This is a genomic window from Nocardia sp. NPDC088792 (assembly GCF_044750615.1).
Taxonomy (GTDB): Bacteria; Actinomycetota; Actinomycetes; order Mycobacteriales; family Mycobacteriaceae; genus Nocardia.
Map to the genome: position 1 here is coordinate 568,166 of NZ_JBIVKC010000004.1, position 54,020 is coordinate 622,185.

The 54,020-nt window shown below is 67.7% G+C and carries 57 protein-coding genes, 3 tRNA genes and 1 riboswitch (2 of these 61 running past the window's edge); of the genes, 35 read left to right on the plus strand and 25 right to left on the minus strand.

Annotated elements, in window-relative coordinates; translation table 11 throughout:
* The 3 genes in view from zwf to pgl are tightly spaced (at most 25 nt apart) and all read left to right on the plus strand, a layout consistent with a single transcriptional unit that may run on beyond the window.
* On the plus strand, window positions 1-685 hold the 3' end of the coding sequence (gene zwf, locus ACIP5Y_RS29280) for a glucose-6-phosphate dehydrogenase (protein ID WP_400354869.1). It extends 878 nt beyond the left edge of the window; 685 of the gene's 1,563 nt are visible here — the last part of the coding sequence; its start codon lies beyond the left edge, outside the window; its stop codon occupies window positions 683-685.
* Window positions 686-710: 25 nt separating this feature from the next.
* Complete coding sequence (opcA, locus tag ACIP5Y_RS29285) at window positions 711-1,619, plus strand: glucose-6-phosphate dehydrogenase assembly protein OpcA (RefSeq protein ID WP_400354870.1); 909 nt, start codon at window positions 711-713, stop codon at window positions 1,617-1,619.
* Complete coding sequence (gene pgl / locus ACIP5Y_RS29290) at window positions 1,612-2,346, plus strand: 6-phosphogluconolactonase (protein ID WP_400354872.1); 735 nt, start codon at window positions 1,612-1,614, stop codon at window positions 2,344-2,346. Before opcA ends, pgl begins: the two co-directional genes overlap by 8 nt.
* A gap of 120 nt (window positions 2,347-2,466) precedes the next feature.
* Here pgl and ACIP5Y_RS29295 read toward each other — a convergent pair whose 3' ends face one another.
* On the minus strand, window positions 2,467-3,021 hold the full coding sequence (locus ACIP5Y_RS29295; protein WP_400354874.1) for a helix-turn-helix domain-containing protein: 555 nt from the start codon (window positions 3,019-3,021) through the stop codon (window positions 2,467-2,469).
* Between the two features lie 73 nt (window positions 3,022-3,094).
* Between ACIP5Y_RS29295 and ACIP5Y_RS29300 the strand changes: the two genes are divergently transcribed.
* On the plus strand, window positions 3,095-3,853 hold the full coding sequence (locus ACIP5Y_RS29300) for an SDR family NAD(P)-dependent oxidoreductase (protein WP_400354876.1): 759 nt from the start codon (window positions 3,095-3,097) through the stop codon (window positions 3,851-3,853).
* An 18-nt stretch (window positions 3,854-3,871) separates the two neighbouring features.
* Here the strand turns inward: ACIP5Y_RS29300 and ACIP5Y_RS29305 are convergent, their stop codons facing one another.
* Window positions 3,872-4,930, minus strand: a complete 1,059-nt coding sequence (locus ACIP5Y_RS29305) for an Lrp/AsnC family transcriptional regulator (RefSeq protein WP_400354877.1) — start codon at window positions 4,928-4,930, stop codon at window positions 3,872-3,874.
* A gap of 99 nt (window positions 4,931-5,029) precedes the next feature.
* Between ACIP5Y_RS29305 and ACIP5Y_RS29310 the strand changes: the two genes are divergently transcribed.
* The 5 genes from ACIP5Y_RS29310 to ACIP5Y_RS29330 all read left to right on the plus strand — a co-directional run bounded on the left by ACIP5Y_RS29310 (window position 5,030) and on the right by ACIP5Y_RS29330 (window position 6,861).
* Window positions 5,030-6,193 carry an alpha-hydroxy-acid oxidizing protein gene (locus ACIP5Y_RS29310; protein WP_400354879.1) on the plus strand — a complete coding sequence of 388 codons (1,164 nt, stop codon included), beginning with the start codon at window positions 5,030-5,032 and terminating at the stop codon, window positions 6,191-6,193.
* A gap of 52 nt (window positions 6,194-6,245) precedes the next feature.
* Window positions 6,246-6,560 carry a putative quinol monooxygenase gene (locus tag ACIP5Y_RS29315; protein WP_400354881.1) on the plus strand — a complete coding sequence of 105 codons (315 nt, stop codon included), beginning with the start codon at window positions 6,246-6,248 and terminating at the stop codon, window positions 6,558-6,560.
* 75 nt (window positions 6,561-6,635) lie between these two features.
* Window positions 6,636-6,709: transfer RNA gene (locus tag ACIP5Y_RS29320), tRNA-Met, on the plus strand.
* Window positions 6,710-6,711: 2 nt separating this feature from the next.
* Window positions 6,712-6,785: transfer RNA gene (locus ACIP5Y_RS29325), tRNA-His, on the plus strand.
* A 4-nt stretch (window positions 6,786-6,789) separates the two neighbouring features.
* A tRNA-Asn gene (locus ACIP5Y_RS29330) sits at window positions 6,790-6,861 on the plus strand.
* Window positions 6,862-6,897: 36 nt separating this feature from the next.
* Here ACIP5Y_RS29330 and ACIP5Y_RS29335 read toward each other — a convergent pair.
* Window positions 6,898-7,458 carry a TetR/AcrR family transcriptional regulator gene (locus ACIP5Y_RS29335; RefSeq protein WP_400354883.1) on the minus strand — a complete coding sequence of 187 codons (561 nt, stop codon included), beginning with the start codon at window positions 7,456-7,458 and terminating at the stop codon, window positions 6,898-6,900.
* Window positions 7,459-7,603: 145 nt separating this feature from the next.
* On the opposite strand from ACIP5Y_RS29335, the gene ACIP5Y_RS29340 reads away from it, so the two are divergent.
* Entirely contained in the window at window positions 7,604-8,203 is a 600-nt protein-coding gene (locus tag ACIP5Y_RS29340; RefSeq protein WP_400354885.1) for a hemerythrin domain-containing protein, read from the plus strand.
* A 277-nt stretch (window positions 8,204-8,480) separates the two neighbouring features.
* On the opposite strand, the gene ACIP5Y_RS29345 is transcribed toward ACIP5Y_RS29340, so the two are convergent.
* The 5 genes from ACIP5Y_RS29345 to ACIP5Y_RS29365 all read right to left on the minus strand — a co-directional run bounded on the left by ACIP5Y_RS29345 (window position 8,481) and on the right by ACIP5Y_RS29365 (window position 16,502).
* Complete coding sequence (locus ACIP5Y_RS29345; RefSeq protein WP_400354887.1) at window positions 8,481-9,977, minus strand: amino acid permease; 1,497 nt, start codon at window positions 9,975-9,977, stop codon at window positions 8,481-8,483.
* A gap of 33 nt (window positions 9,978-10,010) precedes the next feature.
* On the minus strand, window positions 10,011-11,081 hold the full coding sequence (locus ACIP5Y_RS29350) for a Glu/Leu/Phe/Val dehydrogenase (protein ID WP_400355852.1): 1,071 nt from the start codon (window positions 11,079-11,081) through the stop codon (window positions 10,011-10,013).
* 218 nt (window positions 11,082-11,299) lie between these two features.
* Window positions 11,300-14,782 (minus strand): indolepyruvate ferredoxin oxidoreductase family protein, encoded by a 3,483-nt coding sequence (locus ACIP5Y_RS29355; RefSeq protein WP_400354888.1) that lies wholly within the window; start codon window positions 14,780-14,782, stop codon window positions 11,300-11,302.
* A 192-nt stretch (window positions 14,783-14,974) separates the two neighbouring features.
* On the minus strand, window positions 14,975-15,460 hold the full coding sequence (locus ACIP5Y_RS29360; RefSeq protein ID WP_397001728.1) for an Lrp/AsnC family transcriptional regulator: 486 nt from the start codon (window positions 15,458-15,460) through the stop codon (window positions 14,975-14,977).
* A gap of 70 nt (window positions 15,461-15,530) precedes the next feature.
* Window positions 15,531-16,502, minus strand: a complete 972-nt coding sequence (locus ACIP5Y_RS29365) for an alpha/beta fold hydrolase (protein ID WP_400354889.1) — start codon at window positions 16,500-16,502, stop codon at window positions 15,531-15,533.
* Between the two features lie 54 nt (window positions 16,503-16,556).
* Between ACIP5Y_RS29365 and ACIP5Y_RS29370 the strand changes: the two genes are divergently transcribed.
* Genes ACIP5Y_RS29370 through fadD8 form a run of 3 tightly spaced genes read left to right on the plus strand, consistent with a single transcriptional unit; the run spans window position 16,557 to window position 20,284 of the window.
* Entirely contained in the window at window positions 16,557-17,405 is an 849-nt protein-coding gene (locus ACIP5Y_RS29370) for an SDR family NAD(P)-dependent oxidoreductase (RefSeq protein WP_400354891.1), read from the plus strand.
* Window positions 17,406-17,449: 44 nt separating this feature from the next.
* Complete coding sequence (locus ACIP5Y_RS29375; protein ID WP_400354893.1) at window positions 17,450-18,643, plus strand: thiolase C-terminal domain-containing protein; 1,194 nt, start codon at window positions 17,450-17,452, stop codon at window positions 18,641-18,643.
* Between the two features lie 33 nt (window positions 18,644-18,676).
* Complete coding sequence (gene fadD8, locus ACIP5Y_RS29380; RefSeq protein WP_400354895.1) at window positions 18,677-20,284, plus strand: fatty-acid--CoA ligase FadD8; 1,608 nt, start codon at window positions 18,677-18,679, stop codon at window positions 20,282-20,284.
* Here fadD8 and ACIP5Y_RS29385 read toward each other — a convergent pair whose 3' ends face one another.
* Window positions 20,285-20,971 carry a DUF1361 domain-containing protein gene (locus ACIP5Y_RS29385; RefSeq protein WP_400354897.1) on the minus strand — a complete coding sequence of 229 codons (687 nt, stop codon included), beginning with the start codon at window positions 20,969-20,971 and terminating at the stop codon, window positions 20,285-20,287.
* Window positions 20,972-21,088: 117 nt separating this feature from the next.
* Between ACIP5Y_RS29385 and ACIP5Y_RS29390 the strand changes: the two genes are divergently transcribed.
* Complete coding sequence (locus ACIP5Y_RS29390) at window positions 21,089-21,430, plus strand: ribbon-helix-helix protein, CopG family (RefSeq protein ID WP_400354899.1); 342 nt, start codon at window positions 21,089-21,091, stop codon at window positions 21,428-21,430.
* Window positions 21,431-21,511: 81 nt separating this feature from the next.
* Here the strand turns inward: ACIP5Y_RS29390 and secG are convergent, their stop codons facing one another.
* On the minus strand, window positions 21,512-21,745 hold the full coding sequence (secG, locus tag ACIP5Y_RS29395) for a preprotein translocase subunit SecG (RefSeq protein ID WP_397001712.1): 234 nt from the start codon (window positions 21,743-21,745) through the stop codon (window positions 21,512-21,514).
* Between the two features lie 154 nt (window positions 21,746-21,899).
* On the opposite strand from secG, the gene ACIP5Y_RS29400 reads away from it, so the two are divergent.
* From ACIP5Y_RS29400 to ACIP5Y_RS29410, 3 genes are read left to right on the plus strand one after another with little or no spacing between them, the layout of a single operon-like run.
* Complete coding sequence (locus ACIP5Y_RS29400; RefSeq protein WP_400354901.1) at window positions 21,900-22,379, plus strand: hypothetical protein; 480 nt, start codon at window positions 21,900-21,902, stop codon at window positions 22,377-22,379.
* Window positions 22,367-22,678: a transcriptional regulator gene (locus tag ACIP5Y_RS29405; protein WP_400354902.1), complete on the plus strand. Its 312-nt coding sequence runs from the start codon at window positions 22,367-22,369 to the stop codon at window positions 22,676-22,678. The genes ACIP5Y_RS29400 and ACIP5Y_RS29405 overlap by 13 nt, the downstream gene beginning before the upstream one ends.
* 10 nt (window positions 22,679-22,688) lie before the next feature.
* Complete coding sequence (locus ACIP5Y_RS29410; protein ID WP_400354904.1) at window positions 22,689-23,585, plus strand: TIGR03621 family F420-dependent LLM class oxidoreductase; 897 nt, start codon at window positions 22,689-22,691, stop codon at window positions 23,583-23,585.
* 16 nt (window positions 23,586-23,601) lie between these two features.
* Here the strand turns inward: ACIP5Y_RS29410 and ACIP5Y_RS29415 are convergent, their stop codons facing one another.
* Window positions 23,602-25,218 (minus strand): MFS transporter, encoded by a 1,617-nt coding sequence (locus ACIP5Y_RS29415; RefSeq protein ID WP_400354905.1) that lies wholly within the window; start codon window positions 25,216-25,218, stop codon window positions 23,602-23,604.
* Window positions 25,219-25,289: 71 nt separating this feature from the next.
* Window positions 25,290-25,913 (minus strand): TetR/AcrR family transcriptional regulator, encoded by a 624-nt coding sequence (locus ACIP5Y_RS29420; protein WP_400354907.1) that lies wholly within the window; start codon window positions 25,911-25,913, stop codon window positions 25,290-25,292.
* A gap of 378 nt (window positions 25,914-26,291) precedes the next feature.
* On the opposite strand from ACIP5Y_RS29420, the gene ACIP5Y_RS29425 reads away from it, so the two are divergent.
* From ACIP5Y_RS29425 to ACIP5Y_RS29435, 3 genes are all read left to right on the plus strand, one after another.
* The gene (locus ACIP5Y_RS29425; RefSeq protein WP_400354909.1) at window positions 26,292-27,077 is read left to right on the plus strand and encodes an META domain-containing protein; all 786 of its coding nucleotides are present in this window, start codon (window positions 26,292-26,294) and stop codon (window positions 27,075-27,077) included.
* A 97-nt stretch (window positions 27,078-27,174) separates the two neighbouring features.
* Window positions 27,175-29,565 carry an ATP-binding cassette domain-containing protein gene (locus tag ACIP5Y_RS29430; RefSeq protein WP_400354911.1) on the plus strand — a complete coding sequence of 797 codons (2,391 nt, stop codon included), beginning with the start codon at window positions 27,175-27,177 and terminating at the stop codon, window positions 29,563-29,565.
* 53 nt (window positions 29,566-29,618) lie between these two features.
* The gene (locus tag ACIP5Y_RS29435; RefSeq protein ID WP_400354913.1) at window positions 29,619-30,173 is read left to right on the plus strand and encodes an exonuclease domain-containing protein; all 555 of its coding nucleotides are present in this window, start codon (window positions 29,619-29,621) and stop codon (window positions 30,171-30,173) included.
* Between the two features lie 17 nt (window positions 30,174-30,190).
* Here ACIP5Y_RS29435 and ACIP5Y_RS29440 read toward each other — a convergent pair whose 3' ends face one another.
* Window positions 30,191-30,349 carry a hypothetical protein gene (locus tag ACIP5Y_RS29440; RefSeq protein WP_397001692.1) on the minus strand — a complete coding sequence of 53 codons (159 nt, stop codon included), beginning with the start codon at window positions 30,347-30,349 and terminating at the stop codon, window positions 30,191-30,193.
* A 289-nt stretch (window positions 30,350-30,638) separates the two neighbouring features.
* Window positions 30,639-30,810: riboswitch (M-box (ykoK) riboswitch) on the minus strand.
* Window positions 30,811-30,847: 37 nt separating this feature from the next.
* Window positions 30,848-32,455 (minus strand): MFS transporter, encoded by a 1,608-nt coding sequence (locus ACIP5Y_RS29445; protein WP_400354915.1) that lies wholly within the window; start codon window positions 32,453-32,455, stop codon window positions 30,848-30,850.
* Window positions 32,456-32,510: 55 nt separating this feature from the next.
* On the opposite strand from ACIP5Y_RS29445, the gene ACIP5Y_RS29450 reads away from it, so the two are divergent.
* Complete coding sequence (locus ACIP5Y_RS29450; RefSeq protein WP_400354917.1) at window positions 32,511-33,170, plus strand: TetR/AcrR family transcriptional regulator; 660 nt, start codon at window positions 32,511-32,513, stop codon at window positions 33,168-33,170.
* A 13-nt stretch (window positions 33,171-33,183) separates the two neighbouring features.
* On the opposite strand, the gene ACIP5Y_RS29455 is transcribed toward ACIP5Y_RS29450, so the two are convergent.
* Entirely contained in the window at window positions 33,184-33,777 is a 594-nt protein-coding gene (locus ACIP5Y_RS29455; protein ID WP_400354919.1) for a helix-turn-helix domain-containing protein, read from the minus strand.
* A gap of 83 nt (window positions 33,778-33,860) precedes the next feature.
* On the opposite strand from ACIP5Y_RS29455, the gene ACIP5Y_RS29460 reads away from it, so the two are divergent.
* Together ACIP5Y_RS29460 and ACIP5Y_RS29465 are read left to right on the plus strand one after the other, a co-directional pair.
* Window positions 33,861-34,865 carry an NAD(P)/FAD-dependent oxidoreductase gene (locus ACIP5Y_RS29460; protein ID WP_400354921.1) on the plus strand — a complete coding sequence of 335 codons (1,005 nt, stop codon included), beginning with the start codon at window positions 33,861-33,863 and terminating at the stop codon, window positions 34,863-34,865.
* Between the two features lie 254 nt (window positions 34,866-35,119).
* Window positions 35,120-37,348, plus strand: a complete 2,229-nt coding sequence (locus ACIP5Y_RS29465; protein WP_400354923.1) for a thiamine pyrophosphate-dependent enzyme — start codon at window positions 35,120-35,122, stop codon at window positions 37,346-37,348.
* Between the two features lie 194 nt (window positions 37,349-37,542).
* On the opposite strand, the gene ACIP5Y_RS29470 is transcribed toward ACIP5Y_RS29465, so the two are convergent.
* Entirely contained in the window at window positions 37,543-39,795 is a 2,253-nt protein-coding gene (locus ACIP5Y_RS29470; protein WP_400354925.1) for an ATP-binding cassette domain-containing protein, read from the minus strand.
* 62 nt (window positions 39,796-39,857) lie between these two features.
* On the opposite strand from ACIP5Y_RS29470, the gene ACIP5Y_RS29475 reads away from it, so the two are divergent.
* Both ACIP5Y_RS29475 and ACIP5Y_RS29480 read left to right on the plus strand, forming a co-directional pair.
* Window positions 39,858-40,835 (plus strand): helix-turn-helix transcriptional regulator, encoded by a 978-nt coding sequence (locus ACIP5Y_RS29475; protein WP_400354927.1) that lies wholly within the window; start codon window positions 39,858-39,860, stop codon window positions 40,833-40,835.
* Between the two features lie 80 nt (window positions 40,836-40,915).
* The gene (locus ACIP5Y_RS29480; protein ID WP_400354929.1) at window positions 40,916-41,890 is read left to right on the plus strand and encodes a M56 family metallopeptidase; all 975 of its coding nucleotides are present in this window, start codon (window positions 40,916-40,918) and stop codon (window positions 41,888-41,890) included.
* Window positions 41,891-41,962: 72 nt separating this feature from the next.
* On the opposite strand, the gene ACIP5Y_RS29485 is transcribed toward ACIP5Y_RS29480, so the two are convergent.
* The gene (locus tag ACIP5Y_RS29485) at window positions 41,963-42,337 is read right to left on the minus strand and encodes a BlaI/MecI/CopY family transcriptional regulator (RefSeq protein ID WP_400354930.1); all 375 of its coding nucleotides are present in this window, start codon (window positions 42,335-42,337) and stop codon (window positions 41,963-41,965) included.
* A 212-nt stretch (window positions 42,338-42,549) separates the two neighbouring features.
* Window positions 42,550-42,912 carry an ACT domain-containing protein gene (locus ACIP5Y_RS29490; protein ID WP_400354932.1) on the minus strand — a complete coding sequence of 121 codons (363 nt, stop codon included), beginning with the start codon at window positions 42,910-42,912 and terminating at the stop codon, window positions 42,550-42,552.
* A gap of 113 nt (window positions 42,913-43,025) precedes the next feature.
* Here ACIP5Y_RS29490 and ACIP5Y_RS29495 point away from each other — a divergent pair, with 113 nt between their 5' ends.
* Complete coding sequence (locus ACIP5Y_RS29495; RefSeq protein ID WP_400354934.1) at window positions 43,026-43,847, plus strand: TIGR02452 family protein; 822 nt, start codon at window positions 43,026-43,028, stop codon at window positions 43,845-43,847.
* A gap of 9 nt (window positions 43,848-43,856) precedes the next feature.
* On the opposite strand, the gene ACIP5Y_RS29500 is transcribed toward ACIP5Y_RS29495, so the two are convergent.
* Together ACIP5Y_RS29500 and ACIP5Y_RS29505 are read right to left on the minus strand one after the other, a co-directional pair.
* Window positions 43,857-44,729: an NAD(P)-dependent oxidoreductase gene (locus tag ACIP5Y_RS29500; protein WP_400354936.1), complete on the minus strand. Its 873-nt coding sequence runs from the start codon at window positions 44,727-44,729 to the stop codon at window positions 43,857-43,859.
* A gap of 9 nt (window positions 44,730-44,738) precedes the next feature.
* Window positions 44,739-45,392: a TMEM175 family protein gene (locus tag ACIP5Y_RS29505; protein WP_400354938.1), complete on the minus strand. Its 654-nt coding sequence runs from the start codon at window positions 45,390-45,392 to the stop codon at window positions 44,739-44,741.
* A gap of 101 nt (window positions 45,393-45,493) precedes the next feature.
* Between ACIP5Y_RS29505 and ACIP5Y_RS29510 the strand changes: the two genes are divergently transcribed.
* Complete coding sequence (locus tag ACIP5Y_RS29510) at window positions 45,494-45,937, plus strand: hypothetical protein (RefSeq protein WP_400354940.1); 444 nt, start codon at window positions 45,494-45,496, stop codon at window positions 45,935-45,937.
* 31 nt (window positions 45,938-45,968) lie between these two features.
* Here ACIP5Y_RS29510 and ACIP5Y_RS29515 read toward each other — a convergent pair whose 3' ends face one another.
* Window positions 45,969-46,655 (minus strand): respiratory nitrate reductase subunit gamma, encoded by a 687-nt coding sequence (locus tag ACIP5Y_RS29515; protein WP_400354942.1) that lies wholly within the window; start codon window positions 46,653-46,655, stop codon window positions 45,969-45,971.
* Window positions 46,656-46,867: 212 nt separating this feature from the next.
* Between ACIP5Y_RS29515 and ACIP5Y_RS29520 the strand changes: the two genes are divergently transcribed.
* Genes ACIP5Y_RS29520 through ACIP5Y_RS29530 form a run of 3 tightly spaced genes read left to right on the plus strand, consistent with a single transcriptional unit; the run spans window position 46,868 to window position 48,098 of the window.
* Window positions 46,868-47,317, plus strand: a complete 450-nt coding sequence (locus ACIP5Y_RS29520; RefSeq protein WP_400354944.1) for an SRPBCC domain-containing protein — start codon at window positions 46,868-46,870, stop codon at window positions 47,315-47,317.
* Window positions 47,314-47,661 (plus strand): ArsR/SmtB family transcription factor, encoded by a 348-nt coding sequence (locus ACIP5Y_RS29525; protein ID WP_400354946.1) that lies wholly within the window; start codon window positions 47,314-47,316, stop codon window positions 47,659-47,661. The genes ACIP5Y_RS29520 and ACIP5Y_RS29525 overlap by 4 nt, the downstream gene beginning before the upstream one ends.
* Window positions 47,655-48,098 (plus strand): SRPBCC domain-containing protein, encoded by a 444-nt coding sequence (locus ACIP5Y_RS29530; RefSeq protein WP_400354948.1) that lies wholly within the window; start codon window positions 47,655-47,657, stop codon window positions 48,096-48,098. Before ACIP5Y_RS29525 ends, ACIP5Y_RS29530 begins: the two co-directional genes overlap by 7 nt.
* 27 nt (window positions 48,099-48,125) lie before the next feature.
* On the opposite strand, the gene ACIP5Y_RS29535 is transcribed toward ACIP5Y_RS29530, so the two are convergent.
* Window positions 48,126-48,653, minus strand: coding sequence for a GtrA family protein (locus ACIP5Y_RS29535; protein WP_400354950.1), 528 nt, complete (start codon window positions 48,651-48,653; stop codon window positions 48,126-48,128).
* Between the two features lie 120 nt (window positions 48,654-48,773).
* Between ACIP5Y_RS29535 and ACIP5Y_RS29540 the strand changes: the two genes are divergently transcribed.
* The 3 genes from ACIP5Y_RS29540 (at window position 48,774) to ACIP5Y_RS29550 (ending at window position 51,160) form a co-directional block, all read left to right on the plus strand.
* Window positions 48,774-49,238 (plus strand): hypothetical protein, encoded by a 465-nt coding sequence (locus ACIP5Y_RS29540; protein WP_400354951.1) that lies wholly within the window; start codon window positions 48,774-48,776, stop codon window positions 49,236-49,238.
* Window positions 49,235-49,549 carry a transcriptional regulator gene (locus tag ACIP5Y_RS29545; RefSeq protein ID WP_400354952.1) on the plus strand — a complete coding sequence of 105 codons (315 nt, stop codon included), beginning with the start codon at window positions 49,235-49,237 and terminating at the stop codon, window positions 49,547-49,549. Before ACIP5Y_RS29540 ends, ACIP5Y_RS29545 begins: the two co-directional genes overlap by 4 nt.
* A gap of 99 nt (window positions 49,550-49,648) precedes the next feature.
* Window positions 49,649-51,160, plus strand: coding sequence for a dolichyl-phosphate-mannose--protein mannosyltransferase (locus ACIP5Y_RS29550; protein WP_400355853.1), 1,512 nt, complete (start codon window positions 49,649-49,651; stop codon window positions 51,158-51,160).
* On the opposite strand, the gene ACIP5Y_RS29555 is transcribed toward ACIP5Y_RS29550, so the two are convergent.
* Window positions 51,143-51,790, minus strand: coding sequence for a TetR/AcrR family transcriptional regulator (locus tag ACIP5Y_RS29555; protein ID WP_400354954.1), 648 nt, complete (start codon window positions 51,788-51,790; stop codon window positions 51,143-51,145). The genes ACIP5Y_RS29550 and ACIP5Y_RS29555 overlap by 18 nt on opposite strands.
* 91 nt (window positions 51,791-51,881) lie before the next feature.
* Between ACIP5Y_RS29555 and ACIP5Y_RS29560 the strand changes: the two genes are divergently transcribed.
* A complete protein-coding gene (locus ACIP5Y_RS29560; protein WP_400354956.1) occupies window positions 51,882-52,268 on the plus strand; it encodes a cupin in 387 nt (128 codons plus the stop codon).
* A 1-nt stretch (window position 52,269) separates the two neighbouring features.
* Here ACIP5Y_RS29560 and ACIP5Y_RS29565 read toward each other — a convergent pair whose 3' ends face one another.
* Window positions 52,270-52,866, minus strand: coding sequence for a class I SAM-dependent methyltransferase (locus ACIP5Y_RS29565; RefSeq protein WP_400354958.1), 597 nt, complete (start codon window positions 52,864-52,866; stop codon window positions 52,270-52,272).
* Window positions 52,867-52,932: 66 nt separating this feature from the next.
* On the opposite strand from ACIP5Y_RS29565, the gene ACIP5Y_RS29570 reads away from it, so the two are divergent.
* On the plus strand, window positions 52,933-53,517 hold the full coding sequence (locus ACIP5Y_RS29570) for an XRE family transcriptional regulator (RefSeq protein ID WP_400354959.1): 585 nt from the start codon (window positions 52,933-52,935) through the stop codon (window positions 53,515-53,517).
* 16 nt (window positions 53,518-53,533) lie between these two features.
* Here ACIP5Y_RS29570 and ACIP5Y_RS29575 read toward each other — a convergent pair whose 3' ends face one another.
* Window positions 53,534-54,020, minus strand: the 3' portion of a protein-coding gene (locus ACIP5Y_RS29575; protein WP_400354961.1) for a LuxR C-terminal-related transcriptional regulator. Its footprint extends 320 nt past the window's final position; only the last 487 of its 807 coding nucleotides appear in the window; the start codon falls outside the window, past its right edge; its stop codon occupies window positions 53,534-53,536.

Sequence of the window (54,020 nt, forward strand, 5' to 3'; positions counted from 1 at the left end):
GCAGCTGCAGATCGAGAAGATCAAGGTGCTCTCGGCGACGAAACTCGTCGAGCCCTTGGACGAGACGACGGCACGCGGGCAGTACACCGCGGGCTGGCAGGGCAGTGAGCCGGTAGTGGGCCTGTTGCAGGAGGAGGGTTTCGACCCGAACTCCCGCACCGAGACCTACGCCGCCATCACCCTGGCCGTGGAGACGCGGCGCTGGGCGGGTGTCCCGTTCTATCTGCGCACCGGAAAACGCCTGGGCCGCCGCGTCACCGAGATCGCGGTGGTGTTCAAGCGGGCCCCGCACCTGCCGTTCGACCAGACCATGACCGAGGAACTCGGGCAGAACGCGCTGGTCATCCGGGTGCAGCCGGACGAGGGCATCACCATGCGATTCGGGTCCAAGGTGCCCGGATCGTCCATGGAGGTCCGGGACGTGAACATGGACTTCAGCTACGGCGAGGCGTTCACCGAGGACTCCCCCGAGGCGTACGAGCGGCTCATCCTGGATGTGCTGCTGGGTATGCCGTCGTTGTTCCCGGTCAACGAGGAGGTCGAATTGGCCTGGCGCATCCTCGATCCCGCGCTCGAGCGCTGGGCGGAGACGGGCAAGCCCGACCCGTACGAGGCGGGCACCTGGGGTCCGGAATCGGCCGATGAGATGCTCGCGCGCAGCGGGCGGGAATGGCGGCGACCGTGACCACACCCACCCAGGAGCCCACCCGATGATCATCGACATGCCCGACACCCACACCAACGAGGTGTCGAAACGCCTGGTGCAGTTGCGCGAGAGCAATGGCGTGGTCACCGTGGGCCGGGTGCTCACGCTGGTGGTGTGCACGCTGGACAGCTCCGAGGCGGAAGAGGCCATCGACGCGGCCAATGACGCCAGCCGCGAACACCCTTGCCGTGTCATAGTGCTCGCGCGCGGTGACCGCAATGCCGAGACCCGGCTGGACGCGCAGATCCGCGTGGGCGGGGATGCGGGCGCGGCCGAAGTGATAGTGCTCCGGCTGCAAGGTGACCTGGTGCTGCACGAGAGCAGCGTGGTGATCCCGTTCCTGCTGCCCGACACCCCCGTGGTGGCGTGGTGGCCGCGGGGCGCGCCGGAATTCCCGTCCAAGGATGCGGTGGGGCGCTTGGCGACTCGCCGCATCACCGACGCGACCTTCGCGCCGAATCCGCAGGACACCATCAAGGGCCGGCGGCACTCGTACGCGCCCGGCGATACGGATCTGGCGTGGAGCCGGGTCACCTACTGGCGGGCGCTGCTGGCCGCCGCGCTCGACGAGGCGCCGTTCGAAGGCGTTGAGTCCGTGACGGTTTCGGGTCTGCGGGACGAGCCGGCCCTCGATATGCTGGCGGGATGGCTGGCCGCGCGACTGGAGTGCCCGGTGGTGCGCCGGACCGGTGAACTGAAGGTGGAGATGGTGCGCTCGACGGTGTCCATCGCCATCTCCCGCCCGCAGCACGGCCGCACCGCGACCCTGAAGCGCAGCGGTGAACCGGATCAGCGCTTCGCCCTGGCACGCCGGGAGACCAAGGACTGCCTGGCCGAAGAGCTGCGCCACTTGGACGCCGACGATATCTACGCCGAGGCGCTGACCGGAATCGAAAGGGTCACCTATGAGTAAGTCCGCCGTCGAAACCTTCTCCGGCACCGAGGAACTCGTACGCGCGGCCGCCGCGCGGTTCGTCACCGAGGTGGTGGAGGCGCAGCGCCTACGCGGGTCCGCATCGGTCGTACTGACCGGCGGCGGCACCGGGATCGGGCTGCTCGAATGGGTGCGCAAGGCGCCGGGCGATATCGACTGGGCGAACCTCGACGTGTTCTGGGGTGACGAGCGGTTCCTGCCGGTCGGCGACCCGGAACGCAATGAAGTGCAGGCCCGGCAGGCGCTGCTCGATCATGTGCCGGTCGATCCGGCGCGGGTGCATCCGGCCGAACCCTCCAGCGGCGACTACCCGGATCCACTGGAGGCCGCGGGCGAGTACTCCGCGACCGTCCACGCGTACCTGGCCGAACACGGCGCGTTCGATCTGCACCTGCTGGGCATGGGCGGTGAGGGGCACATCAATTCGCTGTTCCCGCATACGGACGCCACCCGCGAGGAGCACGAACTCGTGGTGGCGGAGACGAATTCGCCCAAGCCGCCGGCGGTGCGGGTCACGCTGACCCTGCCTGCCATCCGCAAGTCCCGCCACGTGGTGCTGGTGGTCTCCGGTGAGGCCAAGGCCGCCGCGGTGGCGGCGGCGCTGAATGGTGCTTCGCCGCTGGACATTCCGGCCGCGGGCGCCATCGGCAGCGAATCCACCACCTGGCTGCTGGACGAATCCGCCGCGGCCGACCTGCCGCACTGATTCACCTGATGTAGCCGCACTGATTCACCTGATGTAAATGGCGGGCTGTCCTCCGGGACAGCCCGCCATTTCTCTTACCCGGCCCTACTCGACACGAAAAGCGAACGGGTGCAGCACAGCTCACGGGGCCAGACCGCGCCGCAGCAGGTTCCAGGCGCGGTCCGCGAGTTCCGGGCGGGCGGCGGCATCGGCGTGAGCGAGTAGCGAGGCGAGCATGGCCACGGCGAGCACGAGCTCGTCGGCGCTGAGATCGGCACGCCACGGGGTCGTGGTGCGGTCGGCGTCGAGTTTGGCCGCGAGCAAGGTGCGCAGGCGTTCGGCCAGGCCCGTGATTCTCGAGTCCGTCGTCGTGGGGTCGAGGTCGGCGACGACTGCCGTGACAGCGGTCAGTTCCTCGATGACTCGGTCGAGGACGTCCTCGAGGGTGATCTCCGGGTTCGCGGCGAAGGTTTCCAGGCCGGTGACGTTGTCCTCGAAGACGGCCAGCGTCAGGCTCTCCCGGTCGGGGAAGTGGCGGTAGAGGCTGCCCTGCCCGACGCCGGCGCGGCGGGCGACCAGGCTCAGCGGGGCGTGGAAGCCGATCTCGGTGAAGGTGTCCCGGGCGGCGGCGATGAGTGCCGCGCGATTGTCGGCGGCCGCTCCGGGGCCACGGTTCACTCGACGTCCTTCGCTCATGCGACTACCGTAGCAACCGGACAGTATTGTCCGGTTGGTTTGCGAAATTCGCGGTTCGAGGAGTTGAGATCGATTGAGTACTGACACGTTCGAGGGCAGAGTCGCCCTCGTGACCGGCGCCGGATCCGGGATCGGGCGGGCCATGGCCGTCGCCTTCGCCGCGGCGGGCGCGCGGGTGGTGGTCGCCGATATCGAGACCGCGCGAGCCAAGGAGACCGCCGACAGCATCGGGGCGGCCGCGCTCCCGGTGGCGGCCGACATTTCGGACGAGGCCTCGGTGGCGGAGCTGGTGCGCGCCGCGGACGACACGTTCGGCCGCATCGACGTACTGTGCAACAACGCCGGAATCATGGACACCATGGCGCGGCCGGTGGATACCTCGGTCGAGGTGTGGGATCGGGTACTGCGGGTCAACCTGACCGGAACCTTCCTGGTCACCAAGGCGGTGCTGCCGTTCATGCTGCGGCAGGGCGGCGGGTCGATCGTGAATACCGCGTCGGAGGCCGGAATTCGCGGCGGCGCGGCCGGAATCGCCTACACCGCGTCGAAACACGGCGTCGTGGGGATCACCAGGAATGTCGCATGGATGCACGCCAAGGACGGAATCCGCTGCAACGCAATCCTGCCCGGACCTACCATGACCGGAATCGGCGGCGATGCACCGAATTGGGACGCCGAAGGTCTCGCTGCGCTGCAACCGATCCTGGGCCTCAATCAGAGCATTGCGCAGCCCGAGCAGATGGCGGCGGTCGCGGTCTTCCTCGCGTCGGAGGCAGCGTCATTCGTCAACGGAGCGATCGTCCCCGTGGACGGCGGCTGGTCGGCGGGCTGAATCGGGCAGCCGACCATCTCACTGCGAATCACCCACGGCGGGAACGGTTTCCAGCCAGATATCCGGCGGCACCACCGAGATGGCCCGTCCATGGCCGTCCAAGACGCGGCCGAGCATCTTCTCGTGCCGCAGCGTGATCACGCGTTCGGAGACGGTGAGCTCGGGATGCATGGTGGCGAGCTCGTTTTCGAAGCGCGTCACCTCGGCCACCGAGTGCAGGTTGGCCTGCACCGCGAGATTGTGAGTGCCGCTGACGGCGGCGCAATTGCGGGTCTGCGGCAGCCTGATCAGCGCATAGCCGATCTCCGGTAGCGCGGCGGTCGGTGCGGTCGCCCAGAACGTGACGGCCACCGGCCAGCCGCCGAGCGGGCGCGCGAAGTCGCAGCGGAACGAGAGCACACCCAAGCGGGTGAGTTCGTCGATGCGGCGTTTGACGGTGGAGCCACTGATATCCAGTGCGGCGGCGAGGGTGCGATGAGCGGCTCGGCCGTCGTAGTAGAGCTGTTCGAACATGGCCCGGTCCAGGGCGGTGATGCGGCGACGGCCCACGTCCACGGGCGCGGCCGCGGCCAGGGTGCGCAGCCGGTCGCGCTGGCCGGGGGCGAGCGCGTCGATGCGCCAGCTGCCGCCCTCGGCGAACCAGTGCGTGACGATATGCGCGCGCACGGCGGTGATGTGCGGGACGGCCGGCAGCACGTCGAGGGTGTAGCGGGACATCTGGTCGAAGTCGCGGGTCGCTACGGTGGCGAGGATGCGGTTGCTGCCGCCCGCGCGTTCCAGGGTCAGCATGTGCGGATGGGCGGCGAGTGCGCGCACGACGGCGGCGGTTTCGCCTGCGGCGCAGTCGATATCGACGTAGGCGGCGCAGACGTGATCGAACAGTGCGGGCCCCGGGGAGACGCACACCCAGGCTTCTCCGCGCTGTTCCAGGCGCTGCCAGCGACGGGCGACGGTGACCGGGTCGACATCGAGGACGCGGCCGAGTTCGGTCCAGGAGGCGCGGGGGCGCAGTTGCAGCGCATTGATGAGGGCGAGGTCCTCCTCGCCGAGCATCCTGGCATCATCCTGCATGTGCATCTATCTCCGTGACAATATCCTGCGATCCGTCCGGTCTGGATGCCAAGTCTCGCACAATGAAGTGAGCGCCGACAGGGGCGCGACGAACGGAGGACGGTCATGGCATTCGGGGATTTCCAGAACGAGATCTATTTCCAGGGACTGCGCGGTGTGGTCCCGGCGTTCCCGGTGCACCACGCCGAGCTGGTCGAGCGGGCACAGGCGGCGATGCCGCCGTCGGTCTGGTCGTATGTCGCGGGCGGTGCGGGCGATGAGCGCACCCAGAACGCGAACCGGACCGCCTTCGATCACTGGGGTCTGGTGCCCCGCATGTTCGTGGGTGCCGCGCAGCGCGATCTGTCGGTGGATCTGTTCGGAATGACTTTGCCCGCACCAGTTTTCATGGCTCCGGTCGGCGTGATCGGCTTGTGCGCGCAGGACGGACACGGCGATCTCGCGACCGCGCGGGCCGCGGCGCGCACCGGTGTCCCGATGGTGGCCTCGACCCTGACGGTCGACCCCCTCGAAGACGTCGCCGCCGAATTCGGTGACACACCGGGCTTTTTCCAGCTCTACACCCCCACCGACCGCGACCTGGCCGCCAGCCTGGTCGCCCGCGCCGAGAAGGCCGGCTTCAAGGGCATAGTCGTCACCCTCGACACCTGGGTCACGGGCTGGCGCCCCCGCGACCTCGCCACCGCCAACTTCCCCCAGCTCCGCGGCCACTGCCTCGCCAACTACTTCACCGACCCGGTCTTCCGCGCGAGCCTCGCGAAGTCGCCCGAAGAGGACCCCCAGTCGGCGATCCTGCGCTGGATCCAGGTCTTCGGCAACCCCCTCACCTGGGCCGACCTTCCCTGGCTCCGCTCCCTCACCAAGCTCCCCCTGATCGTGAAGGGCATCGGCCACCCCGACGACGCCCGCCGCGCCCGCGACGCCGGCGTGGACGGCATCTACTGCTCCAATCACGGTGGCCGCCAAGCCAACGGCGGCCTCCCCGCCCTGGACATGCTCCCCGACGTAGTAGCCGCCGCCGAAGGCCTCCCCGTCCTCTTCGACTCCGGCATCCGCACCGGCGCCGACATCATCAAGGCCCTCGCCCTCGGCGCCACCGCGGTAGGCATCGGCCGCCCCTACGCCTACGGCTGCGCCCTCGGCGCCACGGACGGCATCGTCCACGTCCTCCGCACCCTCCTCGCCGAAGCCGACCTCATCATGGCCGTAGACGGCTACCCCACCCTGAAAGACCTGACCCCCGAGTCTCTCCGCCGCGTCTCGGCCTGACCCACCCCGCGTTCACCTCCCCTCCCGCTCCGGGAGTGGGAGGATCGATCGCATGACTCAGGTCGCCTTACTCACGCGAATCAAAGTCCAACCAGGCAAAACCGAAGCCTTCCTAGCCGCCTTCCAAGAAGTCTTCACCCAAGCCGAAAAAGAGCCCGGCACACTCCTTTACGTCCTCAACCGCTCCACCGACGACCCCACGCTCTTCTGGGTAACCGAGCTCTACGCCAGCGAAGAAGCCCTAGCCACCCACCGCACCAGCGAAGCCATGGACGCCGCCCGAACCGCCTTCCCGACCTCCTCGCGGAATCGGAATACCTTATCGGCGCACCCCTCTCCGCCAAAGGCATTCCGTCCTAGAAAATAGGTTGCAGCGCCCCGACCATTCCTGCGAATGTTATTTCACCGCAAGCTCGACGGGGCAGCGGGAATGGAATGCCATAGCGGTGTGGCGCAGTCAGGAAGCGCGGTGGGCTCATAACCCACAGGTCGTCGGTTCGAATCCGACCACCGCCACGGTGATCGAAGCCGAAGCGGACGAGGCACCGGATCGTGATTCCGGAGAAAGCGGGTTCGAGCCCCGCCGATCACCCTATTGGCTTGTAGCTCAACGGCAGAGCAGCGCCCTGTTAAGGCGTCGGTTCCAGGTTCGAATCCTGGCAGGCCAGCAAGATAATGCGACTCGGAAATTATTCCTTGGCCATTCAGGGCTTGTCGAGCAGTCCTGACAGTAAGGCGCGGATTCCGGGGGTGGGGTTGAAATTTGGGTCTGGCCAGGTTATTTGGTGGAGGATGGCGCCGTCTGTGTGGTCCAGGAGGATGTTGCAGTGGATTGTGGGGTCTGGTGAGCCGAGGGTTTGGAGCCAGGGGGTTATCCAGGTGGTGATGGTTTGGCGGGCGGCCGTCAGGGGGGCTCGGAGGTCTGGGTGGGTGGCGGCCTCCAGGAAGAGGGCGTAGCGGGCTGTGGTGCGGCTGCGGCCTGGACCGAGGGCGTGGCGGATTACGCCGGCCATCATGTCGGCGAGGGCGTCGGGGGTGTTCGGCTGGAGGATGCCGCCTACGGCTTGCCAGTCGCGTTCGTCCAGTTCTACGAGGTGGGTGACTATGCCCAGCAGTAGGGCGTTTCGGTTGCGGAAGGAGTTGGAGGCGCTGCCGGCGGGGACCTCGGCGGCCTTGTCCACTGCTTGGAAGGTCAGGCCGCGTAGGCCTTCGGTGGCCATGACCTCGATGGCCGCGTCCAGGACCTGCTCGCGCCTGCGGGACATTCCGCCTCCTTCACTACATCTCTAGTGCATTTAACTACGTTCATAGTGTTAGCATGACCGGCGTGTAGCGGCGTCAGCCGCCACCCGTCCAGGAGTCTTCATGTCTGTGTCATCCGTTGCCAGTCTGCCGAGGGGGCATAAGACGATGCTCCTTGCCCATCGCGCTATGGTGCGCGACCTCGATCGAGTCGAGCGCACCGCCCGGGAGTTGGCGGGGGCGCCGGATGCGGTGCGGGCCGGTGCACTCAGTCGTTATGTGGACAAGCTCGGGATTGTGATCCATCACCATCATGAAGGTGAGGACGAGTTCTTCTGGCCGCGTTTGCAGGACGCGGGCGCGGATCGGGAGGCCCTGGAAGTACTGGCCGCTGAACATGCCGAGTTGGCGGAGGTGCTCGCAGCCTGGCGGGCGGCCGGTGCGCGGCCCGTCGCCGATGCCGCGGCCGCAACCCAGTTGGCCGACCTCAGTGCTGCTGTCCGCGACCATCTTTCCGGACATACAGCCGACGAGGAGCGGGAACTGCTCGGCCGACTCGCGCCGTCGCTCGATGAGCGGCTGTGGAAGAAGTTCGAAACCCATATGGCCAGAACGGCTCCGCTCTGGACGTTACGATTCATGCCCGCCTGGCTGCTCTCCGTCGCGAACCCGGATGAGCAGGGCGGTGTTCCGATTCCCTTGCTGGCCAGGCTGTTCAGCAGCCGGCTGGAACGCACCCAGCGCGCCGCCTTCGGCGACAACTACTGACCACTGGTGATCACTCGGCGATTCGCGCCGGGTCGAGGAGATTGGTGTCGTGGCGTCGAGGGGAGGCCACGACACCAATTTCAGCCGAGGAAGGCGACGAGGGCCAGCAGTAGGGCGGTGAGGCGGGCGTAATCGCGTTGATTGGCGGGCCCTGCGCGAGGCCGGGGTCATTCGTCAACGGCGCGACGGTCGCAAGTTCTACCTCACGCTCCGCCGCGCCGATCTCGATGCGCGCTTCCCCGGCCTGCTCGATCTGGCCTTCGCCGAAGCGATTCGGCTACGGGACGCGTGACGCCACGGGCTCGTCGGCCGGTGCGGCACGGCGACCCAGCGCCGAATGCGTTCGGCCGTAAGCGAAGTAGACGACCGCGCCCAGCACCATCCAGATGAGGAACCGCAGCCACGTCTCCAGCGACAGATTGAGCATCAGCCAGAAGCAGGCCAGCGCGGCCAGGATCGGGACGAAGGGCACCAGCGGGACCCGGAAACCCCGCTTCAGGTCGGGGCGGGTGCGGCGCAGGATCGGAACGCCGATGGACACCAGGACGAAGGCGACCAAGGTACCGATGTTGACCATCTCTTCCAAGGTGCCGAAGTCGACGAACGCGGCGAGAACCGCGCAGATCGAGCCGACGATGATCGTCAGGCGGACGGGGGTGCCGTTCTTGCCGGTGTGGGCCAGGCCGCGGGGCAGCAATCCGTCTCGGGACATGGCGAACAGCACACGGGTCTGGCCGAGGAACATGACCATGACCACCGTCGAGAGCCCCGCCAGCGCACCGATGGAGATGATGTTCTTCACCCAGGTGGCGCCGTGGATGGCGAAAGCGGTTGCCAGGGTGGCGTTTCCGCCCTGGAGGTCCTTGTAGGAGACCATGCCGGTCAGCACCAGCGAGACCGCCACGTACAGCACCGTCACGATGGCCAGCGACCCGAAGATGCCGCGCGGAACATCGCGCTGCGGGTTACGAGTCTCCTCGGCAGTGGTTGCCACCACGTCGAATCCGACGAAGGCGAAGAACACCAGGCTCGCCGCCGACAGTAGGCCGAACCAGCCGAAGCTGGTGCCGCCGGACCCGGTGAGCCACGCGAACAGCGACTGATGCACGCCATCGGCCTTGGCCGACGGCTGCGACGGCGGAATGTACGGCGAGAGATTGGAGGCCTTGAAGTAGGTGATACCCACGATCAATACGAGAGCGATCACGATCAGTTTGATGGCGACCGCGATGGCCGACACCCGCGACGACAGTTTCGTCCCCGTCGCCAGCACCGTCCCGACGATCGCGATGATCAGCACCGCGCCCCAGTCGAATTGAATCGACCCGATATGCGCTATCGGCGTCAAGGTGCCGCCCAATACCTCACCGAGGTATTGCGACCACCCCTTGGCCACCACCGATACCGCCAACGCGAATTCCAGGATGAGATCCCAGCCGATGATCCAGGCGATGAGCTCACCGAAGGTGGCGTACGCGAACGTGTACGCGCTGCCCGCGACCGGCACGGTCGAGGCGAACTCGGCGTAACAGAGCGCGGTCAGCCCACAGGCGATCGCCGCGAAGACGAAGGCCAGCGAAACCGCCGGGCCGGCAACCGTTCCCGCGGTACGCGCGGTGAGGGTGAAGATGCCGGCGCCGATCACGACCGCGACACCGAATATGGTGAGATCTCTGGCTGTCAGATCCTTACGTAGCTTGGAATCCGGTTCATCGGTGTCCCGGATGGACTGTTCAACGGACTTGGTGCGGAACAAACCGCTCGTGATCGCCACTCTGGCCTCTCCTTTGAAACTCCGGCGGCGCGATCAGATGGATCGGGGAATGGCGTCGAGACGCCGTTCCGCGAACCGGTTCGCCGCCGCGCCGGTTCCGATACCTTCGGCCTTCGCCGCCGTGATGATGTCGCGGCAGCGGTCGAAGATGCCCCTCACGTCACCCTCGACCGTTGCCCTGTCCGCGCCCTGCAGTTCACCGGCGACCTGAATCAGGCCACCGGCATTGGCGACGAAGTCCGGTACCCACGTGATCCCGCGTTCGGTGAGCGCCTGCTCCACCGCGGGATTCGCGAGCTGATTGTTGGCCGCACCGCAGACGAGCTTGGCCTCGATGGCCTCGGCGCTGGATGCGGTGAGCGTGCCGCCGAGGGCGCAGGGCGCGTACACGTCGACGGGCGCGGTGGCGACCGAGCCGAGCAGCCGCACGCCCGGGGTCTCCTGCGAAATCCGCTGCAGGGCAGCCTCGTTCACATCGGTGGCGCACACCTCGGCGCCGTCGGCGAGCAGCAGTGAGATGAGCGCCCGGCCCACCTTGCCGACACCCTCGACACCGACCGTGCGGCCCGCCAGCGAGGCTGTGCCCCACACGGATTCGGCGCCCGCGCGCATGGCGTTGAACACGCCGAGCGCGGTCAGCCCGGCACTGTCGCCGGATCCGCCGGCCACGGCGCTGCGGCCGGTCACATGCGAGGTGTAGCGGCCGATCGCATCCAGGTCGTCGGTGTTGGTGCCCACGTCACCGGCGGTGATGTACCGCCCGCCCAGGGTCTCCACGAACCGCGCGTAGGAGGCGAACAGCTCCTCGCTCTTGTCGTGGGCCGGATCGCCGATGATAACGGCCTTGCCGCCGCCCAGATCGACGCCGGCGGCCGCCGACTTGTAGGTCATGCCCCACGACAGCCGCAGCACATCGTCGAGCGCCTGGGATTCGCTGGCGTACGGGTACATTCGGGTGCCGCCCAGGGCGGGGCCCAGCACGGTCGAATGGATGGCGATGATCGCCTTCAGCCCGGTCTTGTCGTCCTCGCAGAACACCACCTGCTCATGGCCTCGCCGGCTCAGCTCGTGCGAGCGGCCGAAAACTCCTGCCTCGGTGTGCATTGCGGTCACGGTGGATTCCTTCCTGGACGCCGCGGGTCGCGGCGGGGTGCGGTGCCGCTTGTGGCGGCGGGGGGCCGTCGCATGGTTGCGATGGGTCGGGCGCCGCGCGGTGGCGGCAGGTTCGGATGCCGCGCGACAAGGCACGGCATGCGCTTGCTCAGCGCGGCAAGGTTTTCCGGCGAGAGCGGGCACGCGCCCCGGCAAGCGCGTGCCGGCGGTCAGCAGTCGATGCCGAGCTCCCGCAGGCGCGACCGGTACAGCTCGACATTGCCGAGCTTGACGCCCTCGTAGCCGCGGACCAGATCGGTCAGCCCGGCGGCCTCGAGCGCAATATCGTAGTTCTCGGCGTTCAGTTCACGGGCGAGCCGCAGCACCATCTCGGTGTACTGGACCAGCAGCGCCCGCTCGACCTTGCGCACGTGCGCGTAGCCGAACAGATCCAGCTTGGTACCGCGCAACACCTTGCCCTTGGCGAGCACCTTCAGCGCCACATGCGATTTCGGTCCGAGGCCGATCTTCTTCTTACGGCCGAGGGCACGCAGGATCGGCGGGTGCAGCTTGTAGGTGAGCTGCTCGCCACCGGGCACCTGGGATTCGATCTGCGACAGGAAGGCCGGGTCGACGAGCAGGCGGGCGACCTCGTACTCGTCCTTGTAGGCGGTGAACTTGTAGAGCCCGCGCGCCACCGCGGCACTGAACTCCGTCCGGTCGGTGACGGCACGCTCGGCAGCCCACACGGCTCGCACCGAATCGACGTACCGCCGAGCGATTTTCACGCTCTGGAAGGCGATCAGCTCACCGGCACGCAGCTCGACGAGCCGGCGCGTCTCATCATCGAAGCCGGTGCCCGCCAGCAGGTCCGCGGGCACGACAACCCGATCACGCTGCGGCTGCGTCGATCCCACGGCCGCCTCGAACGCGGCCGGATCCGCGAAGGCCACCCGCCCCCAGCGGAAGGCCGCGATATTCGCGGTGACCGCGACACCGTTGATCCCGATGGCCTCTTCGATCGCGGCCGCGGGCAGTCGCAATCCCCCGGCCTGGAAGGCCGCGCCGACGACCAGGAAGTTGGCGGCCGCGGTATTCCCGAACAGCGCCTGCGCCGCCGCGAGCGCGTCGAAGTGGGTCAGCGTGCGCGAGACCGCCGCGAGCCGATCCAGCAGCGACTGCGTCTCCGGATACGCAACGGACTTGTCGTACACCATGTCCCCGGTCGGGGTCTGGCTGGTGGATGCGACCGCGATCGTGCTCGCCGGGCTCCCGTAGGGCAGATTCTTGGTGTCCGTGGCGGTGAGCAGGTCGATGGCGATGACGCAGTCGGCACTGCCCGGGGTGAGCCGGTTGGAGGGCTCCAGCTCGGTGGTGGAGAACCGCAGATGCGAAAGCACCGGCCCGGCCTTCTGACTCAAACCGATCTGATCGAGGCTCTCGACCGAGTATCCGGCCCGCAGCGCCGCGGTGGCCAGCACCTGGTTGACGGTGACGATGCCCGTACCGCCGATCCCGGCGAGCAGCACATTCTGCGTACCTCGCGGCGCGGCGAGACCCGGATCGGCCACCGCAGGCGGCTCGGCAGTCTGACGCGCCTTGCGGGATCCCTTGGCCTGCTTCGCATCCGGCAGCTCCACCGTCACGAACGACGGGCAGTCGCCGTCCAGGCAGCTGTAATCGGTATTGCAGGAGGTCTGATCGATGCGGGTCTTGCGCCCGAATTCGGTGTCCACCGGCTGCACGGACAGGCAGTTGGATTTCACGCCGCAATCGCCGCAGCCCTCGCAGACGGCTTCATTGATCACCACGCGGGTATTGCGGGTGGGCAGGGTCCCCCGCTTGCGCTGGCGGCGAGCGTCGGCGGCGCAGTGCTGGTCGTAGATGAGGACGGTGACGCCGGGAACCTCCCGCAACGCCCGCTGGGCTTCGTCGAGCCGGTCGCGATGCCACAGCAGCGTGCCCTTGGCGAGCGCTTTCTTGTTGTGCCGCTTGGGTTCATCAGCGCAGATGATGATCTGCTTGACGCCCTCGGTGGTGAGCTTGTGCGTCAGTTCCGCGACCCCGAGCCCGCCCTCCACATCCTGCGCGCCTGTCATGGCGACGACCTCGTTGTAGAGCAGCTTGTAGGTGATGTTCACCCCGGCCGCGACACACGCCTGCACCGCCAGCTGCCCGGAGTGGAAGAAGGTCCCGTCGCCGATGTTCTGGAACAGGTGCGGCACATCGGTGAACGGCGCCTGCCCGATCCACTGACTGCCCTCACCGCCCATCTGGGTCAGCCCGGTCACCGCGGAATCCGCGCGCCCGGACATGGTCACCAGCGTGTGGCAGCCGATACCGCCGCCGCCGATCGAACCTTCCGGGATGGCGGTGGAGCGGTTGTGCGGGCAGCCACTGCAGAAGTAGGCGGTGCGCGTGGCGGACAGCACTTCCAGCGAAAGCGGCGGCGGCGGAGCCTTTTTCAGCTCGACATGATCCCGCAGCACCCGGCGCAGGGGCCCGAGTAGTCGGCCCGCGGTGAGCTCGCCGCCGAGCGGGAACAGGGGCGCTCCATTGGCATCATGCTTGCCGAGCAGTTGTGGCGTATCGGCGGTCCCGTACAGGATCTCGCGGATCTGCGTCTCGATGAACGCGGTCTTGTCCTCCACCACGATCACCTGCTCGAGCCCGTGGGCGAACTCGGTGATCGCCTGCGGCCCCACCGGATACGGCATGCCGATGCGCAGCAACCGAATCCCGGCGCGATGCATCACGGTGTCGTCGACGCCGAGGTCGAGCAGCGCCTGCCGGACCGCGTCGAAGGTGGTGCCGGTGGCCGCGATCCCGATCTTCGCCGCGGCGGGATTCACCTCGAGCACATCGAGGCCGTTGGCCGCACCGTAGGCGCGCACGGTCGCCCAGCGCGGCCCGTACAGATCGGCCTCGGCGAGCAGGCTGTCCGCCGGCGCCGCCATGGGCCGCTGCCGGTAGACGAAAGGCTTGCCCTCCCATTCGATCTCGGGCACGGTGATGCCGAGTTCCGAAATCGAGGCGTCCACGGTCCAGGCCCCATCGGCCACATCCGCGACGATCTTCATCGCCACCACGCAACCGGAGGCCCGCGACAGCGCGACGCCCTGCATGCCCATGGTGATGATCTCTTCGGCATTGCGCGGGAACAGGACCGGAATCCCCATGGCGGCCAGGGATCGTTCGCTGACCGCGGGCACCGTCGACGATTTCGAGGCGGGATCGTCACCGACCAGCAGCAGCACCCCGCCGCGCGGGTTGACCCCGTACATATTGGCGTGCCGCAGCGCATCGGTGGCCCGGTCGACGCCGGGTCCCTTCCCGTACCAGACCCCGACGACCCCGTCATGGGTCGACTTGCCGGCCGGCAGATCCGCCTGACTACCCCACACCGAGGTGGCGGCGAGTTCTTCGTTCATCCCCGGCACGAACACGATGTCGTGTTCGGCCAGCACGCTCGGCATGCCGAGCAGCATCTTGTCGACCCCGCCGAGCGGGCTGCCCTGATAACCGGAAACAAAAGTCGCGACACGGCGACCCGCACGAATATCGCGCACATGCTGCTCGACCATCATCCGGGCGATGGCCTGGACACCGGTGAGCAGGACCGGCCCCGCACCCGCGCGATAGCGGTCGGCGAGGTCATAGGGCGTGGCTGTCGCCGACGGTTGTAGGTCGGACGGGCAGGCAACGCTGGTCATGAAGAGTCACCACACTTTCCACCAGCCCAGGTCGTGAGCTGCAGACGAAGTAGCAATCGGTGCAGCGAAATCTGCCGTGGTGTGTGATCTGTGTCAACCGAGGCGCGAAAAGTTGATCAGACTGATCAAAAGTGACCTGGCGCACTGTGACCTACGCAGCAGTCTGCTCGAGGCCGCGCCGTCAAGGCCCCGTTAAGACCGGTCAGTAGCTTTCGTCAGATGTTCGACGAGCGGCAGCGACCGATACTCGATCGGCGTCGCCATCGCCAGCATGGTCTCGGTATGCCGCACCCCGCCGATGGAATGCACCTGCTGGATGATCCCCAGCAGATCCTGCTGCGATTGCGCCGCGATCCGGACCAGCAGATCCGCCCGCCCCGTCGTCGCATGCACTTCCAGCACATTCGGGAACGACTGCAACGCCTCGATGATGTCGTCCATCTTGTTCTGATCGGTCTCGATCCCTACGAACGCGTGCACCACGAACCCCAGCGCCTGCAGATTCACATTCGGCGGATACCCCCGCACCGCCCCCGAAGCCTCCAGCCGCTTCATCCGCGCCTGCACCGTGTTTCGTGCGATATTCAACCGCTGCGCCAAGTCCAGAATCGGCGCGCGCGGGTCGGACGCCAGCTCCGCCAACAGCGCGGAATCCAATGCGTCGATCTTGATGGTCATGACGCATTTTCCCACAGCGCATCCGGCCGGCCGCGCGGCCCGAACCGCGCGGCCGGACTCGGCGTATCGGCTAGGCGCCCAGCCCCAGACTCTTCACGGCCGTCGTGATGAAGGTGCTGACGACCTCCGGACGCTCAAGTTGCACGAGGTGTCCGGCGGACGGCACCTCGATGACCTGACGCAGGTCGACGACATTGGCGCGCAGGGTGGCGAGGGGGTCGCGGCCGCTGAAACCTTCCATGTCCGGGTCGTTTTCGCCGTAGAGGAAGAAGGTGGGGACCTCCACCTTGGCGTCGGCGTAGGCGGCGGTGAGTTCCCAGTTGCGGTCGAGGTTGCGGTACCAGTTGAGGCCGCCGGTGAAGCCGGTGCGTTCGAAATCCTGTGCCAGGGTGTCGAAGTCGGCCTCGGTGAGCCACGGCCAGGGCAAGGCGGGAGCCTGCGGGAGGGCTTCGAGGTAGCCGATGCCGGGCGGATTCTTCCAGGTGTCGAGGTAGTGGTAGTCGCCGGAGAGCGAGTAGTAGACGCGGGCCAGGAATTCCCTTGGGCGAGCCGCCAATTCGGCATCGGCGACGCCGGGTTCCTGGAAGTACGAGAGGTGCAGGAAGTGACGTTCGGCAGCCTTGGTCCAGAAGGCGGACGGCGCCCGCGGGGGCCGGGGGGCGAACGGGTTGTTCAGGACCACCACGCCGGCCACCCGCTCGGGGTGACGCAGGGACAGTTCCCAGACGAGTTGTGCGCCGAAATCGAGGCCGACGAACACTGCCTTGGATTCGCCGATGTCGTCCAGCAGGGCGAGCAGATCGCCGATGACGGCCTCGTTGGTGTACGCCTCGACATTCTCCGGAACGTCCGTGCGTCCGTATCCGCGCAGATCGGGGGCCAGGGCGCGGTAGCCGGCGGCGGCCACGGCCGCAACCTGCTTGTGCCAGACGTACCAGGTGTGCGGGAACCCGTGGCAGAAGATGACCGGACGGCCCTCCCCCTGCTCGGCGACGTGCATCCGGATGTCCCCGGTATCCAGCGTCCGATGGGTCAGTTCCACTACCGCCTCCATTTTCTAGAACACGTTCCTATTTCAAGGTAGTGTCCAGAGGTCGTGAGCGAAATACCCAAGATTCTCGCCGGACAGGTCGCGGTGGTGACCGGAGCCAGCCGCGGCATCGGTAAGGGCATCGCCCTGGAGCTGGGCGCGGCGGGCGCAACCGTGTACGTCACCGGGCGCACCGTCACGCCCGGACACCTGCCGGGCACGGTCGCCGGCACCGCCGCCGAGATCGACGCCCTCGGCGGTACCGGGATCGCGGTGGTCTGCGATCACCACGACGACGCCGCGGTGGAACAGCTCTTCGCGCGGGTGCGCGCGGACCACGGCCGCCTCGACGTCCTCGTCAACAATGTCTACAACTCCCCCGCCGCCGCGCGCTGGCTCGGCCGCAAATTCTGGGAGGTGCCGGCCAAGGCGTGGGACGAGACCTTCGATATCGGCGTCCGATCCCACTATGTGGCAAGCGTATTCGCGGCCCCGCTGCTCATCGAGTCGGGCGGGCTGATCGTCAATATCTCCTCGCCGGGCGCGCAGCGGTACATGCACAATGCCGTCTACGGCGCCGGCAAGACGGCCGTGGACCGCCTCACCGCCGACTTCGCCCACGACCTCGCCGATACCGAGGTCACGGCGGTCTCACTGTGGCCCGGCATCGTGGATACCGAACTGCTGCAACTGGTTCCGGCCGACGATCAGGGCCGCCGCCTGGTCACGCTGCCCGGCGAAGGCACCTTCGACCTGGCCGCCGCCGAGACCCCGCGCTTCCCCGGCCGCGCCGTGGCGGCCCTCGCCGCCGACCCGAAACGCCGCACCCGCACCGGCAAGTCGTGGAAGGTCGCCGACCTCGCCGAGGAATACGGCTTCACCGACCTGGACGGCCGCATCCCGCGCGCCGACTGACCCGAAACCAAAGACGTTCCCGCACAAGAGGAGTACAAGAAGATATGCGACGCGTTTTCGTCGTGGGTGTGAACATGACGCCGTTCGTGAAGATCGGTTCCCGCGAATGGACCTATCCGGAGATGGTCGGCGAGGCCGTGCACGGGGCGCTCGGCGATGCGGGCATCACCTACGACCAGGTGCAGCGCGCCGCCGTCGGCTACGTCTTCCAGCCGTCGGCCGCCGGGCAGCGCGCCCTCTACGATGTGGGCCTCACCGGCATTCCGATCGTGAACGTCAACAACAACTGCGCCACCGGATCGACCGCGCTCATGCTCGCGCGCGAATGGGTCGGCGCGGGCATCGTGGACATCGCCCTCGCAGTCGGCTTCGAGCAGATGACCAAGGAAGCCATGGCCGGGCCCGCCACCAAACCCAAGGTCACCACCGTCGACGCGCACCTGAAGGTCAACCGCGAGCACTTCGACTTCACCGCCGCACCGATCACCACCCAGTTCTTCGGCAATGCCGCCATCGAGCACATGAAGCGCTACGGCACCACGCCCGAGCAGCTCGCGGCCGTCGCGGTGAAGAACCACCGGCATTCGACCCGGAACCCGTTGGCGCAGTTCCAGGATGCCTACACCCTGGACCAGGTGCTCACCGACAAGCCGGTGCACGGGCCGCTCACCCGCTCGCAGTGCTCCCCCATGTCCGACGGCGCGGCCGCCGCGGTCGTGGTGAGCGAGGAGTACGTGAAGGCGCACGGCCTCGAGGCACAGGCCATCGAAATCGTGGCGCAGGAACTCGCCACCGATGACGGCAATGCCTTCTCCACCGGCTCCATGATCGATGTCGTGGGCGCGCCCATGACCCGCGCCGCCGCCGGAAAGGTGTTCGCCACCGCCGGAATCGGCGTCGCCGACGTGGATGTCATCGAGCTGCACGACTGCTTCTCCATCAGTGAACTCATCACCTACGAGGCCCTGGGCCTGTGCGGTGAAGGCGAATCCGGCGCGCTGGTGGAGTCGGGCGCGACCACCTACGGCGGCAGCTGGGTGGTGAACCCCTCCGGCGGCCTCATCTCCAAGGGCCACCCCCTCGGCGCCACCGGCCTGGCCCAGTGCGCCGAATTGAACTGGCAGTTGCGCGGACTCGCAGGCGAACGACAGGTGCCGGGCGCGCGTACCGCGCTGGCGCACAATCTGGGTCTCGGTGGCGCGGTGGTCGTCACCCTCTACGCGGCCCACACGGCATGATCACCGGAACCGACCGGACGGAGTGAGAAACACATGACGACAATCGATCCCGAGACCCGGCTGCGGCTTCCCGTGCACAATGGCCACGCGCTCATCGCGGGGCTGAAGCGGCACAGGAACCGGCCGGTGCTCACCCTCGGCGACCATATCCTCACCGGCGGTGAGGTATTGGCGGGCGTCAGCCGCTACATCCAGGCCTTCGCCGAACACGGCGTCAGCACCGGGACCCCGGTCGGCGTGCTCGCGCTGAACCGGCCGGAGGTGCTGTTCACCATCGCGGCGGGCCAGATCGTGGGCTCGCGCCGCACCGCCCTGCACCCCATCGGCGGTCTCGACGATCACGCGTATGTGCTTGCCGACGCGGGCATTTCGACGCTGATCCTGGATCCGGTGCCCGCCTTCGTGCAGCGCGCCCGCGATCTGGTGGATCGCGTGCCGGGACTCACCAAGGTACTGGTCCTGGGCCCGGTACCGGACGCGCTCGCCGATGTGGGCATCGACCTGCTCGCGGCCGCCGACAAGTTCGAGCCGCAGCCGGTCGAGGCCGTCGAACTGCTGCCCGACGATGTCATCTCCATCAGCTACACCGGCGGCACCACCGGTAAGCCCAAGGGCGTCATCGGCACCGCGGTCACCATGAACACCATGACGCAGATCCAGCTCTCGGAATGGGAGTGGCCCAAGCACCCCAAATTCCTGATCTGCACACCGCTCTCGCATGCGGGCGCGGCGTTCTTCCTGCCCGTCGTGCTGCTCGGCGGGCAGTGCGTGGTGCTGCCGCGTTTCGAGGCCGGTGAAGTGCTGCGCGCCATCGAGGAACACAAGATCAGCGCCACCATGCTGGTGCCGTCCATGCTGTACGCGCTGCTGGACCACCCGGATTCGAAGACGCGGGATCTGTCCTCGCTGGAGACGGTGTACTACGGCGCCTCGGCCATCGATCCGAATCGCCTGCAGGAGGCCATCGATCGCTTCGGGCCCATCTTCGCCCAGTACTTCGGGCAGTCCGAGGCGCCCATGGCCATCAGCTATCTGGGTAAGGATGAGCACGACAAGGAGCGGCTCACCTCCTGCGGCCGGCCCTCCACCGCCGTCCGGGTCGCACTGCTCGACGACAAGGACGAGCAGGTGGCGCAGGGCGAGGTCGGCGAAATCTGCGTCTCCGGACCGCTGCTCGCCGCCGGCTACCTGAATCTGCCCGAGGTCACGGCCGATACGTTCAAGAACGGCTGGCTGCGCACCGGCGACCTGGCCCGCCAGGACGAGGACGGGTTCCTCTACATCGTCGGCCGCAGCAAGGACATGGTGGTCACCGGCGGTTTCAACGTCTTCCCGCGCGAGGTGGAAGATGTTGTCTCCGAACACCCGAAGGTGCTCAATGTCGCGGTCGTCGGTGTCCCCGACCCGCATTGGGGCGAGGCCGTCACCGCGGTCCTGGTCCTGGAGGCCGGTACCGCTGCCGATCCGGCCGCGATCGAGGTGGTGACCGCCGAGATCCAGGAGGCGGTCAAGCAGAAGAAGGGTTCCGTCCAGGCCCCCAAACACGTCCTGGTCATCGAGGAACTCCCCCTCACCGGGCTGGGCAAGCCCGATAAGAAGGCGATCCGCGTCATCGCCCAGGAACGCCTGGGTCTCGCGTAATCACGGCTGATCGGCGGGCGGCGGTGTGAGGCGCAGGCTTCGCACCAGCCGCGCGCCGCGGCGGACGCTCTCCGCGCTCGCCTCGATCACCGCGCGAGTCACGAAGTGCCCCAGCGCCGTCGCCACGAAGACGGCCGCGATCAGGACCGGCGCCCACTCCCAGGTGAGGGCGAGCATCATGCGATCGAACGCGCCCTTGGGCTGCACCACCGGCTCCCAGCTGTTGAGGCGCACCCAGCGGCCGAGGAAAACGCCTACGGCACAGGCCAGATGGACGATCAGCGTCACCGGCGTGCGCCACGCGCCCAGCCCCCGGGCCTCCAGGAAACGCCCCATCTCGGCGAGCACGATGTAGTAGGCCACGAACCCCGAGATGATGAACGCCGCATACACGGGTAGCACGGTCGTCACCACCGGACCGTTGCCGACCGCTTTGATGTCGGCGCTCAGATGCACGAGATCGGTCACCACATAGGGCGCGTTCGGCAGGAACAACACCAGCAATACCGCGGTCGCCCACCAGCGCAACGAGGTCGGTAGTCGCTGGCCTGACACCCGCCGCGACCGGAACACGAGTAGCGCGAGCGCCACCGGTACCCAGGCCAATACGGTGTTCCAGGCCATCCAGAGCAGATTACGGTTCACGACCCCCGCGAGGCTCGGCGCAACCGTCTTCACCAAGTCCATTCGTTCATGATGCGGTTTGCGAGCCGCGCGGACACTGGTGTTGGCACTACCGGCACACAATCCGCACAAATCGGGCCGATCGGGCCGCGTCCCCACACAGCTTTGTCGACACGTAGCGTGACTGACTACCCGGACCACGGATACCCGCACACGGCCGACGAGGCCAAGGAGTTCCTGGCGGACCTGACCTTCGACGACGACGCCCCCGACCCGGACCTGCCCGGCCCGGACACCCCGGTCACGGTCCTGCGCACGGTCCGCCTCCCCTTCGCCATGGATCAGCGCATCCGCGAGGAGGCCGAGCAACGCGGCGTCAGCATGTCCGACCTCATCCGCGACTTCCTCGTCATCGAACTCGCCATGCTGGACGACGACGCACCCATCAGCCGCGCCGACGCCCGCCGCGCCCTCACGGCCGCGCTGGCGAATCTGCATCCCCTGCACCATCGCCCGGCCTAGCCGCCGCGGAATCCACACGCGCCCAGCACAAGTCGCCCGGGCGTCGCTACTGCGGCGCCCGGGCGTGAAGACCGTGTTCGGCTAGGAGAACTTGATCTCGAGGCCGATGCCCAGGATCGAGATCAACCAGATGAGGCCGATGAAGATCGTGATGCGGTCGAGGTTCTTCTCGACGACGGTGGAGCCCGACAGGCTCGACTGCACGCCACCACCGAAAAGGCTGGACAGACCTCCGCCCTTGGCGCGGTGCAGCAGCACCAAGAGCACCAGCAGCACGCTGGTGATTATCAGGAGGATATCCAGGAACATCCGCATGCCGGACATCCTATGCGGACGTCCTGCACGTAAGCGAATCAGCCCTGGTCGCACTCCCGTTTACAGCGTTCACGGACCCACCCGGCCACTTCGGGCTGCGTCGAAACAGGAAACTGGTTGGCGACTGGAAACCAGTTGATGGTACTTTCCACTGATGAGAGAGCAACAGTCTCCGGAACAGGCGCTGGACATCGCCGCCGCTGCCACTCGCGACGCGAACCAGGCCGCCGCAGTGCCCGGCTGGGCACCGGTCGCGGCCGGTGTGTCCGCCGGACTCGGTGACGTGCTATTTGTCACGGTGCTCGACGACGGCGCGAACAACCCGCACACCTGGATCGAGGCAATCGCTGGAATCGCCTTGGCCCTCGCGTATGTCGCACTGGTGCGGTGGATGCGCCTGACCCAGCTCGCACGCGGCGTCCTCCCTACCCCGGTGCCGCAGTGGAAACTACAGGCCGTACCGATCGTGGTGCTGGTGGCGGTACCGATGCTCGGCCTCGCGGTCGCGGGCCTGGACGTCTGGCGACGGATCCTGACCGGCGTCATCCTGGGCGGATGGGTCTGGTACGTGATGGCACGACCGCAGATCGCGGCGCGGATGACGCGACTTTGGACACCGCCGTGGAAGCGCTGAACGAGCTGTTCGCTTCGCTGCCGCGGCTGAAACTCGTGGCGTTCCTCGATGGTTGCGGTGAGGCCGAATTCCTGGTCGTCACCGAACTCTGCGAGTTGAACAAATCCACGCTCTCCAAAGCGATGAGCCTGCTGGAGGACGCCGGATACCTCACGGTCGCCAAGGGCTACGTGGGTCGCAAACCGCGAACCTGGCTGGCATTGACCCCCGAGGGGCGCAAGGCGTACCACGGTCACCTCGCTGCCCTCACCGCCCTCACGCACAAGGCACGCTCGAATTCCGGTGATGCGAAGGGCTAGCGTGGGATCCATGAGCGACAGTCGAAATGAGTTGACGCAGCATCCTTTTCGGTTCGCAGTTGGAATTCTGGGCGGGAAATCGCGCGCCGAGTGGCAGGACAAGGCGCGGCAGGCGGAAGATCTGGGCTTCGACATCGTGCATGTCGCGGACCACCTGGGCATGAATTCACCGTTTCCCACGCTGGTCACGATGGCGGAGGCCACCGATCGCGTGCACGTGGGGACGATGGTGCTGAACGCGGCGTTCTATCGCCCGGCGCTGCTGGCGCGGGATGTCGCCAGCGTGGACCAGCTCACCGACGGCCGGTTCGAACTCGGACTCGGTGCGGGACCCGATTTCGCGAAACCCGAGTTCGAGGCGATGGGCCTGCCGTTCCCGAGCGCACGGCAGCGCATCGACCACTTGCGCGACACCCTCGGCGAGCTCCGGGCCCTGTTCGCCAACGACCATGAGCCCGCGGTCAACCGGCGGATTCCGGTGCTGGTGGCCGGGCAGGGCGACCGCATCGTGCGGATCGCGGCCACCAACGCCGATACCGTCATGCTGGCCGGCGTACCCATCGACGCGAATATCGACTCCGACGACGCCGGGACGGCCGCGCTCGGGCGTCGCGTCGACTACGTCCGGGAGGCCGCCGGTGATCGCTTCGCCGATCTCGCGGTCGGATTGACCGTGCAAGGTCTGGACGTCACCGGTCGCAGTGATGCCGATCTGGCCCTCGCTCGCCGGTTCAACCCGAACCTCACCGAGGCGCAGCTGCGTCATCTGCCGGGCGTACTGCACGGGACCGCGCGCGATATCGCCGATACCCTCCGCCACTACCGCGACGAATACTCCGTCACCTATTACGCCATCGGTGAGGATCGAATGCCGGCCCTCGCGAAGGTGATCGAAGAGCTGCGCTGAACCCGCGCCCGGCCGGCTAGCGGCGGCGCACGCGGGTCACGTCGGGCGGGCCCACGGCGATCAGGTGCCGGGTCGGGCCCTCGCCGATGGTGAACTCGGAGACACGTTGTTCCGCGAGTTCATCATTGGCGGTGAGGCGGACCTGGTGCTGGTGCATGTGCTCTTCCCAGGAGCGGACCACGAAGGCTTCCACATAGCGGTCCTCGTGGCCCACATCGCGGAACAGCCGCCATTCCATGGCGCCGGTGCGCTGGCGGGAGCGGCCCACGCGGGCCATGGCCTCGATGAATTCCCCGGCGTTCTCTTCGGGGACCCGGTAATTGGCGAGGACCAGGACCGGGCCGTCCTCGGGGGCGGGTTCGAAGACCAGTACCGGTTCCGGCCAGTGCGCGCTGGGCGTGGTGTCGATGGAGGAGACGCGGACGGGCCACCAGAGGACGCTCAGGGCGCAGATTCCGAGCATTGCGGCGGCGATCAGCAGGGTGTCGACGCTGCCGATCGAGCCGGCGATCAGACCCCACACCAGCGAGCCGATGGCCTGGCCGCCCATGAACACGAGTTGGTACACCGACAGTCCGCGGGCGCGTACCCAACCGGGCAGCAGCAGCTGCATGATCGAGTTCATGGTGGACATCGAAGCCATCCACCCGAAGCCGCCGATCACCAGAAGTGCGAGCACCGCAAGGATATTCGGCACCACGGCCGCACCGAGGGTGGCGAGCCCGAATCCGACGGCGCTGGCCGCGAGCAGGCGGGACGGACCGAATCGGTGACGCAACCGCCCTACCTGCGTCGCACCCAGCACCGCACCCACGCCGAGCGCACCCAGCAGCAGACCGTATCCGGAGGACGACATGTTCAGCCGGCTGTGCGCGATCACCGGCAGCAGCGCCCACAGCGCGCTACCCGGCGCGACGAAGAGCAAGCAGCGCAACAGGACTCGCCGTATCGCGGGCGCGGCGTGAATGAATCGCAGCCCGGCTTGCAGGGCCGCGATCGGCCGCTCGGTGGGCAGTTCCAGATCGGCTGCGGGCCGCCGCCACCGCAACAACACCACCAGAATGCCCACGAAGGAAACGGCATTGAGCGCGAACACCGTCGTCGGCCCGGTCACCGCCACCAGCGCGCCCGCCAGCGCCGGCCCCACCGCACGCCCGACATTCATCCCCATACTGCTCAGGGCGGCAGCCGCGGGAATCTGACTGCGCGGCACCAGATCCGGCTGAATCGCCTGCCATGCGGGCCCGGTCAGCGCCTGCCCGCAGCCGAGCAGGAACAGCACGAGCAGCAGCGCACCGGGCGTGGTGTGCCCGGTTGCGGTGAGCACGGCCAATAGTGCGGCGAGCACCGCCATACTGGTCTGCGCGCCGATGAGCAAGCGCCGCCGATCCATCAGATCTGCGAGCACCCCCGACGGCACCGACAGCAGCATGACCGGCAACGTCGTCGCCGTCTGCACCAGCGAAACCAGCGTCGCCGCATTCGGCTGCTCGACGAGAATCCACTGCGCCCCGACCGTCTGCATCCAGGTGCCGAGATTCGACACCAACTGCGCGATCCACAGCGCCCGGAAGATATTGGACGCGAGCGGCGCCCACGCCGACCCGGCCGTCTCCGTTCGCGTGACAGTCACCGGCCCAGCATATTCGCAGCAATGAATCCCGGGCCGATCGCCGCATTCCGGACATCCTCCGAGTTACGGAATCAGTCCTTGGCGGGGCGGGTGGCGTAGACGGCCATCATGTCTTCGGCCAGGCGGAGGACGGCGGCGTCGAGGTCGGCGCGGGGGTAGACGGGGTGGACCACGGCTTCGCCGGAGAAGAGGTACAGCATCATGAAGAAGAGGGGTTCGCGGATTTGGGCGGGGTAGCCGGAGAGGACGCCGGTGCGTTCCACGGTGGCGACCATTTCGCTGTAATAGGTCTCGGCGATGGGGGCGATGCGGTCGCGGAGTTCGGTGTCGGAGCGGGCGGCGAGGTAGATCTCGCGCAGGGCGTGGGTGAGGTTGGACTGCTGGGCCTGGCGGAGGAAGCGCAGGGCGGTGTCGAGCGCATTGTCCTGGGCGCCAAGGTGTTCCATGGCGGCGTGGTAGGCGTCGAGCTGGCGGTGGACGACCTCTTCGGCGGTGCGCACGATGAGGTCGAGGCGAGTGTCGAACTGGCGGAACATGGCTCCGGCCGACAGGGCGGCGCGGCCGCAGACCTCCTGCACGGTGGTGCGCTGATAGCCGACCTCACCGATCGCGGCGATGGTCGCATCGACCAGCTTGGCCACGGTCGCGGCCCGGCGTTCCTGCTGGGTGCGCCGCGGTGGGGGAACTTCGCTCACGGCGCACCATCCTGTCCGGCCCGTCCGCCGGCGCTCGCATGCGCGCCGGCATGACCGTTGACACATTCCATGCCCACATCCTATGGTCTCGCCACAACTTAGAGACTGCTTGCTTCCTAACTTACCGGGGGGTGAGCACTCGGCCGTGTTGCGGGGGTAGCAGCGGCCACCAGACCCATCGTAGCGACAACCGCTGCGGCGCAACCGATTCAGATACAGCCGCCCCTACTGTTCCCGGTACCGCCGTCGCCACCGCTGTCGTTCCGGATGGCCGCGGACCCGCGGACCCGGGAGCCATCGGAACATTCGTGAATACGATCGGCCAGACACTGGCGTCGACGCTGGGAATGCCCGTCCGGGCTCCGTACGATCGCCCATATGCCAGCAACTCGCATGTGGTGTGGTGTGCTGCTCGCCGCGGTCGCCCTGGGCGTCGCCGGTTGCTCCTCGAATACGAGGCCGAGCGACAAGGGCGTGACGCCCATGGGCAAGACCTACGTCTCCACCGACGTCAAAGGCAGTCCGATTCCCGGCGGCGGCCCGCTCACGTTGAGTTTCAAGGACAATCGCATCTCCGCGAACGCGGGCTGCAATACCGCCACCGGGCCGGTCACCCTGGACGGCCACGTGGTCACCACCACCGACAATATGGCCTCCACGCTCATGGCCTGCCCCGGCGACCTCGCCTACGCCGATCAATGGGTGCAGGGCTTCCTCAGCTCCTCCCCCGACTGGAAGATCTACGGCTCCAACCTGATTCTGACCGGCAACGGCCAGACCGTGACGCTGCGGGACCGCCAGGTGGCCCAGCCCCCCAAGCCGCTGATCGGCACCACGTGGATCGTCGACGGCTTGATCCGGCCCGATGCCACGGTCCGATCCCGCGCCCTGGACGAGGCCCGGCCCGCGATCACCATCGCCGCCGACAACACGCTGTCGGGTTCCGCGGGCTGCAACAGCATCACCGGCAATGCCGAGGTGAACGGCAAGGACGTCACCTTCCACGTCGCCACCACCAAGATGATGTGCGATGCCGACGTCATGGCGGTCGAAGCCGAAGTCCTGCAAGCGTTGGACGGCAAGACCACGACCAGCATCGATGGGGACACGCTGACCATCCGCAATACGGCCAACAACACCGGCCTCGAGCTCCGCGTGGAGTGATCGGGGTAGTGATCAGGAATCGAGAAGCGCCGGTTACCGCGCGGCATTTAGCCTGACTTCCGAGGACATCGAGACTCGCCCGAAGATGGAGGCACCAATGAGCAAGGCCACGAGGACGGTCAAGCAGTCGACTGCAGCGTCCGCCGCCGACAGCCACGAGATCATCCGTGTGGTCGGCGCGCGCGTGAACAACCTGAAGGACGTCAGCGTCGAGATCCCGAAGCGGCGCCTGACGGTGTTCACCGGCGTTTCCGGCTCGGGCAAGAGCTCCTTGGTGTTCGGCACCGTCGCCGCGGAATCGCAGCGGTTGATCAACGAGACCTACAGCGCCTTCGTGCAGGGTTTCATGCCGACCATGGCGCGCCCCGATGTCGATGTGCTGGACGGGCTGACGACCGCGATCCTGGTGGATCAGGCGCGGCTGGGCGCGGATCCGCGCTCCACGGTCGGCACCGTCACCGACGCCAATGCCATGCTGCGCGTCCTGTTCAGCCGGCTCGGGAAGCCGCATATCGGTTCGCCGCAGGCGTTCTCGTTCAATGTGGCCTCGATCAGCGGCGCGGGCGCGGTGACCATCGAACGCGCCGGCAAGGCCACCAAGGAGCGGCGCAGCTTCAGCATCACCGGCGGTATGTGCCCGCGCTGCGAGGGCCGCGGCTCGGTCAACGATATCGACCTGACCCAGATCTACGACGAGACCAAATCGCTCAACGAGGGCGCGCTGTCCGTCCCCGGCTACAGCATGGACGGCTGGTACGGCCGGATCTTCACCGGCGCCGGCTATTTCGATCCGGACAAGCCGATAAAGAAGTTCACCAAGCGCGAGCTGAACGATCTGCTCTACAAGGAGCCGACCAAGATCAAAGTCGACGGCATCAACCTCACCTACGAGGGCGTCATCACGCGGATGCGGAAGTCGATGCTGTCCAAGGACGTCGACGCGCTGCAGCCGCATGTGCGCGCCTTCGTGGAGCGGGCGGTCACCTTCACCGTCTGCCCGGAGTGCGAGGGCACCCGGCTCAGCAAGGAAGCCCGGTCCTCGAAGATCAAGAACGTCAATATCGCCGACGCCTGCGCCATGCAGATCAGCGATCTCGCCGAATGGGTCGGCGGGCTGAACGAACCGTCGGTGGCGCCCCTGCTGACCGCGCTGCGGCACACCCTCGATTCGTTCGTGGAGATCGGGCTCGGCTATCTCTCGCTGGATCGCACCTCGGGCACGCTGTCGGGCGGCGAGGCGCAGCGCGTCAAGATGATTCGCCACCTCGGCTCCTCGCTCACCGATGTGACGTATGTGTTCGACGAACCCACCGTGGGCCTGCACCCGCACGACATCCAGCGCATGAACGATCTGCTGCTCCGCTTGCGGGACAAGGGAAATACGGTGCTCGTGGTGGAGCACAAGCCGGAGATGATCGAGATCGCCGATCACGTGGTCGATCTCGGGCCCGGCGCCGGAACCGCGGGCGGCACCATCTGTTTCGAAGGCACCGTCGACAAGCTACGGGCGAGTGGCACCATCACCGGCCGGCACCTCGACGACCGGGCGAAGCTGAAGGAGACGCTGCGTAAACCGGACGGCAAGCTGGCGATTCGCCGCGCGAAGACGCACAACCTGCAGAATGTCAGTGTCGATATCCCGCTCGGGGTGCTCTGCGTGGTCACCGGTGTCGCGGGTTCCGGTAAGAGTTCGCTGATCCACGGCTCGATCCCCGCGGGCGCGAATGTGGTGTCGGTCGATCAGACGCCGATTCGTGGGTCGCGGCGCAGCAATCCGGCGACCTACACCGGCCTGCTCGAGCCGATCCGCAAGGCGTTCGCGAAGGCCAATGGCGTGAAACCCGCACTGTTCAGCGCGAATTCCGAGGGCGCGTGCCCGAACTGCAACGGCGCCGGGGTCATTTACACCGATCTGGCCATGATGGCCGGTGTCGCCACCACCTGCGAGGTGTGCGACGGCAAGCGGTACGACGCCTCGGTGCTGGAGTACAAGCTCGGCGGCCGCGATATCAGCGAGGTGCTCGCCATGCCGGTGAGCGAGGCCGCGGAATTCTTCGGCGAGGGCGAGGCCCGCATCCCGGCCGCGCACGCCATCCTCACCCGGCTCGCGGATGTGGGTCTGGGCTATCTGACCATCGGCCAGCCGCTCACCACGCTGTCCGGCGGCGAGCGGCAGCGGCTCAAGCTGGCCACGCACATGGCCGACAAGGGCGGCGTCTACGTGCTCGACGAGCCGACCGCCGGCCTGCACCTCGCGGATGTCGAACAGCTGCTGGGCCTGCTCGATCGCCTGGTGGATTCCGGTAAGTCGGTCATCGTGATCGAGCATCATCAGGCGGTGATGGCGCACGCGGACTGGATCATCGATCTGGGTCCGGGCGCCGGTCACGATGGCGGCCGCATCGTCTTCGAGGGCACGCCCGCGGACCTGGTGGCCGGTCGCTCCACCCTCACGGGTGAGCATCTCGCGGCCTACGTAGGCGCCTGACGGCCCGAAAATCATTGTCGCCGGACGGTACCGGACCGGTACCGTCCGGCGACATGAACGAACGTTTCCTGAATGTGGTGGATGTGGAGGCCACCTGCTGGGAGGGCAAGAATCCGCCCGGCATGCCGAGCGAGATCATCGAAATCGGTTTGTGCGTAATCGATATGGAACGGTTGGAGCGCGTCGAGAAGGCGAGCATTCTGGTCCGGCCCGAGCGTTCCACGGTCAGCGAATTCTGTACGCGGCTCACGACTCTCACGCCGGAGCAGGTGGCGTCGGGTATCTCCTTCGACGCGGCGTGCGAGCTGTTGCGCACGGAGTACCGGGCCGATTCGCGAGGCTGGGCGAGCTGGGGTGATTATGACCGCAAGCAGTTCGAACAGCAGTGCGGCGCAACGGATGTACGGTATCCGTTCGGGCAGCGGCACATCAATGCCAAGGCGGTTTTCTCCGCTGCGCGGGGTACGAAGCATCGGTACGGGATGGCAGGCGCTCTGCGGATGACGGGGTTACCTCTGGAGGGAACCCATCATCGTGGCGGCGATGATGCGTGGAATATCGCCGCGCTCGTCATCGAGTTGACGAAGCAGAGCGCCTGGCCCGTGTGATGCCGTGCCGCAAGGGATTACGCGATGCGGGCGTGGCCGCCGAGGGAGGCGGTGTAGACGGCCCCGCGCGGGCGGGTGGCGCGCAGGTTGGCGCGCTCCTGCTCGGTCAGGGTGTTGCGGCCGCCGAGGACGGAGAGAACGGTCATCGGGGTGCGGTTGAAGTTGAAGAAGGCCATGACAAGCTCCTGTTGCTTTACTGGCCGGCTCACCGGAAAAGGGTGCAGCCCAAGAGATCTCCGAGCCGGTTGCTCGGTACAACGCGGCGTATGTGCCGGGCTTCAGAAATGGGCGGCGTTCACCTGACGGCGAGCCGGGTACGAACTGGGTTTTCGAACCGGACTCGGATACGGACTATCGCCGGAACTCATTCGTCCCTCACCTCCTTGCCGTCGAGACGTATGCGAACGTCAGTACTGTTGCGCAGCACCGGAAGAGGGGAAACGAGCAGCACCGCCTCCGGTACTGCGGGCACCCCTCTCGTCAGAGCTTCGGCACTGTACGACGTATCCGCGGAGCGCGGAAGCCACTTCGGATCGCGCCTTAATCCGGGGCGATCTGTCCTAACCCTGGGCGTCTCTCGACGTCGTCGGATCAGTGGCCTGTGTTCGTACAGGAGCCTCGCCTAGCGAGGTGCTGACAGCCGAACCTATATGTAGAAACATCGTCATGTCAAATCAGCGCCGGACCAGGCGGGCCAGCGGCACCGCCAGCACGGCCGGGACCAGGAAGATCAGGTACAGCCAGCGCGCGGCGCTCGCCGTATGGGCCGGGTCGGAGAAGCTGCCCAGATTGGCGATCGTTCCCGCCAGCGCCGAACCGAACGCGGTCGCGGTCAGCTGCACGGTGGTCGCCGAGGCGCCCGCCAGGTCCTGATCACGATCCCCGGCCAGGCGCAGCACATCGGTCAGCAGGTGCGGGTACACCGCACCGATCCCGCAGCCGAGCAGCACCAGACCCAGCGCCACCACCATGACGACCGAGACCGACTGTGACGCAATGGGACCGGCGAAGACCAGAATCACCAGCCCCAGCACCGAGAGCAGCGGCGCATACCCGATGACGGCCGCCCGGCGATCCGTCACACCACTGAACATCAGTGAACCGGCGGTCCAGCCGGCGGCCAGCGCCGCACCGAGATAACCCGCCTCCAGCGGACCCAACCCGTCGAGATGCTGACCGAAGTAGGGCACGAACACCTCGACACTCGACGCGATGATCAGCACCGACATGAGCAGATACACCAGCGGCAAGCGCCCCCGCGCGGCGAAGGCCGCCGCCGGCAGCACCCGCACCGAGGCGGTCCGCTCATAACGCAGCCACCCGACCAGCACCGCGAACGCGGCGACAATGCCGAGCACATTCACGATCAGCGAATCCGCCACGCTCGCCGCCGAGATCACCAGTGCGGCCGCTGCCAGCAGACCCACCGAGATCCACGGAATCCTGCTGACGGAACGTTCTTCCGTACGGCCCGGCAACCGGCCCGCACCCCAGGTGACGAAGAAGAACAGCATCGGCACCAGCATCCAGAACGCGCCCCGCCAATAGTCGAGCTGCGCCCACACCCCGCCCAGCGCCGGCCCGATCAGGGTCGCGATCCCCCACATGGCCGAAACCAGCCCCATGGCCCGCGCCCACAACACCTCGTCGAGCACCACGCGAACGATCGAATAGCACAGCGCGAACAACAATCCCCCGCCCAAACCCTGCAATGCCCGCCCGGCCAGCAACACCGCCATGGTGGGCGCCACCGCGCAGATGACACTGCCCGCCACCAAGATCAGCGCCGACCATCGATAGGCCCACCGCGGCCCGGTACGAGCCAGCAGCGCGGCAGCAGCGGCCGATCCGAGTACCGAAGCCACGACGAAAATCGTTGTCGCCCAGACATAGAGCCGCTCACCACCGATATCGGAAACCACCGAGGGCAACACGGTCGTCGCCAAGTACACATTGACGGCGTGCAGTCCGACGCCACCGGCGAGAGTCGCGGCGATCGCACCGTGCCGGCCGAACAGCGCACCCCAGCCGGCGGCGGGATCGGCCGTCAGCGCCACTTCGGAGCCTGACGCAGATTCCGCGGCAGCGCCGGACTCGGTGGCAGCGCCGGACTCGGTGGCCTCGGCGCGATCCGTGGCCGGGGTGGCCCCGAGGTGCGCGGCGGGATTTGCTCCCCCATCAGCCGTGACACCTCCGGCCGCAGGGTTGACGCCCCGCGCCGGCGCGGGTCCGGCGCCGTGTAGGTCCGGGGTCTGGGTGGACACGTCCGGGGTCGAAGTCATGCTGTCACCACTTTCATTACGGTCCGTAACGTAACCAATACGCTAGAGTAGGCGCATGGCAGCTGGCAAGACGCGCGCTGGACGACCTCGCGACACCGGGATCGACTCCGCGGTGCAGGAAGCCGCGTTGGCCGCGCTGGGGGAGGTCGGGTATCGCGGGTTGGCCATCGAGGCGATCGCCAGGCAGGCGGGCACCAATAAGCCGGCGGTCTATCGGCGGTGGCCGAGCCTGGCGGCGTTGGTGCTGGACGCGCTCGGGGCGCGGCTGGGCGATATTCCCGCCCCGGACACCGGCTGCACGATCTGCGATCTGGCTGATGCGATCAAATTGCAGCTCAATGTGTTTCGGCGGATTCCGCCGGATGCGCTGGCGGCGCTGCTCGCCGACTGCAATACCGATCCCGCGCTGCGGGAAACGTTCATGGCCACCCTGTTCCAGCCGCCCCGCGCGGCGGTCGCCCAGGTGCTGGACACCGCCATCGCGCGCGGTGATCTGCGCGCGGAGACCAGCCGCGAACTCATGCTGGACCTGCTGGCCTCACTGGTGCACTACCGCGCCCTCTTCGGGCACGCCGCGACCTCCGATGACGAGGTCGAGCAGGCGGTGCACGCGCTGCTGCGCGGCGTGGCGGTCGATTACGACAACCTGGTGGCGATCAGCCGCGCCAAGGAGGGCGACCCGCAGTTCCACCCGCACCACGCCGAAACTCATTGAGCGCCTGCCGCTCTCAGTCGGTCTTCGATTTCCCCTTGGGGCGCACGCGCATATGGGCGCGCTCGCCCTGTTTGCCGAACAGGCTGAGGAATTCGACGGGATGTTCGTCGGCACTGCCGAACCAGTGCGGGACGTGCGTATCGAATTCGGCGGCCTCACCGGGCATGAGGATCAGATCGTGGTCGCCCAGTACGACCCGCAGGCGGCCGTTGAGGACGTAGAGCCATTCGTAGCCCTCGTGCGTCCGCGGATCGGGTTCGCGGCGGCGGCCGTCGGGCGGGATGACGATCTTGAAGGCTTGAATGCCGCCGGCCCGGCGGGTGAGCGGCACCATGGTCATGCCGTTGGCGGCGACCGGGCGCAGATGGATGCGCGGATCGCCGGTGGCCGGGGCGTCGACCAGTTCGTCGAGGGTGACGCCGTGCGCGCGGGCCAGCGGCAGTAGTTGTTCGAGAGTCGGGCGTCGCGCGCCGGATTCCAGCCGCGACAGGGTGCTCACCGAGATGCCGGTGGTCGCGGACAGTTCCGCGAGGGTGGTCTTGCGCTGCTGACGCAGGGTACGCAAGCGCGGGCCGACCGCGTCCAAGGCTCGATCGAGATCCTCCATGCAGCCATTTTGCCGGATCGGCAAAGAATCTTGCCAGCTTTGCCGGTCCGCGGGCATGGTCGGTCGCGAAGGAGGTGGTCGAGATGACCGACAACTATGACGTGGTGGTGATCGGCGGCGGGGCCGCGGGTTTGAACGGTGCGCTGATGCTCGCGCGGGCCCGGCGCTCGGTGCTGGTGATCGATGCGGGCGCACCCCGCAATGCACCGGCCGACGGCGTGCACGGACTGCTCGCCCGCGAGGGCATGTCGCCGATCGAACTGCTCACCCGCGGCCGCGAGGAGGTGACCTCCTACGGCGGCGAACTGACGACCGGTGAGGTGGTATCGGCCGAACGCACCGGCGACGAGTTCACCGTGACCCTGTCCGACGGCCGGACCGTGCGGGCGCGCCGCCTGCTGGTGACGACCGGCCTGGTCGACGAGCTACCCGAGGTCGCGGGCCTGCGCGAACGCTGGGGCCGGGACGTCGTGCACTGCCCCTACTGCCACGGCTGGGAGGTGCGCGATCGGGCCATCGGCATAATCGGCAGCGGCCCGATGGCGGTGCACGGCGCACTGCTGTGGCGGCAGTGGACCTCGGATGTCACGCTGTTCACCCACACCGTGACACTCACGCCCGAGCAGTCCGAACAGCTTGCGGCGCGGGGCATCCGGATGATTCCCGGTCTGGTGGAGTCCGTCGAGACCGCCGACGATCGCATCGTCGGCGTGCGCCTGGCCGATGGCACCCGCGTCGCGCGTGCGGTGCTGGTCGCCCCGACCCGCATGGTCGCCCGGGCCGCGTTCCTCGCCCCGCTGGGCCTGCGACCGGCCGAACATCCCAGTGGCGCAGGCGAATACCTTCCGGCCGATCCGATGGGCCGCACGGAGGTGCCCGGCGTGTGGGTGGCGGGCAATGTCACCGATCTGTCGGCGCAGGTCGGAGCGGCCGCCGCGGCGGGCGCCATGGCCGGCGCCCAGATCAATTTCGAGCTGGTCACCGAGGAGACCGAGCGCGCGGTCGCCGCGCACCGCGAATTATTTTCGGCGGCAGTGGAAGCCGAGGTCACCGAGCAGGTTCTCGGCGACCGCGCGCACGGCATCTGAGGCCGAGGGGCGCGCGCGACCTCCGCGCGCGCCCATCGGCGCAGCTCGCCCACTCCCGGCCGCGGTCCTCGCCGGTCGGCGTGCGGTGGCCGCCGAATAATCGCCGAACCGTTGCCGACTCCCCGGGCCGCGTCGATCATGGATGGCGCAACACGCGACGTCAGGTCCGTAGGTGTGGAGTTGCCACGGAAGCCTCCGTTTCACATCTAGGCTGAACCCGGCGCACGCGGCATATGAACACACACCGGGGAGAGGTGGGGCATATCAACGAGCGGGAAGCCGAACTGGATCAGTGGTTCCGGGCGGAAGTAGCCGCCGCGAAGCCGGGTCCCGTTCGCGCACAAGATGAACCGGCCGCACCGGGCGCCACCCGCACCGGCGCGCAATGCCTCGAACTCTTCGACGCGCAGATCACCTCCCGGCATCTCGACCTGGCGGCCAGACGGCTGACCCGGGAGGGGCGCGGGTACTACAGCATCGGCTCCTCCGGGCACGAGGGCAATGCGGCCGTCGCCGCCGCGCTGCGAGTGACCGATCCGGCGCTGCTGCATTACCGTTCGGGGGCCTTCTTCGTGCAGCGCGCCCGGCAGGTGCCCGGCCTGGACCCGATCCGGGATGTGCTGCTGGGCGTCGCCGCGGCGGTCGCCGACCCGATTTCCGGTGGGCGGCACAAGGTTTTCGGCAGCCGGCCCGCCAATGTGATCCCGCAGACCTCCACCATCGCCTCCCATCTGCCGCGCGCGGTGGGACTGGCCTTCGCCCTCGAGCGCGCCGCCCAGCTCCGGGTGCCGTGCGACTACCCCGAGGACGCCGTGGTGGTGTGCAGCTTCGGCGATGCCTCCGCCAATCACTCCACCGCCGCCGGGGCCATCAATACCGCCGTGCACACCGCGCACCAGGGCGTTCCCGTACCGATCCTGTTCGTATGCGAGGACAACGGGATCGGCATCAGCGTCCCCACGCCGAGCACCTGGATCGAGCACGCTTACGGATCGCGGCCCGGACTGCGGTACTTCGCCGCCGACGGCGCGGACCTGCTCGACGCCGCCGCGACCGCGACCGCCGCGGCGGAATGGGTACGCGCACATCGCAGACCGGCGTTCCTGCGCCTGCGCACGGTGCGACTGCTCGGCCATGCGGGCTCGGATCTGGAGGCGGCCTACCGCAAGCCCGCCGACCTGGCGGCGGACCTGCGCCGCGATCCGGTCACGCGGACCGGCGAATTCCTGGTCACCGCGGGCATCGCCACGCCCGCCGAGGTGATCGAACGGTACGACGAGGCGGGCGCACGGGTCACCGCCGCCGCCGAAATGGTGTGGAGCGAACCCAAACTCACCTCCGCCGCCGCGGTCACCGCGCCGCTGGCGCCGTCCCGCCCCACCGTCGTCCGCACCGACGCGCTGCGCGATACGACCGCACCCCAGCCAGGGCGCTCCCCCGCCGCGGACGACGCGACCGGTGACACCGGGACTCCGATGACCTTGGCGCAGGCCGTGAATCACACGCTCACGCAACTGCTGGCCCGGGACGACGATGTCCTGGTGTTCGGTGAGGATGTCGGCCGCAAGGGTGGCGTGTACGGCGTCACCAAGGGCTTGCAGCAGCGGTTCGGCATGCGCCGGGTCTTCGACACCCTGCTGGACGAGCAGAGCGTGCTGGGCACCGCATTGGGTGCGGGGCTGGCCGGATTCGTGCCCATCCCGGAGATCCAATACCTGGCCTATGTCCACAATGCCGAGGACCAGCTGCGCGGCGAGGCCGCGACGCTGTCCTTCTTCTCCGCCGGGCAGTATCACAATCCGCTGGTGGTGCGGATCGCGGGCTTCGCCTATCAGAAGGGCTTCGGCGGCCACTTCCACAATGACAATTCCATTGCGGCACTGCGGGATATCCCGGGTCTGGTGATCGCCGCCCCGGCGCGCGCCGATGATGCCGCCGCCATGCTGCGCACCTGCGTTTCGGCGGCGCGGGTGGACGGGCGGGTGTGCGCGTTCCTCGAGCCGATCGCGCTGTATCACACGCGCGACCTGTATCGGCCCGGCGATGGAGCCTGGCTGGCGCCGGTGTCCGGGCTCCGGCACGCCGAGATCGGCCGTGCCCGCGTGGACGGCACCGGTTCGCATCTGACGATCGTGAGTTTCGCCAATGGCGTGCCCATGAGCCTGCGGGTGGCGCGGCGGCTGGCCGCCCGCGGCGTGCATGCGCGGGTGCTGGACCTGCGCTGGCTGGCGCCACTGCCGCTGGACGATCTGCTCGACAATGCCCGCGCCACCGGCCGGGTGCTCATCGCCGACGAAACCCGCCGCAGCGGAGGCGTTTCCGAGGCGGTGTGCGCCGCGCTGCTCGACGCCGGATTCGACGGCCGTATCGCACGGGTCACCAGTGAGGACAGTTTCGTTCCGCTCGGCCCGGCCGCGTCCACGGTGCTGCTGGACGAGGCTCGCATCGAATCGGCCGCGGACAAACTCCTCGCCATGGATTGATGCGCGCGGACCGGTGCGACGAGGTGCGGATGGGCCCGGAAAACGGGGAGGCTCCATGCCCATCCGCGCCGCATCGACGCCCGTCCGGTGGGCGCCCCCGTGCCGACGACAGGCGGCACAAGCTCTTCTACGGTCTACGTACGTAGATAGTAATACCGGACGATGCGCACATCAGCAAACGCTTTCGCCGATTCCTACTCCGCCGCCAACGCCCGGCCCGTCGGCGAGTCCGCACGGCGCGCCAAATCCCCTGGCAGGCCCTCGAATAGAATCCGGCCACCATAGCGACCGGGACCGGGCCCCAGATCGATCACCCAATCGGCGCGGCGGATGACCTCGAGGTGATGCTCTATGACGACGAGGGTATTGCCCTTCTCCACCAGCCGGGAGAGCACCTCGAGCAATGTATCGATATCCGACAGATGCAGACCGGTGGTAGGTTCGTCGAGGACATAGAGGGTGTCACCGGTGCGGGACGCGAGTTCCTTGGCGATCTTCAACCGCTGGCACTCACCGCCGGAAAGCGTCGTCAGCGACTGACCGAGGCGCAGATACCCGAGCCCGACCGCCGAGAGCTGACGCAGGGCACGCGCGATACCGGGCGTCCGAAGGCGTTGCGCCGCTTGATCCACGGAGAGGTCCTCGATATCCGCGATGGACAGCCCGTCCACGGTGTAGCCGAGCGCCACCTCGGTATAGCGCCTCCCCTTGCAGGTTTCGCAGACGACCTCGTGCCCGTCCATGAACGCCAGGTCGGTGTAGACGACACCCAGACCGCGGCAGGCCGGGCAACCGCCGACGGAATTGGCGCTGAAGAGGGCCGGCGCCACGCCGTTCCGATCGGCGAAGAGTTTACGGACGGCCGTGGCGATGCCGGTATAGGTGATCGGCGTCGAACGGCGATTGGTGGTGACCGGGCGCTGATCCACCAGCACTGCCGGGTGCTGCTCCACGAGTTCGGCTACGAGACTGGACTTCCCGGCCCCCGCCACACCGGTGACGACCGTCAGCACACCGGTGGGGATATCGACACCGAGGCCGCCGAGATTGTTGCGGGTGGCATTGTCCACCCGCAGCTTTCCGGTCGTGGGTCGTGGTCGCCCGATACTCCGGCGGTGCCGGAGTGCCCTACCGGTGCGGGTATCGGCGGTCCGCAGTTCGCCGAAACTCCCCTCGAAGACCACCGTGCCACCCGCGGCCCCGGCGCCCGGCCCGATCTCCACGATTCGATCGGCGATGCGCATGACGTCGGGATCGTGTTCCACCACCAACACGGTGTTCCCCTTGTCCCGCAACTGCTTCAGCAGTTCCGTCATGGCCCGCACATCGTGCGGATGCAATCCCACGGTCGGTTCATCGAAGACGTAGAGCAGCTCGGTGAGGCTGCTGCCCAGGTGCCGCACGGTCTTGATGCGCTGGGATTCCCCGCCCGACAGCGTGGTGGCCGGCCGGGCCAGTGACAGGTAGCCGAGGCCGATTCCGGTGAGGGCGGTGAGCTTTTCCCGCAATGCCTGCACGACGGGCGCAGTGTGCGGATCGGTCACCGCGGCAAGGAATTCGGTGAGTTCGCCGATCTCCATGCGGCTCAGTTCGCCGATGGTACGGCCGAGCACGGTCGCGGATCGCGCGGCCGGGTTCAACCGTTCACCGCCGCAGTCCGCGCAGGGCCGGGTGCGGGTGAATCGTGCCAGCACCGCCTGTTTGCGCTCGGAGGGGGCGTCGGCGGTGTGCAGGTACACGCGCTCGAAGCGTTCGATCACGCTCTCGTAATCCGATGGGGGACGAACCTTCAAGTGCTGCAGTGCTTCTCCGCCATACAGCAGTGCGCGCCGATCGCCGTCGGGCCATTCACGCAGCGGTGTCTTCGGATCGAACGACCCGATCTCCGCGTACTGCCGATACCAGTACTGGTCCGCGCCGAATCCGGGCAGCAGGATCGCACCCTGCTCCAATGATCTGTCCGGATCGAGCAGCCGGTCCGGGTCGGTGGCAATGGTCTCGCCCAGCCCGGCGCACCCCGGGCACATCCCGGCGGGGTCGTTGAACGAGAAATGGTTCGACTCACCGACATACGGTTCGCTGCTTCGCGAAAACAGCAGGCGCAGGTAGGTATAGGCGTCCGTGCCGGTGCCGACGGTGGAGCGGGCATTGCCGCCCAGTCGTTTCTGGTCGATCACCACGACCGGCGAGAGTCCGTCGATGGCGTCCACGTCCGGGCGGGTCCACCGGGGTAGCCGATTGCGCACGAACGGCGGGTAGGACTCGTTCACTTGATAACCGGCCTCGGCGGCGATGGTGTCGAATACCAGGGAGGACTTGCCGGATCCGGACACTCCGGCGAACACCACGAGGCTGTTGCGCGGTACGTCGATATCGATGCCGCGCAGGTTATTGGTCCGCGCGGCGCGGATACGGATGACGCGGGGCCGGGAGGGTTCGGTGGTCATATTCGCGACGGTAGGTGCAGATGTGGCCGGATCCTGACCGCATTTCGGCGCATGATCGGTGTATGCCCGATGTCACTCGCCGGATGCTCGAACTGCTGGCCCAGCTGCAGACCGGACGACGGTTCGCGGGCGGGGAGCTGGCCGCGCGGCTGGAGGTGAGCCCGCGCACGCTGCGCCGCGATGTGGAGCGCCTGCACGAGTACGGGTATCCCGTCACGACCCAGCCCGGCCCGAGCGGCTTCTACCAGCTCGCCGCGGGCCGCACCTTGCCGCCGCTGGTGCTCGATGACGATGAGGCCGTGGCCACCTTGGTTGGACTGGCCTTGCTGGGCTCGGCCGGTCCGCCGGAGCGGGACGGCCACTCCGGCATCGCTGCGGCCGCCGACCGCGCCTTCGGCAAGATCGACCAGTTCCTGCCGAAACGCCTGCGCCCCAGGGTGACTGCGCTGCGTGTGACCGTGGAGGCCGCGCCGCAGTCCGCACCGGCGGTGGATCCGGAGGCGCTGGCGGTACTCGGGCTGGCGGCGGCGCGGCACGAACTGGTGACCTTCGGCTACATCGGGCGCACGGGCCGGATCTCACGTCGCCGCGTGGAGCCGTATCGTCAGGTGCACCTGCATCTGCGCTGGTATCTACTGGCCTGGGACATCGAACGCGCGGACTGGCGCTCGTTCCGGCTGGACCGGATGAGCGGAATCGCCACCACCGCAGCGCCTTTCGCGCCACGCCCGCTGCCCGCCCGTTCGGCCGCCGAATATTTGCGGGAGGGCATCACCGCGCCCCGGCATCGGGCGGTGGTCACGGTCGAGGCGGCCGCGGCGGCGGTGAGCGATGCGCTCCGGTTCCAAGATTGTGAGATCGAAGCGCTCACGGCCACCCGGTGCCGGGTCGTCACCCGGGTGGATTCGTTCGAGTGGCTCATTCTCAATATCGCGCTGACCGGCGCGCAGTTCACAATCGAGCAGCCTGCGGAGTTCCGGGCGCGGAGTCGCGAGCTGGCGGAGCGGCTGTGGGGCGCCGGCGATGAGAGCGCACGGTAAGGATCCCCTCAGTTTTCGCACATAGACTCTGCCGGACCGAGAGGAGCGCTGTTGCAGGGGACAGTCGAGAGAGCGGCGGGATGAGCGTCGCGGCGTGTTTGCTGCTGTACGGGTTCGCGGTGGCCGTGCTCGCACCGCGGTTGTTGTGCCTGGTGGGTCACAGCGGCGCGGCGCCGCATTTCGCGCTGGCGGCCTGGATGTCGGCGATCGCGACCACCGTGCTGGCCTGGGTTGCGGCGCTGGTCATTCTGGTCGTGGACCTGCTGACGCATCAGATCTCGAGTGTGCCGGAGCGGTTCGTCAACAGCTGCCTGTGGCATCTGCACGATGCGTGGATCGGCAGCTACGGCGCGGGCGTGCAGATCGGGCTCTGGCTGCTCACCGGATTGGTCGGGCTGGCAATGACAGTCGTGGCGATTCGCCTGTGCCGGACCTTGCTGCGGGCGCGGCGGGTCACGCTCGAACACGGGCGGATGGCGCGGATAGCGGGGCGGCATCATCCCGGATTGGATGCGGTGATTCTCGAGGTCGACCAGCCGGCCGCGTATTGCGTTGCGGGTAAACCACATACGGTCGTGGTGAGCCGGGGTGTGCTGGCCGCGCTGGACGAGCAGCATCTGGAGGCGGTGCTCAGCCATGAGCGCGCGCATCTGGCCGGCCGCCATCACCTGCTGCTCGGGCTCACCCGCGGACTGGCCACCGTCATGCCGCGCATCAACCTGTTCACGCTCGGCGCGGCCGAGGTCGCCTGGCTGCTCGAAATGGTCGCCGACGATGCCGCGGCCCGCGCGCACGGGCGCGACACCGTCCTACAGGCGCTGCTCGCGCTCTCGGGCATAACCGGGGAGTCCGCTCCGCAGCGGGGCACGGCCGAGGTCGCCCTCACCGCGCGGGTCGCCCGGCTCGCCAAACCGGCGACCATGCCGGTTCGGGCGCGCGCCCGGTTGACCCTGACCGCGGCGGCGACCACCGCCACCCTGGTTCCGCTGGCCGCGGTGGTCGCCGCCGCCGTCGGTTTCGTCATCGGCGACCCGATATTCGACAACCAGCACTGACGAGTGCACGGGGCCACGATTCCGGCGGGTCCGGCAGAAACCAGCGGAATGGCGGCCGTTCGGCCGTGGCGGCTATGCGCGCTTGACGCGGGCCAGTTTGCGGAGGGCGGCGCGTAGGCCCTCGGATTCCTCGGCGCTCATCTGCTCGACGAAGTGGGCCAGGACCAGATCGGAGCGGCCGCCGCTGCCCAGGGCCTCGCGCATGAGATGCGCGCTGTACTCCTCGCGGGAGAGCTTGGGCCAGTAGCGGTATGCCTTGCCCGCGCGTTCGCGTTCCAGCCAGCCCTTGCGGTGCAGGTTGTCCATGGTGGACATGACGGTGGTGTAGGCGATTTCCCGCTCGGTGGCGAGTTCGTCGTACACCTCGCGGACGGTCGTCTTGTCACCACGGTCCCAGATCCGTTCGATGACGACCGCTTCCAGATCTCCGAAGCCTTTCGCGCTCATGGTTGACCACTCCCTCATTTCACGGTCCGGCCGGCACCGGACCGCTAATACGTTCTACGTACGTAGACAGTACTATCGTCCATCGAGGGTGTACACGCCGCAACCTGACAAAAGTCCCGAATTGTCCCGGCGTTTCGCAACCCTTAAGACAGGCGATGGGTGGGTTACCCGATCCGCGCTGCGGTATCCCCTACTCCGCGATACAGCGTCCCCTACTCCGCGATGCGATGTCCGGCGTCGCGGAGCGCGTCACTCGCCTCCTCGAGGCGATGACTCGGCACCAGCACAAGATCGGCGTGATAGGTGGACGCCACGAACACCGGAATGGCCGCCGCGGCCAGCGGGCCGACGACCGCGGCAAGCTGACCCGTCGCGTTCGGGGAGCTCGGGCTCGCGCTGTAGAACCCCTTCCACAGTTCGCCTTCGATCCAGGCCGGCGCCTCGCGAATCACGGTGAGCCCCTCCGGCGCTCGCACCAGGGCGATCCACTCGTCGTCCTCCGGGAAGGTGGAATTCGGCAGGTGCTCCACCACGAATTGCGAGGGGACGATCCGTAGCCGCTGGGCACTGGTCATTGCGACATAGTAGGTGCCGGCACCGACAGCCGCGGCAAGGCCCCGGACAAGAATTAGTGCAGAGGACTAAAATTCGCGTGACTGCGCGGCCGGACCTCCGTATGGTCGCTGAAATGAGTACCAGCCCAAGGCAGATCGCCGACGAGAACGAGCGCATAGCCGACGCGGGCGGCTACCGCGCACCCGACGGTACGAGCGTGGACATCGGCGCCGCGCTCGCGGCGGCCTGCGCGGGCACCGTCTCCTATGCGCCCGCGGATGACGTCTCCGGCGGCCCGCGTGGACCTTTCGCGGGTGGCTTCGAGGTGACCGGCGAAGGCAGCATGCAGGCCGCGCGGCGGTGCTACGACGAGGGCGGGCGCGCGGTCGGCGTGCTGAATTTCGCCTCGGCCCGCAATCCCGGTGGCGGCTATCTGCGTGGAGCGCGCGCACAAGAGGAGGATCTGTGCCGCAGCGCCCTGCTCTACCGTTGCCTGCTGCGCGCCCCCGACTACTACGCGGCCCACCGCGCGTCCCGGGATCTGCGCTACAGCCACCGCGTCATCTACTCCCCCGCCGTCCCGGTGATCCGTGACGACCGCGGTGCGCTTGCGCCACAGGCGATTCCGATCTCGTTCCTGACGTCCCCCGCGCCCAATGCCGGTCAGCTGGCCTTGCAGTCTGCCGAGCCGATCGATGTGCGCGAGGTGCTCATCGCCCGCGCCGACCGGGTGCTCGCGGTGGCCGCGCGGCACGGGATTCGCGAACTCGTGCTGGGCGCTTGGGGTTGCGGCGTGTTCCGCAATGATCCGGCCGAAGTCGCGGCGGCCTTCGACCTGGCCCTGCGTGACCACGGTGCGGCCTTCCGGCGAGTGGTCTTCGCCGTCTGGGATCGAAACCCCGTGTCCGCCAACCGCGCCGCCTTCGAATCCCGCTTCGGCGCGGCGCTCGGCTGACCGCCCGGTTCACTCCCGCAGCAGGTCGATGATCTTGCTCTCGTTCAGGTCCCCGTGACCGGCGTCGACCAGCTGCCGGAAGTGACCGAGGGCGGCATGGCCGAGCTGCGCCGGAGCGGCGAGGGCTGCGGCTTGCTCGACACCGATGCGGGTGTCCTTCAAGCGCAGCGCGGCGGTGAACGCGATATCACGGTCGTGGACACCCTCGAGCATGAGCCGGCCGAGACGGACCACGGTGGGGCTGGCCGCGCCGCCGCGCGAGAGGGTGTCGACGACGGTCGCGAGGTCGAGGCCCGCGAGTTCGGCGGTACGCAAAGCCTCTGCGGTGGCGGCGATCTGGACCGAACCGAGCAGATTCTGCATCAGCTTGTAGGCGGTACCCGCGCCGACGTCACCGAAATGCACGATATCGGTGCACAGCGGCCGCAGCAGTGGGCGCGCGGCATCCAGACACTCGGCGGCCGCGCCCACGAAGAGGACCAGCTCACCCGCGGCCGCCGCGTCGGGCAGTCCGGTCACCGGGCTGTCGAGGAATCGAAGTCCTTGCGTATCGGCCTGTTTCGCCAGTTCCAGCAGCCACGGCCGGGACAGGGTGGAGCATTCGATAGCGAACGCGCCCGGGGCGGGTTCGCCGGAGAGCGCGCCGTGCTCGCCCAGCCAGACACTGCGTGAGGCGGTGTCGTCGGCGACCATCGCGAAGATCGCCTCCGCGTCCCGCACCGCTGCCCGGGGCGTCGGCGCATAGACGGCGCCGGACGCCACCAGCTGCGCTGCCTTTTCCGCTGATCGGTTGTACACGGTCACTCGATGTCCGGCGGACACCAGCCGTGCCGCCATACCCGACCCCATCCGGCCTGCTCCGAGAAACGCGATCTTCGCCACGACCGCACCCTACCGGGCGAGGATGCGCGCCCGGATGCGCTCGTAGCCGATGCCGTAGGCGAGGATGGCGATCACGTACAGCACCAACGCCACGGCCGGCACCACCAGCCCCAGGACCGCGATCAGATCGAAGAGCACGAAACCCACGATGGCCTGGCGACTTTCGCGGCGCGCGTAATCGGTGTCGTGGCCCGGCTGGAACAGTGCCGGATTGCGGCGCAGCGCCAGCCACATCACGTACCAGGCCACCGTCTGCACGGAGGCGATCACACCGTAGAAGGCGGTGGCGACGCGGGCGTTCCAGCCGCCGTCCTCGAGGTGGTGGGCCAGCACGGTGGTGGGGAACGGCAGGAAGGCCACGGTCAGCAACAGCAGCAGGTTGCCGGAGTGCAGCAGCCCGTCCATGCGCCGGATGCGGTCGAAGAATCGATGGTGGCACAGCCAGATCACGCCGACGGTGAGAAACGAACCGGCGTAGGCGAGATAGGAGGGCCACAGCGCGCCCAGTTGCCGGAGCAGATTCCCGCCATTGGTGTCGGGGAGGTGGATCTCGAGGACCAGCAGGGTGATGGCGATGGCCATGACGCCATCGCTGAAGGTTTCGACGCGGCTGGTATCGGTCAGCCGGTCTTCGGTCACGGTGGGCAGCGAAGGGTGTTGCACCTCAGCATTATCGAGGCCACGATCGAGGTCTCGCCCGAACCCGGCTGTTTCGATACCCTGAGAAGTGGAACGACTCCCGTCAAGCGGGAAGGACAGCGCTGATGAGGGTGCGGCGAACGGCCGCGGCGATCGTGACGGCCGCGGCGATCGGCGCCCTGACGTGCGGAATGGAAACGGCTCCGGCGCAAGCGGATCCGCTGCCGCAGTTCTCGCCGTTCGGGACCACGCTGTTCACCTTCGGTGATGCGAATTTCTGCACCGGGATGATCGGTATCTCCATGGAGGCCACGCCGGGCATGCCGGGCCACGTGCTCGCGCATGTGACTCCGCTGGGGTATCAGCGGGGACCGTGCGGTAACACCGTGTCGTTCGGCTGGGTGGGTTCGGCGGGGGCGCAACACCAGAATGTGTACGTGTACACCGATGCCGCGCCCGGCGATACGGTGACGCTGGATCTCTGGGTGGGCATGGGACCGGCCAAGATCATGGCCGATACCTGGCCGGTCCAGGGCCCGTTCGTCGACTGGTACATCTGGGTGCCCTGAACCCGGCACATCCGGGCGTCCTCGCGAGCTCCTAGGCGGGATCCGGTGCGCCCAGGACGGGTTGGCGCCGGAAAACGCCTGTGCGCGCGAGCTTCCGGAGCAGCCGGGCGGTGGGGACGGTGAAGACGCCGGCCAGCCGGGTGTAGGGCCAGATGGCGACCAGCAGCATGACGATCAGGCCGCGCGCCTGATACATGGCCGGCGCGTGCTGCATGACCGCGGCATCGGGGTGCAGGGTGACGAGCGAGCGGACCCAGGTGAAAAGCGTTTCGGCCGCGAGGTATCCGTGATCGGTGGAGTGGGGATCGAAGCTGACCAGGATCGACGACAGCAGGGCGGCGATCAGGACCGGCAGCGTGATGCGATCCAGCGGGCTGACCCGGGCGTGCGCGTCGGCGGCGATCAGCGGCGGGATCAGCAGCACGGCCGCGCCGGCCACGGCCAGCGGGATCGCGATGACCTGCAGGGTGATGAGGAAGGGCCCGATATGGCCGCCGGGGCGGGAATGCGGGCCGGAGGCGAGCACTTCGGCGATGCGCGCCACGAAGAGCACCGGGACGCCGATGCGGAACGAGAGTGCGCCCAGTCGCTGGGCGGTATCGGCGTACGGGCCGTAGCGCGGACCGCGGAACCGGTCGCGGCGGTAGCGCCACAGATGGCCGCCGGCAAAGGAGACCACGGCGGCGCAGGGTAGGAGCACCCACACCACGTACATCATCGGTCGAACCTCCGCGCCCCTGCTCCGCACTGATGCGGACTACCTTTGCACGCACATCGGCGGGGCGGAAGGGGCCAAAGGCGCCTTTTCCGAACGGATTTGCGGGGTCGCCGCCCGGTTTGCCCCATTCGCAACCGATGGTTGCGCAACCGCGCTCGGTCGGCTACCGTGATGTGCAACAAAAGGTTGCGTATCCGGAAAGGGTCGAGAGCATGGAGTACGGAAGCATCGAGCGGGAGATATACGTGGACGCCTCGCCCGAGGTCGTCTTCGAAGTGGTCAGCAAGCCCGAGCACATCTCGGAGTGGTGGAGCGACGATGCCGCCTTCGAGGCGACTCCCGGCGCGAGCGGCCACCTGATCTGGGGCAATGGCGAGCAGGTCGTCCCGATGACCGTGGTGGACGCCGATCCGCCCCGGCAGTTCTCCTTCCGCTGGTGCTCGGAGGAGGCGGAGGGCGGAGCCGGACATTCGCTGCTGGTCACCTTCGAGCTCATTCCCTCCGGCACCGGCACGAGGATCCGGCTCACGGAGACCGGCTTCCGCGAAATGGGCTGGGAGGTCGCGAAATTGGAGGAGCAGTACAACGATCACGCTTCCGGCTGGAACAAGTACGTGCCCCTACTCGGGGAGTACGTCACGCGGCTGGTGTCGACCCGATGACCGCTGTCGTCGATGACGATCTGTGGTCCGCGGTCGGGGATCCGACCCGACGGCGAATGCTCGACCTGCTCTTGGCGACCGGCGATGGCACGGCCACCAGCCTCAGTGAGCAGCTGCCGGTGACCCGGCAGGCCATCGCGAAACATCTCGGCGTGCTCGACCGTGTGGGCCTGGTGCACGCCACGCCCGCGGGGCGGGAACGGAGGTACCGGGTGGACGAGGCACAACTTGCCCGCGCGGTCGCGCAGCTCTCCACGGTGGGGGCGGCGTGGGATGCCAGGCTCCGGCGCATCAAGCGGATCGCCGAGGCAATTCAGCGGCAGAAAGAAGAGAAGACATGGTAGACATCCTGCACCGGATCGGCGTCAAAGCGCCTGTGGCCGAGGTCTATTCGGCCTTGACCACCAACAAGGGACTGGCCGACTGGTGGACGAAGGACACCGAGGGTGCGGGCGGAGAAGTCGGCGACGAGCTCCGATTCCGTTTCGCGGCAGGCGGATTCGATATGCAGGTGCGCGAACTCGATCCGGGCAAGCGGGTGCTGTGGGAGGTCGTGGACGGACCCGAGGAATGGGTCGGCACCCATGTGGACTGGGTCCTCGACCAGAAGGACGACTACGCGATCGTCCTGTTCACCCATCAGGGCTGGCGCGAGCCGGTGGAGTTCATGCACCACTGCAGCACCAAATGGGGGGTGTACCTGATGAGCCTCAAGTCACTGGTCGAAACCGGTACGGGCGCCCCGCATCCGCATGATTTGCGGATCGACGACATAGACTGACGCCCGCTCCGATCCACCGGCGGCATGCTACTGCTGGTGGATCGGCGTCTCATCCTCTGCCGCAGCAGGTTTCACGGCATGCGGGAAGACGAACTTGCGCATCGCCCACCAGCGGAAGCCGGTGGCGAGCAGGGTGCCGATGAGGGTCGCGCTGATGAAGTCGGCGACGTTTTCGGCCAGCATCGACACATGCGGGGTCTGCAGGTCGAGTGCGTAGCGCGAGACCGCCAGGGGTAGCTGGTTGATCACCAGGCCGACGCCGGCCACCACGAAGAACAGCGCCGCCTCGTGCCGGGGCTGCCGGCCGCCGCGCTCGGTGAAGGCCCACTCGCGGTTGAGCACGTAGGACAGCACGGTGGCCAGCAGGACCGCGATGACGTTCGCGGTCACCGGCTTCCCCTGCAGCACGGTCCACTTCAGCCCGAAGAACAGGACCGATGTGGTGACGAAGGCAATGGCGCCGACGGTGAGGAACTTCAGCAGTTCCGCATTCCGCACGAGCACCGTCAGCAGCCGCTTCGGCACTCTGGCCGCGACCAGCTCAGCTATAGACACAACGTCAGGCTAGCGGAGAGGGCTGCGAGCCACTCGAGTGAACCGGGTCTCGGCGGCCATTGACTTTCCTGATAGGAAAGTGGGACTCTTACTTTCCAGGTAGGAAAGTAAGGAGTTGTCATGGACAACGTTGCCCCGGATCAGGCCCGCGCCGCACTGGACGCGGCGGAAAGGGCCAGGCAGCAAGTAGCGGAGGAGGTGGGACTGCCCCGCTGGTACTGGTGGGGAATGGCGGGCGGATGGCTCGCCCTGGGCGCGATCGGTGAACTCGGACCGCAATGGCTGACGATCGCCGCGACCGTGGCCTTCGGTATCGGCCACTCGACAGTCGCCTCGCGGCTCCTCGATGGACGTCGGCGTACGGACCGGCTACAGGTCAGTGCGGCCGTCGCCGGGCGGCGGACACCGATAGTGGTCATCGGCATGCTGCTCGGCCTGGTCGCGCTCACCGTCGGTGCGGCGCTGGCCCTGAACGCCGACGGTGCGCACCACCCCACCATCTGGGCGGCGGTGCTGATCGCGGCGATCATCGGCTTCGGCGGGCCGGAAATGCTGCGCACCCTGCGGCATTGGGTGCACGCATGACCGAGGCGCGTTTCGACGAGCTGATCCATCCCAGTACCCGGCTGTCACTGGTGGCGACCCTGGCGGCAGCCGACTGGGCGGAATTCGCCTTTCTCAAAGAGCGGCTGGGACTCTCGGATTCGGCCCTGTCCAAGCAGCTCACCACACTAGAGGAGGCCGGCTACGTCACCACCGAACGCCGCCTCGACGGCAGCCGGCGCAAGGTGCGCGCCCAGCTGACGAGTACCGGCCGCGCGGCCTTCCACGGGCATATCGCCGCACTCCAGGAGATCGTCGCCGGGGCCACCCCACCGGCCACCCGGCCCAATTGACATGCACCGCCCGGTAACTCGATCTTGAGTTGCGGGACCGGCCACGCATAGGGTCGGTACATGGGAGGACCGGTCGGCAGCGAGGAGTCGCTACGAGCCATGGTCGCGCCCGCACCGCTGCGTCCCCGGCCCGAGTCCCAGCCGAGCGACACCGCGCGGGGCTGGCTGGTCACGATCGCCCTGACCCTGCTCGCGGGGATACTGCGATTCGCCCGCCTGAACTATCCGACCGACGGCGGCACGCCGATGTTCGACGAGAAGTACTACGCCGATCAGGCCTGGCAGATGCTGAGCGGCGGCCGCGGCATCGAGGACAACCCCGGGTACGCGCTGGTGGTGCATCCACCGGTCGGCAAGCTCCTCATCACCGGCGGGGAGGCCATCTTCGGGTACACGCCGCTGGGCTGGCGGTTCTCCGCCGCGGTCGCGGGCACACTGCTCGTGCTGCTGGTGATCCGGATCGTGCGGCGCATGGCCCGCTCGACCCTGATCGGCGCCATTGCCGGAATTCTGATGCTCGCCGACGGCGTCACCTTCGTGAACTCGCGCATCGGACTGCTCGATATCTTCCAGACCCTGTTCGTCACAGCCGCATTCGGCTGCCTGATCGTGGACCGCGATCAGATGCGGGAGCGGATGGCCCGGGCCGATGCGGCCGGACGCACCCGCTCGCACCGCTTCGGGCCGCGACTCGGCGTGCGGTGGTGGCGCTTCGGTGCGGGCGTGCTGCTCGGCCTGGCCTGTGGAACCAAATGGTCCGGGCTGTATTTCGTGATCTTCTTCCTGGTGCTGAGTCTGGGCTTCGATATCGCCGCGCGGCGGGCCTACGGTGTGCGGCAGCCCTGGCTCGGCACGGTGGTACGCGACCTGGCGCCCGCGGTGTACGCGCTCGTGTTCATCTCTCTCACAATTTATTTGGCGAGCTACGCCGGGTGGTTCGCCGATGAGACCGCGGTGGACCGCTACGAGGTCGGGGTGCACGTCGGGCCCGGCGGCTGGTTCTCGTGGGTGCCGGACGCGCTGCGATCGCTGTGGTTCTATCACGGCGCAATGCTGGATTTCCATGTCCAGCTGACCAATACAAACGGCTACCACCATCCGTGGGAGTCCAAGCCGTGGACCTGGCCGATGGGCCTGCGCCCGACGCTCTATTACTTCCCCAAGCCGGCGGAGACCACCGGCTGCGGCCAAGCCTCCTGCGTGCGTGCGGTCATGCTGGTGGGAACGCCGGTGATCTGGTGGCCGGCCTTCCCGTTGCTCGGCTGGTCGCTGTGGCAATCGGTGGTGCGCCGGGATTGGCGTTTCATTGCCGTGCTGACCGGTTACGCCGCCGGGTGGCTACCGTGGTTCGCCGACCTGGACCGCCAGATGTACTTCTTCTACGCCACCGTGATGGCGCCGTTCCTGGTGATGGCCCTCGCTCTCACTCTCGGACAGGTGCTAGGACGATCAGGTCAGTCCGCGGAACGGCGGGGCATCGGATTGCTGCTGGTATCGATCTATCTCGGCCTGGCCATCGCGAATTTCGCGTGGCTCTACCCGATTTTGACCGGCGTGCCCATTACTCCCGCCACCTGGAATCGCGAACTGTGGCTACCGAGTTGGCAGTAGGCCGCCCACCAGGGCGCGCAGTCCGGATTCGTAAGTGTCCATGGCGGTGAGTTCCGCCCAGCGATCCCCGGCCTCGGCCAGTCGCGGGAACTGCGCGGCATCGACATTCTCGAAGATCCGTTCACGAAAGGTCTTGTCGGCATTCACTGTTCGCCGCCGTGCCGCCGACGCGTGCACGAGGATCTCGCCGACGGTGTAGTACCAGATCTTCCGGTAGGCGTGCACCGCCTCGTCGAGGCCGAGGCCGCCCGCCATGGCGGCCTCGATCATGGTCTCCGGATACCACAGTGCGGCAGGCGATAACAGGTCGTCGGAGGTCAGCACCTCGACGATCCACGGGACCTGCGCGAGCGAGTCGTGCATGGCGCGTGCGGCGATGACCAATCGTTCCCCCGGGTCGCCGGGCAGTTCGGGTCGTTGCATGCCGGCGGCCGCTTCGTCGAGGACCAGGAGCAGCAGTTCGTCCTTGTTGCGAACGTGGTGGTACACCGCCATCGGGGTGGCGCCGAGCTCGGTGGCGAGCCGGCGCATGGTCAGCGCCTGCACACCGTGGGTCTCGATGAGCTCGCGCGCCGTGGCCGCGATCTGCGCGCGCGACAGGCGTGGCGGCCGTCCGGTACGGGTTTCCACCGCACCATCTTGGCATGGACTCTCGACAGCGGGCACTCGCGTGGACTAACTTTTTATACATGTATAGAAAGTCTCTACATGGAGGAACGTCATGCAACTGACCCCCATCGACCTGTTCTCTCGCGGCGTGCGCATGCTCCCCGACGGCCAGGTATTCGACGAACAGCGCCGCATGAGCGGCGATATCGACGGCTGGACCATGGCCACCTTCCACGTGGAAACCGATGCCGATGCGCACGGTGATCATTGGGAGATCCACCCGCACGGACAGGAACTCGTCGCCGTCCTCACCGGCGGGATCCGCATGTACCTGCGCCCGGAAACGCCCGGCGCCGAGGAGGATTCGGTTTCCATCGGCCCCGGCGAGGCCTACATCGTCCCGCAGAACCGCTGGCACCGAATCGAACTCGACAAGCCCACCGACCTGATGTCGGTCACCCTCCGCCGCGGCACCCGCCTGACGCCGCGCGACGAGTGACTCATCGCCCGCGCTGCGCCCGGAGGACGACATCGTGGGCGTGCCCGGTGCCCGCCGGGGCGGGATCGACACGCGGGCGAGTCTCATCGACCACGATGGTCCACTCCTCACCGAGCAACGCGCCGACCTCACCGGGCAGATAGAAGTCCCCCGGATCGAAGTCACCGCCATGGTGCGCAACGAGATCGGCGAGATCGTGCCCGGCGAAGAGCAACGTTCCGCCCCGCGCCACGGCAGCGAGCAATCCACGCAATGCCCGATGATCACGCTGCCGTGGCAACGGAAAGTACAGCGCCGAAACCAGATCGAACGCACCGGCGGGCGGCGGAGTGACAGTCAGATCGGCCCGCATCCACGCCACCCGACCATCCCCGCCGGCCGCCGCGGCCCGCCGCAACGCGACCTCGGAGATATCGATCGCGGTAACCTGCCACCCCCGCCCGGCCAGCCACCGCGCATCCGCGCCTTCACCGCACCCGATATCCAGGGCCTGCCCCGGTGGCAGGTCGGCCGCCTCGCTGACCAGCACCCCATTGACATTGCCGCTGAACAACTGATCGCGGGTGGCATACCGCTCATCCCAGAATTGTGCGTCCATCCCGCCAACCTGCCTCGACCGGCGGCGACTTGACAAAGTTCTTTGCCGAAACGGCAAAATGGCGGGATGAGCGACGAGTTCGAGGCGGTACTCAATGCGATCGGCCCGCGGTTGCGCGAGCTGCGCCGCCGCCGGAACACATCGCTGGCCGAGGTCTCGGCCGCCACCGGGATTCCCATCAGCACGCTGTCACGGCTGGAGTCGGGCCTCCGCAAACCGGGTTTGGAAATGCTGCTGCGGCTGGCCAAGACCTATCAGGTGCCCCTGGACGAACTCGTCGACGCCCCGGCCAGCGGTGATCCGCGCGTGTATCCGCGCCCGATCAATCGCAACGGCATGATCATCGTCCCGCTTTCGGGCAGACCCGGTGGGCTGCAAGCCTTCCGGCACATCCTCCCGGCCGGGCCGAACGATCTCGAGCCGGATCCGCGCTCACACGAGGGATATCACTGGCTCTGCGTGCTCGACGGACGGCTGCGGGTGGTGCTCGGTGAGCGGGAACTGATCCTGAGCGCCGGCGAGGTCGCCGAATTCGACACCCACCTGCCGCATTGGTTCGGCAATGCGGACGACCGGCCGGCCGAATTCCTCAGCATCCTGGGCCCGCAGGGGGAACGTTTCCACATCAAGGCGCGCTATCGGCCCACCTGACGAAAGCCGTTGCCGGTCATCCCACTTCGAGGGGCACGACGCGGCGGGTGTGGGCGTAGACGACGGCCTGGACGCGATCGCGGACACCGAGTTTGGCGAGGACATTCGAGACGTGGGTCTTGATCGTCTGCTCGCCGACGCCGAGCGCGCGGGCTATCTCGGGGTTGGTGTACGCCTTGGCCATCAGCAGGAGGACCTGGTGTTCGCGGGTGGTGAGGGTCTCGACTTCCGGTGCGGCGGGGAACGGTTCGATGCCGTAGGACAGCCGGGAGACCAGGTTGCGGGTCAGGCGCGGGTCGATCAGCGCGTCGCCGCGGGCCACGGTGCGGATGGCGGCGATCAGGTCCTGGGAGGGCAGGGCTTTGGTGAGGAAGCCGCTGGTGCCGAGTCGTAGTGCACGGTAGAGGTTTTGCTCGGTTTCGCCGGTGGCCAGGGTGAGAATGCGGGTGGTGTCGGCGAGCGCCGCGACCGAGGCGATGGCGGCGGGGTCGTCGAGGCCGGGC

Excerpts from the sequence above, each read along its gene's own strand:
- ACIP5Y_RS29455 (WP_400354919.1), bottom strand. The coding sequence starts at position 33,777 with ATGGAGGATCTCGATCGAGCCTTGGACGCGGTCGGCCCGCGCTTGCGT.
- ACIP5Y_RS29560 (WP_400354956.1), top strand. The coding sequence starts at position 51,882 with ATGCAACTGACCCCCATCGACCTGTTCTCTCGCGGCGTGCGCATGCTC.
- ACIP5Y_RS29440 (WP_397001692.1), bottom strand. The coding sequence starts at position 30,349 with ATGGCCTTCTTCAACTTCAACCGCACCCCGATGACCGTTCTCTCCGTC.
- ACIP5Y_RS29340 (WP_400354885.1), top strand. The coding sequence starts at position 7,604 with ATGCTCCTTGCCCATCGCGCTATGGTGCGCGACCTCGATCGAGTCGAG.
- ACIP5Y_RS29510 (WP_400354940.1), top strand. The coding sequence starts at position 45,494 with ATGAGGGTGCGGCGAACGGCCGCGGCGATCGTGACGGCCGCGGCGATC.
- ACIP5Y_RS29480 (WP_400354929.1), top strand. The coding sequence starts at position 40,916 with ATGAGCGTCGCGGCGTGTTTGCTGCTGTACGGGTTCGCGGTGGCCGTG.
- ACIP5Y_RS29385 (WP_400354897.1), bottom strand. The coding sequence starts at position 20,971 with ATGGACTTGGTGAAGACGGTTGCGCCGAGCCTCGCGGGGGTCGTGAAC.
- ACIP5Y_RS29495 (WP_400354934.1), top strand. The coding sequence starts at position 43,026 with ATGAGTACCAGCCCAAGGCAGATCGCCGACGAGAACGAGCGCATAGCC.
- ACIP5Y_RS29545 (WP_400354952.1), top strand. The coding sequence starts at position 49,235 with ATGACCGAGGCGCGTTTCGACGAGCTGATCCATCCCAGTACCCGGCTG.
- ACIP5Y_RS29400 (WP_400354901.1), top strand. The coding sequence starts at position 21,900 with ATGAGAGAGCAACAGTCTCCGGAACAGGCGCTGGACATCGCCGCCGCT.
- ACIP5Y_RS29570 (WP_400354959.1), top strand. The coding sequence starts at position 52,933 with ATGAGCGACGAGTTCGAGGCGGTACTCAATGCGATCGGCCCGCGGTTG.
- ACIP5Y_RS29295 (WP_400354874.1), bottom strand. The coding sequence starts at position 3,021 with ATGAGCGAAGGACGTCGAGTGAACCGTGGCCCCGGAGCGGCCGCCGAC.
- ACIP5Y_RS29445 (WP_400354915.1), bottom strand. The coding sequence starts at position 32,455 with ATGACTTCGACCCCGGACGTGTCCACCCAGACCCCGGACCTACACGGC.
- ACIP5Y_RS29490 (WP_400354932.1), bottom strand. The coding sequence starts at position 42,912 with ATGACCAGTGCCCAGCGGCTACGGATCGTCCCCTCGCAATTCGTGGTG.
- ACIP5Y_RS29525 (WP_400354946.1), top strand. The coding sequence starts at position 47,314 with ATGACCGCTGTCGTCGATGACGATCTGTGGTCCGCGGTCGGGGATCCG.
- opcA (WP_400354870.1), top strand. The coding sequence starts at position 711 with ATGATCATCGACATGCCCGACACCCACACCAACGAGGTGTCGAAACGC.
- ACIP5Y_RS29515 (WP_400354942.1), bottom strand. The coding sequence starts at position 46,655 with ATGATGTACGTGGTGTGGGTGCTCCTACCCTGCGCCGCCGTGGTCTCC.
- ACIP5Y_RS29475 (WP_400354927.1), top strand. The coding sequence starts at position 39,858 with ATGCCCGATGTCACTCGCCGGATGCTCGAACTGCTGGCCCAGCTGCAG.
- ACIP5Y_RS29435 (WP_400354913.1), top strand. The coding sequence starts at position 29,619 with ATGAACGAACGTTTCCTGAATGTGGTGGATGTGGAGGCCACCTGCTGG.
- ACIP5Y_RS29540 (WP_400354951.1), top strand. The coding sequence starts at position 48,774 with ATGGACAACGTTGCCCCGGATCAGGCCCGCGCCGCACTGGACGCGGCG.
- ACIP5Y_RS29530 (WP_400354948.1), top strand. The coding sequence starts at position 47,655 with ATGGTAGACATCCTGCACCGGATCGGCGTCAAAGCGCCTGTGGCCGAG.
- ACIP5Y_RS29520 (WP_400354944.1), top strand. The coding sequence starts at position 46,868 with ATGGAGTACGGAAGCATCGAGCGGGAGATATACGTGGACGCCTCGCCC.
- ACIP5Y_RS29460 (WP_400354921.1), top strand. The coding sequence starts at position 33,861 with ATGACCGACAACTATGACGTGGTGGTGATCGGCGGCGGGGCCGCGGGT.
- ACIP5Y_RS29425 (WP_400354909.1), top strand. The coding sequence starts at position 26,292 with ATGCCAGCAACTCGCATGTGGTGTGGTGTGCTGCTCGCCGCGGTCGCC.
- ACIP5Y_RS29375 (WP_400354893.1), top strand. The coding sequence starts at position 17,450 with ATGCGACGCGTTTTCGTCGTGGGTGTGAACATGACGCCGTTCGTGAAG.
- ACIP5Y_RS29355 (WP_400354888.1), bottom strand. The coding sequence starts at position 14,782 with ATGACCAGCGTTGCCTGCCCGTCCGACCTACAACCGTCGGCGACAGCC.
- ACIP5Y_RS29550 (WP_400355853.1), top strand. The coding sequence starts at position 49,649 with ATGGTCGCGCCCGCACCGCTGCGTCCCCGGCCCGAGTCCCAGCCGAGC.
- ACIP5Y_RS29410 (WP_400354904.1), top strand. The coding sequence starts at position 22,689 with ATGAGCGACAGTCGAAATGAGTTGACGCAGCATCCTTTTCGGTTCGCA.
- pgl (WP_400354872.1), top strand. The coding sequence starts at position 1,612 with ATGAGTAAGTCCGCCGTCGAAACCTTCTCCGGCACCGAGGAACTCGTA.
- ACIP5Y_RS29565 (WP_400354958.1), bottom strand. The coding sequence starts at position 52,866 with ATGGACGCACAATTCTGGGATGAGCGGTATGCCACCCGCGATCAGTTG.
- ACIP5Y_RS29350 (WP_400355852.1), bottom strand. The coding sequence starts at position 11,081 with ATGCACACCGAGGCAGGAGTTTTCGGCCGCTCGCACGAGCTGAGCCGG.
- ACIP5Y_RS29310 (WP_400354879.1), top strand. The coding sequence starts at position 5,030 with ATGGCATTCGGGGATTTCCAGAACGAGATCTATTTCCAGGGACTGCGC.
- fadD8 (WP_400354895.1), top strand. The coding sequence starts at position 18,677 with ATGACGACAATCGATCCCGAGACCCGGCTGCGGCTTCCCGTGCACAAT.
- ACIP5Y_RS29485 (WP_400354930.1), bottom strand. The coding sequence starts at position 42,337 with ATGAGCGCGAAAGGCTTCGGAGATCTGGAAGCGGTCGTCATCGAACGG.
- ACIP5Y_RS29315 (WP_400354881.1), top strand. The coding sequence starts at position 6,246 with ATGACTCAGGTCGCCTTACTCACGCGAATCAAAGTCCAACCAGGCAAA.
- ACIP5Y_RS29335 (WP_400354883.1), bottom strand. The coding sequence starts at position 7,458 with ATGTCCCGCAGGCGCGAGCAGGTCCTGGACGCGGCCATCGAGGTCATG.
- ACIP5Y_RS29450 (WP_400354917.1), top strand. The coding sequence starts at position 32,511 with ATGGCAGCTGGCAAGACGCGCGCTGGACGACCTCGCGACACCGGGATC.
- ACIP5Y_RS29470 (WP_400354925.1), bottom strand. The coding sequence starts at position 39,795 with ATGACCACCGAACCCTCCCGGCCCCGCGTCATCCGTATCCGCGCCGCG.
- secG (WP_397001712.1), bottom strand. The coding sequence starts at position 21,745 with ATGCGGATGTTCCTGGATATCCTCCTGATAATCACCAGCGTGCTGCTG.
- ACIP5Y_RS29305 (WP_400354877.1), bottom strand. The coding sequence starts at position 4,930 with ATGCACATGCAGGATGATGCCAGGATGCTCGGCGAGGAGGACCTCGCC.
- ACIP5Y_RS29430 (WP_400354911.1), top strand. The coding sequence starts at position 27,175 with ATGAGCAAGGCCACGAGGACGGTCAAGCAGTCGACTGCAGCGTCCGCC.
- ACIP5Y_RS29360 (WP_397001728.1), bottom strand. The coding sequence starts at position 15,460 with ATGACCATCAAGATCGACGCATTGGATTCCGCGCTGTTGGCGGAGCTG.